This window comes from Nostoc linckia z4, assembly GCF_002608075.1.
Lineage (GTDB): Bacteria > Cyanobacteriota > Cyanobacteriia > Cyanobacteriales > Nostocaceae > Nostoc > Nostoc linckia.
On record NZ_LAHA01000034.1, the window covers coordinates 57672 to 111017 of the forward strand.

Sequence of the window (53346 nt, forward strand, 5' to 3'; positions counted from 1 at the left end):
CTTTGGGTATATGGTTAGGGTATGGAGCAATTGGTCTTTGGTGGGGGTTAGCAATTGGTTTAGTCAGTGCAGCTATAGTTTTAACTTGGCGGTTTAGCATTTTGCAATTTGTAAAACTTAAAATAGACAATTCAATTTCAATCTGTAATAAACAGTAACGTGAAATTTCAACACAAAGGAGCCGAAATCGGTTCACTCATCTCTGAAAAACGCTCATAGTCTGAACTTCGATGATGGTATCGCTAAAAATCCTTTGTTAATGGGCTTTCTTGCTGATGATATTCGGAGTAATGGCCGCATACTGTGTAGGAGTTAAGGTTCCCAAGCGAACATCTACTTGTTTGGGAATAATAAAACTATGCGAGCAGAATATGTATAGTAATTTTGAACACATTAAAAGCCATACGAATAAACTGTCGCAATGAAACAATTGATACTTGTATTAGGAGTAGGAATTTTACTTATACCTGTGAAGGTAACTTGCGGTTCTCCTGGTGCAGCCTGCGCTCAACCACCACTTCCTGGAACCAACAGTCAAGTTAGATATTACTACGAATATGAACCACTGGGTGTAATGCTAATAGAGTTAGTGATTCAGAAAAACTTGCCGTTTTATTACTTCAGTGGAACTGAGGATGTATACTGAGTTAAAAATATGATTAGTTAATCCTAAGCCTTGTTTCGGGGTGGTTATTTTGTATTGGTGGGATTGTGTTAAGCAATTTCCCTTTTGGAGATGTTACGCGTTGGCGTTAGCTTCGCTATACTGCGTAAACGCGTAGCGTGTCGCTTGCGACTCAGCCTCTGAGAACGAGAATCGCTTTTGGTAAAAATTTAATCATCAAAATCAATAATCAGTCCAGTAGTTACAATTCCATTGGGATTAATAATTGGACTTTAGGGATAAGTACACCTGTTACCAGGCTAAATTTCCAATTCCTTCATGATTTGCAACCACTTATCTGGTGTCGGCAGGGCTTGTTGGAGAAGTTTGCTTGTCAGATTGCTAGCATTAGCTTGATATAGTAGGGTGGCATAGCTAAAACAACGAGCTGGTTTTTTGAACCCATCGTTACCATAAACAGAAATCAATTCCGCCAATTTTTCCTCTACTTTCAAGATTATTTTGGGAGCAAGGGCAAGTAAATCGTACATCCACTGTTCCTTCTGGGCAATAAAAGCCGATAATTCTGAATTTGTAGAATTTCTAAACTCATCACAAATTGCCTGAATTTTTTCCCACTTATAACTACCCCAGGGTTTAGCCTTCATCACTGGCAATTGCCATTTAACTATCTCTTCTTGCCAATAGTCTTTAGCTGCTTGTACTTGAACAATTTCAAAACTAGGTAAAATTATGGCTGTCAATGTCCCACCATGACAGGCTCCAGTATCAATACCGTAGGTTTTTTGGGGAATTATGAGGGGATTATCTCCAACAACGCGATGACCAAAAATTACTGGCTTAACACCAGTATATAACTGACTCCAAGAAGTATCTCCGTAGCGTTTTCCCAGGTGTTTTTCACCCGCAGTGCAACCACATAAAACCTCTTCCTTTTGTTCCTCAATGGGTATACCATCTTCCACCGCAGCATGAACGAAAATTGCCGATTCGGTTTCATGATAATAGGGTAGATGACTAATCCATTCTAAAAATTCGTTATAGCTGTCGCCAAACTGTAATTTGACAATTTCCTGGGAGTAGGAAAGAGTTTGCCTGAGATGTTTGCGTTCGTGATTACCCATCAATACGATGGTATTAGGACGATTTTTGAGAAAGTCATACACCTTGACTGAATCAGCCCCCCGATCCACAATATCTCCCAAGGAAACTAAACAATCTTCTTCTGTAATTTCTACTTTGGCTAATAGTTGAAGCAGTTCTGCATAGCAACCATGAATATCGCCAACTACAATTGTTCGCATAACTCCAGTTCAATCGAATAAATTTATTGTAGTATATACACTACAAAAGTAGTATACGGGCAAAAGTTGTGAAGATATGGAAAGCCAGCAGATGAGAAGTAAAAAGGTTGTTAATTTTATCAGTGGACACCTTGATATAACTCAAGCAGAATTTGAGATGCATTACCGTCCTTTGATCGATCGCGCGATCGCTCAAAACGAATGTTTTGTTGTTGGAGATGCGAGGGGTGCGGACACCCTAGCGCAACAATATCTTTGGGGACGGACAGAGGCAGTAATTGTTTATCATATGTTTTCCAGTCCTCGCAACAATCCAGGATTTTCAACCCGTGGTGGATTTCAAAGTGATGTAGAGCGAGATACACAAATGACGTTGGATTCTGATCGAGATATAGCTTGGGTAAGACCTGGAAGAGAGCAATCGGGTACACAAGCAAACTGCGATCGACGAAGTTTACTAATATAGTTTGACGTAAAAAAGCATACCATCATTAAAATACTGAAAATCTTAATGATAATGACTTTTACCAACTCTCAACTGCCTGCTTATCAAAATTAATAATCAGTTCAGTAAGTACAATTAATGATGTGATTGTCGCCTGTGTAATAAATAGTTAGCAAAAAATGCAGTATATCTCTTCGGCAATTTATTTTTCTATTTTGGTAATGATGGTAATAACGCCATTTGCAATGCCCTTTCTGTTAAGGCGGAAGGGTTATGTGACTAGTTTGCTATTAAGCAGTTTTCTCTCTTTTATGACGTGCGTACTTCTAGTTACTTTGTTGGCATATTTACCAGATTTATATGCCGAGATGCGGCTTGATTATCTGGGTTTTGATTTTAATGGCTGGTCAGACGAAGACCGACTCAGAAATATTGCTCCAGAATTCAGAGACGAAGCAATAAAACTTTATCGATCGATAATGGGCATTGGGTGGATTTTGAAAGCTATTGCTGGGGCAGTTTTGCTCATTCCTTATCAAATTGTTGCTTCTGGCTTAGTTTTCATGGTGAGTCAGTCGAAAAAACATGGCAGTTAGCACCTAACCATACCTGAAAGTGGACGCGAGGGGAGTGGCTGTTACGCTAATAATTTCTTTCAGTAAATGCAAGACAATGTATCATCGAAATTTAAAACTTCTGTTTTTTTTGACTACCCCATTTCTTGGTGTCGGAATTCTATTTTTACCAACCATTCCAACTTTGGAGGGCGCTAAATTTCTATTCTATATAATTATATGGTTACTAAGTTTAATTTTTTTTTATTATTTAAAAAGCCTCAAGATCTACCATTGACAAAAAAGCTAATTTTTATTTTTCTATATTTATTATTATCGAGTGTGCTATTTTTGTTTGTCTCATTTATCGTTTTGATATCGTCTGGATTTGATGCGCCAAACATTGAAACTGTGGCATTTAAAGACTATCATACAACAGTATATTTATACAATTATACATGTTCTCCACCAGATACTTCTACAGGATGTGACACATACCACGGGGAATTAAAATTTAGACTTGGTTTTACTCCTTTTGTAATTACAAAGTTGAATTGTGATTGTCTTTTTGGTTCACCCGATCGCGTTGGTGAGTGGGTAACGATTCCCTTGGAAGCAAACCGAAATTCAACAGCATCTGCGATTAAAATTAACTTAAAAACTGGCAAATTTCTCTCAAGATGAACTGCAAAACTTTAATTTACGATCCGAGTAAGCAAGAGGCAATTACTTTAACTGTTGATAAAAAGCTTTATAAATTGGTACGTTGGGATGTTTCCGATACAGCCCAGATATTGTCAGAGTCTTCTTTGGAACGATATACAGAATTAAGTTTACTTACCAAAATACCCCAAGCAAATGCGATGGTCAAAGACCAGCTCCTTTGGAGCATCGCCATTATTCAGTGTAATAATATTTACCAGCTTCCCTACCAGCCAGTCAATGCCATCTTAGAAATTCGTCGCTGGGAAGATTTTAGCTGTATCCAGGAAATAGAGTTACCTGAATGCACCGATATACCAGGTTGTGTCACGATTACTCCCTGTCAACAGTACATCATCGTTGTCGAATCATATACTTCGCTGTATCTAATAGAATTGTCATCGGGTATAGTTAAGCGTTTTGCTTTTGAGACAGAATATAATTACAGCTTGGTATTTGACCCAAAGATGCAGTTTTTTATCAACTCATCAATTGACCAATTCAGCTATTTTCAACTTCATTGGATTGATGATTTAGCGACTGGTAAATTTTCCCTTCGGGGAGGTTTTTGGGGTGATATGCGCTGTCATAACGATACTATTATTTTTAGTCCCAATGAAGAAGCTTTCATCCATACTTGCTATCATTTTAAACGGAAATTATTGGTGACATACCGTCGATTTAATCGTTCCCAGCTATTTAGCGATCGCAGTCATTGGGGAATAAATAATAACCCGACACCAACTTCTGTTCTCTATAAAGTTTGGGAAGTATCCCTACCCTACATCGAACATCAGCATGATGAGGAAAATCTTTGGCAAAGTGATATTGCTTTTCTCAATGACCAAACCTTAGTATTAGGAGCAGGAAAAACCCTGGCTTTGCTAAATATTCAAGATGGAGTTGTGAAAGCAGAGTACCAAATAGATGCAATTATACAGGCGATCGCAATAGATACCGCACATCAGCGAGTAATTGCTGCTACCCGTAATGGAGTATTCTGTATTCATCTGTAGAACTTTATCTACAAAGTTAGAACAGCATTATTCTTTGTGGTCAATGAAAAAACTTATTCTAATTTCAATTATTACAATTCTATCACTAGGTTTGACATATCATTTATTACGTATCGCTTTTCCCATAACCTATATAGTTGACTGTACTCAAGCTCATAAAATCACCAAAATATCCGACACTTTTATCAGTGCAATTGGCGATCCATCTGCAAAAGAAGCAGAAATTATCGCACAAAGGTATATCACAAAAGCCTTTTGTTTAAATGATTTAAAGGGTGATTCTAGCTTCAGCCCTAAACCATATTTCTTTAATGTCTCAAACTTAAGTTCTAAGTATCAAATTATTGGTTATAGTGGTGCTGGTTTTCGTAGTCCAGGCAATTTACAAGTAAAATTTGACAACGGGACTCTCCTAAATTTTTGCTTTAGCAAGATGGTAATTAACTGCAACCAAGCTCAAGAATGCGATTGTCCTCATGATTTTAACTGGGAACCCAAACCAAAGTAATTGCATCACAATTCAGGAAAATTATCGCAATAATACAACGCTTGCTAGAATGAAAATTTTCAATTAACTATGGATAATCTTCAGATAAAAATACTTGGCAAAATAGCAATATGTATAACCTTATTGATTGGTGTCGCAATTCTAATTATCAGTATTTACCCTGGTGCATTAAATAGTTTCTTTTTTCCAGTTATGCTGGTGTCAATTGTTTGTGTACCATTTGCAGTATTGGCAATTCTCTTCTGGGGATTGAGAACTTTAGGAAGACGGGATTTGAAAAGTATTAGACTTAGAAGGCAAACTTTTGTACCCTGGAGAGAAGTTGCTATCATTGCAGGGATAGTTTTAGTTTGTTATGTCCTGCTCAAGTTCTACATTCCCCGTCGTTTAGCATTTATGATATCACGATCGGCGTTTGAACAAGTTCGGGTAAAACTTCCTATTTCTGCAAAAGGAAAAATCACATTAAACCGCAAACTCGGTTTATATGAAGTTGATGAATACGCTATGGACTCCCGTGGTGGTGCATATTTTCGTGTTTTTTCGGGTGGTGATGGTCTAAGTCCTGATACCATATCCTATGGTTTTGTCCATCAACCGAATAGTGAAGGAAGTCCATTTGGTGCTGCTAAGTACCAAGTATTTTACTTGTATGGTGATTGGTATTGGTTTCGTGTATCCGATGATTTTTAGGGATGACAATTGAGCTAGTTTTGAGTTATGGATAAGTGACATTACTACTTATTCAGTCACAAATATGAAATCTCATATTCACCATCCCTTGATTTTGCTAGTAGCGATAACTGGGATAACATTGTTTTCAACTCCATGTATATCTAGTGATACTCATCAATCAATATCTTCTATCACAGTTAAGTCTACAAAAGAGAATTCATTACCCCAGTTATGGGATGTAAAAATCAACGGGAAATATGGATATATCGATCGCAATGGGAAATTAGTAGTTAAACCCCAGTTTGATTATGCTTCGTCGTTTTATGAGGGATTAGCTCAAGTTCAAGTAGGTGAAAAATGGGGATATATTGACCACACAGGTAAATTGGTCATAAAGCCACAGTTTGATAATTGCGATCGCTTCTTGAATAGGTTTGCTAAAGTCGAAGTTGGTAAAAAGTGGGGAATCATAGATAATAAGGGTAAGTTTGTTGTTAAACCACAGTTTGATAATCTTGAAGCTTTTGTCAATGGTTTTGCTTTGGTTACTATCGGTAAAAAATGGGGATTCGTTGACAATAAGGGGAAATTAGCCATCAAACCTCAATTTGATAGTGCTTGGTCATTCTTTGAGAATTTAGCAGCAGTGCAAATTGGTAAAAAATGGGGATTTGTTGATAATAAAGGTAAATTGGTAATTAAACCTCAGTTTGATACTGCTTGGTCATTTTCTAAGGGTTTAGCAGTAGTACAATTTGGTAAAAAATGGGGATTTATTAATACAAAAGGTCAATTAGTCATTAAACCTCAATTTGATGCAGCTTGGTCATTTTATGAGGATTTAGCAGCAGTCCAAATTGGAGGTAAATGGGGATATATTGACCGCACTGGTAAATTAGTCATTAAACCCCAGTTTGATATGACTTGGCTTTTTGAGAATGGTTTAGCACAAGTAATAGTTGGCGGAAAATCGGGTTATATTGACCGTACAGGGAAACTAGCGATCGAACCAAAGTTTGATAAAATTGGTAATTTCTCCGAGGGATTAGCAGATGTACAAATTGGAGGTAAATGGGGATATATTGACCGCACTGGTAAATTAGCGATCGCACCACAGTTTGATAGTGCTTATTCCTTCTCTAATGGGTTAGCAGAAGTGCAAGTTGGAGAAGCATCTGGATATATCGATCGCACTGGTAAATATATTTGGCAACCAACCCAGTAATTATATAATTTTCGACAAATTTGAGTCTGAAATATTACGAGATAATGAGATGACAATAGAGATGGGAATTCTCCAAATTAATACCGGGAATTATGAGGTGATTCCTGTTGCGACTAGCGAAATATTTTACAAATTTTGGTTGCCTGCTTGTAGGTATCTTGGTTTACAATTAATCAGTCATTTTCATGATGGGTCTTTAAGTGTCGTGTCAGTAGAAGATGTTCCTAAAATTGTAGAAGAATTGATTTGTTTACATTCCTATACTTTAAAACAAAAAAAATTAGCTTTTATGAGCGAGAGAATAGAACGTATAATCCAGGTATTTCAAACAACAGATACGACATCATATAAATATGATTTTGGATAATGAATGTAATTTTAAAGATTGATATTTATAATACTTTGATACAGCCGTCTTTGATTTCGATTTTAGAGTCATCTTTGACTTCGACTTTTCCACAAGATGTTTCAATAACAGCAGATCTACCGCTACCTTGTATCGTTGCGGCTCCAGTCGTGCGACCATTGAATGTAACTTCTTTCGTTGAACCATCCATCTGGACTTTCATTACATGTTTGTCCGAGTCGTTATTGGAATATTTGATATAAACAGAAGCCCAAGAGGGACTAGAAAAAATAATGCTTGGGATAGCAGACAACATCGCTAATAAAAGTATTTTTTTCATAGCTTTTATAAAACCATTTTCACCAACATTTTTATGTATATTTATTTTTTACTTTAGAAAAATAAAAAATGACATGAGTGGTTGTACGTAAATTATATAACTGTGGCTATAACTGCATAAAAATAATTATTTTCGCGCAAGTTTCACATTTTTAAATTAGCCGATGGAGATTAGATTGTAAGTCTGTAAAGGTTAATTAAATTTTCAGATTACAAAATTAAAAATCAGCGAACGTCAGGTCTAGCACACTCACACTGGAAAAATAGATCCAGATGATGGGTCATTTAGGGATACAATATATTATATATGTACTCCAACCTTTCTAAAATTCGTTGAGATCGCAGTTCAGCTTGCTCTGCATTAAAGCCAAAGTTGTACCGCATCTTACCCATATTCTCAATTCGCCATTGGTTGATTTTATAATCTATTTCATCGCTCATCTTCACTTGCTCATTTGTGAGTTCAGGATCGATATTAAGTCCGATGGTTTCTGCAAGGAGTCTGGCAAAATTCACCGAATGAAAGTATGGATAATCTCGAATTAATTCCCCAGAGCGAAGAAAAGCCAGTAATCCTTCAATTGGAGATAACCCATATTGAATATCATCTAGAAAATCCTTGAGCCATTGTTCTGGAGAAAACTCACAAAAACGAATCCAATCCCCCTGAATTTCAACCTCGTATCCTTCCTGGGTGAGAAACAAATCCCGCACAGGATTATCCCAATCGACAATTTGTAACAACCCTGGATATTGCCGACTTCCTGGATTTTTGAGCCAATCCTTCGACTTTGCTGCTTTCAACTTTGTGAGGAACTCAGGTAAAGGCTGATTCCATAGTTCCACAAAATTGTTTGCCATAACTTCCTCAATCGACCAGTAATTTCCTAGCCGTTCCCAATTGCCACCATTGCAGACTTCTAGCAAAAACGTTCTGTAAACGTCAGGTAGTTTAATTCCATGTTGTGCTTCTAACGCGCTCAACTTTGCTTCAGAACCAATTGGCGGATTAGTTGTGATTTGGGCATAGCGATTGTATGGATCGAATTTTCGCAATCGAGCGAGGGTGAGGTGAATTCGCTCAGGAACAGTCAACCATTTTCGCAGGGGTAATTGGCAACCGAAATGACGCTCCACTGTAAAAATGTCTCGATCGTACACCCTCACCCTTCCTTTCGCGTCGTGAGAGAACTGAATTTGTAACTGAGTCAACACCTGACACAATTGCTCTGCCTCTGCATCAGTCAGAAATAGTCCCACAAGATGGGGATGCTTGATTGTCTTTATCTCCCGATACATAAACTCACAAGCTTCAGCCTCATCTGTAAATTCAAACAGCAGATGTTGAACCGTACCACGCTCGGTATAAACAACTTGCCAGCGATCGCGCGTTTGAATCAAGCAAATCTCATCATCACCCATTTGACGAATCTGATACAGGCTACAACCTTCACCCCAAAGTTTGAGATCGAGTAACTCTGCATTCAGATATCTGACTTCCCACATGCACTCACCTCTTACCATTTGGTATGATTATTACTTCGCTTGTTCTGCACGAAAAAGCCGCAGGAAGCCCCCATCAAACCATTCCCCATAGTGAAATCGCAGTTCCCCGGATAGTAGCATCTGACCTCGACAGTAAAGAAAGTAGATTTCCTTTGGGAAATAACTTTGCAAAGGGAGCAATCCTTTTTTCAACGCCGTTCGCTCCCCATTTTGCCAGAGCCTTGCAAGGTGAGATGCTAAACAGTTCAAGAAAAATTCAGCTTTAGGCAAGGAAGGATCTGTTCCTAAAGTGACCAACTCATCTTCTCTTCCTCTCCAATCAACAGACATTTCCCAATCTTCGACGGGAGGTAAGCAGGATGTCTGCGAAGCCCAGACAACTAACTCTAGGTACGTCGGCTCATTCACGTTGGTAAATAAGGCATTCGCATTTATCGGCATAGTAATTTCTAAAACCGTTAACAAGCCGATCGCATTGTGATACAAATTTCCTGTCACCAGTCGATACTGCTTCCCATCGGCTTCAAAGGGAATCGTATAGGGGTATTGCAATTTTGCTTTTTGAAAATGCTGTAAGCAAAGCTGATGAAAGTCAGGTTGAGGTAGTGGTGGATCAAAAAACATCCAATCTAAACAGAAACTATTTTTTTCTTGGCTCACAGAAGCACCATCTAAATAGCGCCATAGCTTTTCAGCTTGAATGACGCAGCGTTGCAGATTTGGATAAGCAACTAGACGAGCAAGAATTTCTGCTGAGATTTCACGGTTGAGTAGGTTGGCGTTCACGAAGTGACTCGGAAGGAGTATCGCCATCTGATGCAACAGTTTATATCGAATTGCCGCAACCTGGTTGGGCGTATATAGGCGGGCTTGTTCTTCAAAAAATAGTAGATAGGTGCTAGCAACTTCCTCAATTTCAGACAAAATCTGGGGAATTAGTAAAGAGTGAGTAGGACTCGCAGCAGACGCAAAGCGTAAATTCCACTGGGTTTCGTTGAGCAGTTCAATTCCCTCGATTTCTTGCAGATTGTTCCAATTACGTGCAACCTGTATCACCTTCAATGCAGTGTCATAGGGAATACCATACATCGGATAGTAACTCCCTGGATGCCATAAACAAATCAGTTCATTGTAAGACTCGCCATAAATTTGAAACAGCTGATCGATCAGTTCCCAAATCGCCCAATTTTGATAAACTTGCGGTAGTTTCCAACTGCGATCGCCAATTAGCTGTTGACAATCCCTGACAAAGAAGCGATTATCTTCATTCTCATACAGTTCACGCGCCTGAAAGCACTGCCAAAACGCATCATGATGGGCATGACGCGCCAAAAACTGAATTAGGAGCGAATCGTCATATCGGGTTATGGCTTTGCGACTGTGGCGACCAGAGAATAACACACCTGAATCGCTTGGTGCGATCGCTAGTGTATACCCATCAATCAGAACAAACGTTTTTTCATGCTTATCTCTCATCCAGCAACTCTCGAAGGACTTGGATTTTATAGTGACATACTCCTCACATCTTCCAAGCAAAAATAGTGAGATTAAATACTCAGCATACAGCTAAAAGTACTAATTTAGTGTTAAAAGCAAACAAAGGTACTGTAGCTATATCGCCCAGATGTTTGATTTTGCTGTATGTATACGTAAATGTGCAAGATATTAAGTTAACCTAAATTAGAATTATATGTTCTCAAAACTAAGATGGCGATCGCGTAGCGGCTCCCCGGTCGCATCGCTGCTTTTGATACTTCCTTTGCTAATCGGCGGAATTTATCTGCTGCAACCGGCTCCCCCCGCACCTTGTGGAAGCCTGAAAAAATTTGGCGCGATCGAGCAAGGAGAACGCTGTATCATCAATCGTAACGTTACCCTGGAAGGTAATCTCAAGCGACTGCCCAATCAACTAACCGTCAAAGGCGACCTAACTATTAGCGGTACGTACATTGAAGAACTGCCCAATGCAATGGTGGTTGAAGGAAACCTTTTTTTGTACAAAACTAGCATTGCCAAGCTCCCCCCAGATTTGCAGGTTCAAGGAAGTTTCGATCAATATAGTGGATTTGGTTCTCCAGGGGTTAAATGCAGTGCAATCCCTAAAACTGCTGTTATCAAAGGGAATCGCAACTGTCACTAATTGCGATCGCAATAGACTGCAAATCAAATCGCTTACTAATTGGATTCATCAATTTAGTCCAATTTTAAAGAACAATGTTACAATCCTGGCGAATCAAACCCAGGAAATCAATCGTGCCTAAACAATTCTCTAATCTCAAGTGGTTGAGATTTAATCGTACCTCTTTCACCTTGTTTGCGATTATATTTGCAATAGTTGTGATAATTGCCATCTTCTTCCGAGATAATTGGATTAGACCGTTACTGGGCGACGTTTTAATTGTCATGGTGATTGCTTACTTTGTTCATGCTTTTATTGCAGTTCCACTACGGAAGGTTGCTATTGGAACTCTCATCTTTGCCTACTTGATTGAGTTTCTTCAGTTTCTTAATCTCATTGATATTTTAGGCTGGCGAAACTCCCAGCTAGCTCATTTAACAATTGGATCTACTTTCGACTGGCGAGATTTGGTTGCTTATACGCTGGGGATTGCGATCGTTTTCCTCACTGCCAATCGTTTGAAGTCATAAACTAGTACAGGTCGGCGTAAATAAATAGACCATAAGGAATTGCTAAAAGCCTTGTAGTATCGTTATTCTTTCTTTTTACTTTTGCCTTTTTACTTTTGCCTTGTTGTACTACTATTATTTTCCTCTTTATCGAGTATTCATCATTGCTTTGATATGGCGTAAACGTCCCAGATTTAAACGATTTGGGCATTGCTTACTTCTGGTTTGACTACCAAAAAACCGTGACTCAAACTTGCAATACTGAGTTTGATAACGCTCCCAAAGAGCTTGAGTGGTATCTTGCCCAGATGTAACTGGGGCTTGCTGCGGCTCGTCTTCTGAATCATATACAGCTATCCCCTTTAGATCCGCAATGCGATCGTTATTTAGCCGAGCTAAACAGCGATGATAGAGCATGGGTGCCATAGAACCTTCCTGAAAAGGTTCAACCAACTCAGTACAATGTGCTTCACGATATTCTTGCCAGTATTTCTGTGCGATCGCAAATGTTGACTGATACTGCTTCGATAGTCTTTTTGCCCAATCGCCATAAATGCTTGATTGCAAAAACTGAGTTGTTTTCGACCAATAGACCGCGCATCGATTTAACCCCAACTGCGTCTTATCCACACAATTTAGCTCTGGAATTCCAGGTCGTACAGAATCACTGGAGAGAGCCAAACCACTAGCAGGTGCTTCCAAAAGTTCTTCAAGTTGATGAATTCGAGCCTCTCTGAGACGCTGATGACATTGAGCCAATCTCAGGTTGTTCTGGGAGAATAGAGCTTTTTCGATTTGGCAATACTGAGTTTGATATTGCTCCCAGTGGCGTTGCACCGATGAATTTCTCAATTTGAGTCGATCGAGTAAGGATTCAAATCGAGGATCGCGAGATTGGAAGGTTATAATCTCACCACCTCTGTGCAATTCTAGAATGCGATCGTTATTTAATCGAGCCAAACAAACAGGTGTTGCAATGGGAAAATCTGGTGTATTGCGTAAGCGTTGAGTTAACTGTTGACAGTGTTGTGTTTGAAACTGATGCCAGGATTGATCTGCGATCGCCAGTTGATGTTGAAGGGGTGGAATAAGTTGGGACTCAACATCCTGATAAACCAATGATTTGAGCAAATGGGTTACTTCTGCCCAACGCTTTGCACAGCGATATTCACCCGCTTCAACCTGTCGAACACAGTCCGGTTGCAAAACCCCAGCAAATCCTAATATTACGGTTGGATAAGGTAGAGGAGTCTGTGGCTTGGCATCTGACGCAGGGATAGCTTTGCTCGGTTCCACACCAAGCTGAGTTGCAAATAAAATGACACTCGCAAATATCGCAATCTTAAATTTCATCATTTTCCATAATTAACATGAGTTTGAAAGAGCCGCAGCCAACACAGAAAGCATATAGCGATCGTTCATAGCTGCTCGTCGTGATTTTTGGCGAATACTGCGACGAAAAGATGATTCTCGCTCTAATACATTCAGGGCAATACGACGTAGTAAAGCAAAGTTTTGTGGGCTGTGCAGAGAACGAATTCGGGACTCATCCTCATGAAAGGTAACATCTCATGTCCAATGAACAGAATTTTCTATTCCCCAATGCTGGCGAATTGCACTAGCAATTTTGTTTGCATTACTGACGAGACTAGTAATGTAAAATTGCACCTCTTGTGTTGTTTTATTCCAATGCTGAATCGAACGTACTACCATCACAATTGTTTTTAGCCCTACCCATAAATCTAGTTGATAAAGTCCAGGAATCTGGGACACAGATACAGTGTAAACTGTACGCTTTTCAATGCGATTATGCCCTTTCTCGATACGCTGACTAATGCTGATATCGATACCTTCAAATTCAAGAGATTGTGCTATTTCAAACCAATTTTTCACTTGTTGGTGCAGCGTAGGGTGATTATCTTTCAGGGTCAAAATATAATCAGCATTTGCGGCGATGATTTTTTGGGCAATGGATTTCTGAGTGCCCATTGCATCAATGGTGATGATGCAGCCAGATATGTCTAGCATTTCTAACAGTGCTGGAATTGCGGTGATTTCATTAGATTTGTCAGTGACCTTTGTTTGTCCGAAGACCAGACGGTGTTCACTTGACCATGCACTGACCGTGTGTAAAGCTTTTAGCTGAGATTCTCGGTCATATGAGCCTCTATGAGTTTTGCCATCTATGGCTACTACTTCTACTCCCAACTTCTCAACTAGTGATTGTACCCAGCAACGAAAACATTTCTCAAACTCTTTGGGGCTAATTTTCTCAAACATTCTTCTAAAAGTATCTGGACTGGGTATTCCCTCTGGCAGTTCTAGAAATGTCTCCAACCACTCCTGTTTACTGATTCCATACTCCTCAATATCTTCCCAACCTTGTGCTCCTGCTATTACTGCCAAAACGCATTGTTTCAAATCAGGTCTATGGTCACGAGAATATCCCTTCGTAATAATTATTGGTCTTTCTTTGATTATTTCTGCTGATTTTACTTGATTATTTTCACTTTTGTATTCTCCATTTAGGTGAAATGATGTGGCATCTAGATGAGAATATTCTGTCTTTATCTGAAAATTTTTGATGATGCATAATCCTATTTATATGAACAGATTATTTAGCCCATATTTATATAATTCATCTATCATTCTTCCTAATTTATCATCATTTATATATTCATTTTTTACTCTGGAACCCAATAATTTTTCTATTGCTTTGTCTTCAAAAAACTGGCTGAACAAATATAAAAGTTTGGAGACGAATCCTAATCCATTGAGTAGAATCGCTTTTACTACTGTTCCTGATGAGATTTTTTCTCTCTTATCTATTCCTAATTTATTGTTGATTATTTCAACTATTCCTATTTCATTAATCAACCCAGCTACTATTACTAAATGGTTGATATTTTTAATTTTTATCTCTGATGTTGATGACAATTTTTTGTATTTTCATATATTTTTTAGCTTTCTGATTGTCTCATTTTTTCTGTGCAGATATAGTGAGTATTTTTACTCTGCTTTTTGGAGATAATATTGTAACTATTTATATTACATTTTGAAGTGCGTAAGATAGGTTATTAGTGTTGTGTTGCAATTCTACTGCCATCGCCGCTTTTTCCAACTAGGCAATCTCGCGTTCCGAGAGAATGCGCTCTGCGAGCTTATCGTCCCATTTGAAAGCAGGTTCAAGAAACACCTTTTTTTAGAACTTGTGTAGATAAGACACATTAAGGTTATTTAATAAAAGTTAAAGACACCTTAATCCTTACCTCAAAATAAAGTTTGTAAAAAAAAATAGGTTATAATAGATATGTTTATCAACCTTATGTCTCTACATCTTTAAGACGATTCTAGAGAGCAATTTATGAATTTTTTGAGTTAAAAGTTTTTTTCCTAACTCGATGCACGTCATGAAATAAGCCTCAAGAACAAGAACTCTTTTGCAGCCTAACAATACAGTTAATAAAGCGCTCGCCTGTTTTTACTGATTTATCTTGTTTCATTGTTTGCCTAATATGTCAATACTTAAATCTAAATAATGTCCGATTAAATTACTAGCATTTCAGTATATATACTGTAGGAACTGGCAAGTTGCTTCATTTAAACTAATTTTGTGAAAGATAGTGATGTTGACAATAATTTAAAAATAAGTTGTTACGCGTCACAGACTGTATATTTACTCGTGTTTACGCAGCATGTCCGTCAGGAAAAGGTTGTCATTCGTTATTAGTCATTTGTATTTTCAAGAACAAATGACCAATGACAAAGTACAGTCTTAACGTCAAAATATACAATTTAAACGCGTATCAGTTTAGCACCAATTGTCCCAACCTCTTGTCTGAGTTCGATTTCAGCAAATAGGGACATAGGAGATCGCGGTGTTGTCAACTCATACTTCTTATGGGTGTTATCTTACCAATACTTCTACCAAACAGTCGGGAAATTCGTAACCAAATATGTACAAGGGTTTGAGACCAATGTTGTTGTGAATATTAGATTTGTCACTTACTAATCTTCTCTTAAGCTTAAACCTCTCCAAAATTAAGGGTTTCAGATTGTAGATTCCGATCGGGTGACAACTCTATTTTCAATAACTCAAAGCTTGCTGACTATATTCTCCGATCGGACATCTTGTCTTACGAGAGCTTTTCATGTAATGAAAGGGCTATGAATCAAGCTGTGCCTACTTCATTGGTCTATTGCAACCCTTTTGGCTTACGTACAACAACACACATAGATTAACATCTTCTCAAAAGAATTATCATGGGTACTCAAGCAGTTGCAATCTTGGAAGTGCATAGTTGCAGTGGAAATATAAGTTCAGCCTTTTGGCAGCAATGGGAGCTGAATCAAGACTATCTTTACCGTTGCTGTTTGCGATGGATGGGCGGTAATCATACTGATGCCGAAGACGTGCTCAGTCGAGCGATGCTCAAAGCCTGGCAGAAGGTACGAGAATGTACTGGTGTCATCACCAACTTTAGAGCTTGGTTAACTCGGCTGACTCATAACCTCTGCATAGATATACATCGAGAACGTAATACGGGTGCAAAGAAAGTTGAGAGTTTGGAAGCGATGACTGTGGGAGAAAACTTTTCACCAGTCTCAATGTTCGAGACTCCCGATGCAGGGCTGATGCGTAAAGAGTTAGGGGCGTTCATCTGCCGTGCCATTGATGACTTACAACCCAGACTGCGCGAGCCATTTGTTCTGCACTTTGTTCATAAAAAGTCGTATCAAGAAATTGCTCAACATCTCAGGATCTCCCTAAATAACGTTTATAAGCGAATCCAACAAGCACGAGATATTTTGCAAAAGCATTTGAGAAGGTATTTGTCAGGGTTAGATGATTCTTTGTTAGATTCCTCCAAACCTTCGGGCAAAAGGGAAAAACCTGTGGTGGAGAGATATTTATCTTATGAAACAATAATATCCGACTCTCAAATAGTCAAGACTATGGAGAGCATTGGTGAGAGAATTAATTATGAGATAACAGCAACATGTCTAAAAACACTGTCTCATACCTGGTATCACTCACCCAGTCCTTTGGTGTGGAGTTAAATTTTTACCTAGTCTTAGACCAAAAGCCAACACGACAAGAACAGAAGCTGAAAACATTAAATCAGTACGTGCAGCAATATCCTTCTGGATGGAAGAAACGGTTGGAATTGGCTAATCTGCTCTACGCAATAGGTCAATGGGAACGAGCGGTTGAGGAGTATCGCCAAGTCATTGAGCGCCAACCTCTATTGATTGAGGTGCGGTTGAAATTGGGGAAAATCTTGCAGCTAATTGGACAAGATTCTGAGGCAATAGCGGTTTATGAGAGTGCCTTGCCGATCGCACAAAATGAGCCAACTCGACAACATATTCGTGGAGCGATCGCAATATGTATTGGTGATAGTCAGGGGGCGATCGCGGCTTTTGAGTCTGCGGCAACCCTTGAACCAGATAACGTAGCTCACTGGCTGGCATTAGGGCAGGTACACATGGGGAGAGAAGATGCGATCGCGGCTTTGCGAGCCTTTGATGCGGTTTTGTCACTCGACTCCGACGATATTATAGCGCTAATTAACAGCTATGATGCGCTAATGGCGCTGGGTAACGTTCGGGAAGCTGGGCGGCGCTTAAGTAAAGTAGGAGAGTTAGCTCCAGATGATTTCCGACTACTCAAACGACAGATAGATAATCGTTGCCGGATGAGATTAGTATTCGATGACGAGGGCAAGCAGACTAAACAGATGATTAGTTATGCTTTGCGACTAGCTCCTGGTGCGGCAGCTATTCATGAACTGCTGGCATATTATCACCTTTTCCGGGGGGAGTGGGCTAAAGGTGTAAGGGTGTTGGCAAAGTTTACTCAGGAACACCCAAATAATCCTAGCGGCTGGTATTACTATGGGCGATGCTTGTTCCACACGGGTGAATACCAGCAAGCGGTTCAGGCGATGCTGAAAGTTTATTATCTGTACCCCAAGGATCGTGAAATCTATCGGGCGTTGTGCGAGATTTTGCTGACTGTAGAGATGACCTTTCCCCCAGAACCTCTTCTGGGACGAGAGAGGGAAAATACCACTCTTGCTTCGGTAGTGGAGGAAATGCTTGAGCGTTTTGCTGAACACTGGAGTGTTTGGGCAACGGCGGGGCGAGTGCTGGTGGAAGGTTTTCAGGAAATTGAGCGGGGGTGTAGTGTCTCTGGGAGGGGGACACAACTTCAGCCCAATTTGGCGGATAGCTGGTTTCGTCATGGGCGGGTATTGGCACTGGCGGGGAAACACCAGGAAGCCGTGGAGGCCTTGTCACAAGGATGCCAATTGTTGCCGGAAGCGGGGAGTTATCTGCCATCTGTATCTGCTGCGGTGTGGCTGGGGGAGAGTTATCGGGTACTGGGGAATGATGCGGCGAGTCGGCAGTGGTGGCAAGAGGCTTGTCAGTTAACAAAGGAATTGATGGAGTTAGATCCGGCTATGGCTTGTTACTGGCAAGGGAGAGCCTTGGAGGGATTAGAGGATGTGAGCGGTGCGATCGAGGCTTATCGAAGTGCTTTGAGTCAGCAGTTGCTCTATCCTGCTCGTGGTGAAGTTCAAGAGGCTTTAAAACGGTTATCACCTAAGGCGCAAAAAAGTTCTGGTTCTTGATGCTGCTTTTATGGGGAGCGAGTTAGAAACAAAAGACTCTTACTCGAAAAATTCAGAAATTGCTCTCTGGAATCGTCTTAAAGGTATAGAACGCAAACACTGGTTCTAATCAATCTTACTTACAACAGAGGATGATTCAATATGAGCAACTCGCCATCAGCAAGACTTTGGGCTATCCAAGAAAGTCAGAGCATAGTCGGTGGGATATCTTCAGTGAAACGTCCTAAAAGCAGGGAAGAAAAAACCATATCCCTTAATCAAATCAATTACAAAACAGGAGAAAGTAACACAATGAAATCAGCGACTTCATTTCTAAAGCGCTTGGTTATTGTTTTTGCTGTGGTTATAGGCATCGTTGTTCAGTTTTCACCAGCTCCAGCTCAAGCAGGTATTGTAGACCAAATCACAAAAATTTATGACTCAGCCAAAACTGGCGGCAAACAGTATTTTTGTCGAAAGGCAGACGTAACTAGCGGAACTTTCTCGGTTCGTTCATTTGAAGGTGAATTGTGCAGCAATAGCCGCACAATCGCTGGATTATCACAATATGTATGCCTGAACCCTGAGGTAGCTAGTTTTAAAAATTCGCAGTGCGATGTAAAAGGTAAGAAAAAACTCGACGGTGCCGATCCATTAACGGTTGTAAAAGAAGAAGCTAGATCGGCCACTGGGTCACTCTTGTCATTAATCAAACTATTCGTTCCTTTGTAGCTACTTCCCCTCGGCTAAAATCCTTGCTTCTCAAAATTGACACTTTACATGTCAAAGAGCGATTTCTAATCAATTTCACTACCATTAAACGGAAGTTACCCCGCGAAGCGGGGTACTTCTGAAAACAAACAAAGCAATTATTAAGTATTTTGATATGCCTCAATTATTTCATTATCTCCGTACCTGGATAACTTTGGGCTTACTTTGTCTAGTATTAGGCTGGTCACTTCCTGCACAAGCAGTCAGCGAAATTAATCCCCATTTAGAACAGCAAGTATTACAAGTTCTCCGCGAACACCCAGAGGTAATTATTGAATCCGTGCAGGCATACCAGGAGCAACAGCAAAAGCAATTCAAGCAAGCACAACAGGTATTTTTACAGGATTTAAAAATTAATCCGCAACTAGTTATTGGCGATTCTCCTACTATCGGCTCGGCTCAATCAAAAATTGTATTAGTAGAATTCTCTGACTTTCAATGTCCCTACTGTGCTGAGGCACATAAAAAACTTAAGTTATTGCTAGCAAAGCATAAAAATGATTTTATATTGGCTTATAAACATTTCCCCTTGACTGAAATTCATGCTGAGGCACTACCAGCTGCACAAGCTGCTTGGGCGGGAAATCAGCAGGGCAAGTTTTGGGAATATCACGATGCTTTGTTTACTAATCAAAAGGGACTTGGCAAAGATTTGTATTTAGATATTGCCAAAAAACTTAAATTCGATTTGCAAAAGTTTGAGCGCGATCGTCTGCTTGCAAATACTGCTATTGAGCAAGATATCCAACTAGCTCAAAAATTGGGCATTGCTGGCACACCCACCTTTTTGATGAGTAGTAAAAATTTCTCTGGTGTGGTGCAATTATCAGACATTGAGAGTCAACTTGCTAATACTGAAAATAAAAAGGTATCTACGGTCGGGTTCCCACCCATCCACTTAAGACAGCAACGGTAAATATGATCTTGACACGGTAGCCACAATTGCCAAAAAGTCGCACTAAAATCATCAGAGCTACTACGCTCTGCTGATGAAGAAACTGCATGATTACCCATCATAATGACTGAATGTTTCGCTCTTCAATCAAAGCTTTATACTATCAAAAATTATACACCTGATGAGCGATCGCTGGCTCATACCAAATCTTATCAACGAAATGTCTAATGGGACTTAAACAAAAATAGAGGAAAAAGCAGACGTGAATAACAGCAGGAAATTTGCTTACGGCAAGCCTGGATTGTTCCAAGCATTGGAAACTATAATCCCGATCGCTATAATATCGATATTGACCAGCAATGCTTGCCTCGCACAAATTATACCTGATACCACGTTGGGAAATCAAAACTCCCGCGTGATGAGTGGTGTCAACATTAAAGGAAATGGGGCTGACTTAATTGAAGGTGGTGTTCAAAGCGGAACCAACCTTTTTCATAGTTTTGCAGAATTTAATGTCAACAATGGGCAGAGGATATATTTTGCCAACCCTACAGGCATTGCTAATATTTTGAGCCGAGTTACTGGCAATAACCCTTCTAATATTTTGGGTACTTTGGGCGTAAATGGTGCAGCTAATTTATTTTTGCTCAATCCCAATGGAATTATTTTTGGCCCAAATGCCCAGCTAGATATTCAAGGTTCATTCCTGGCTACCACAGCTAACAGTTTTCAGTTTCCTGATGGTAGTGAATTTAGTGCTACTAATCCCCAAGCGCCGCCACTGTTAACAATGACTGTACCTGTGGGTGTGCAGTTTGGTTCACAGCAAACGGCAAGTATTACTAATCAAGGGAATTTGGTAATAGGAAAGGATTTAACGCTGAATGCAGAGAATCTGGATTTACAAGGACAACTCCAGGCTGGTGGTAATTTAACATTACAAGCGCAGGACACTTTAAAAGTTAGAGATAGCGCAACTAATCCTTTCATTGCAGCTGCGGGTGGGAATATGTTATTGCAGTCTGAAAATACCATTGTCCGTGATGCATATTTTTGGGCTGGAGGTAATTTTAGAATAGAAAAACTGAATGGCCATTTAGGTGAACTGTCTAGTTATGATTTTAATAATGGCGTTTTGTCTTTTTACCCTCTAGTAATTCGCGCTAGTGGGGATGTGAGTTTCGATAGTTACACAGGAGCATCTTTGCACATTCTAGCGGGTGGGAGTGTCAATATTTACGGTGACGTTACAATCTCTGGCGTAGACACCACAAGCAATTCTATTCAAGAAACTGTCACGCTGTCGGATGGAAAAACAGAGATAGACATTGATGGTAACGCTACACCAACACTCGATATCAGAGCAGGGGTAAATTCCAATTATATTGGAACTCCAGGATTTACACCCAATTTGTCAATTGGATTCAATGGGCAAAATCCTAATACAACCAATGAATCAACAAATGCAAATATTACCATTCAAGGTACTATTTCTAATATTTCAGGCTCTAAATCTAATAGTGAGCAGATATTTATAACTAATCAGTATAAACCCAATACAAAATTGGCGGGTGATATTACAACAGGAATAATCTCTACTGATGGTGATGTCACTGTTGATTCGCGGGGTGATATTACAACTAATGGTAAAATTAATACAAATGCAGATATTATATCTCAAACTCCTAGTAGGATTGCTGGAAATGTCACGATTCTATCTAGAGGTGATATCCATATTTTAAAGAATATAGAAGCCTCTAGTAATAGAGATACAGATAATTATAATGAGATCACTATTAATTCTAAGGAAGGTTCCGTTTATTTAAATGGTTCTAATTTAGATGTAACCAATACTGGTTCAGGCTATGCAGGAAATATCTATATTCATGCTAATGACAAAATATCGATTCTTAATGGCAGTAAGATAATGAGTCAGGGAAATTTTGGTTATATTGACATTGATACAGGCAGTTTGTCTGTGAATAATTCTGAAATAAATACTAATAATAATGGTTCAGAGTATGCAGGATTTATCATAATTAATGCCAGTGACAAAATATCGATTCTTAATGGCAGTAAGATAATGAGTCAGGGAAATTTTGGTTATATTGACATTGATACAGGCAGTTTGTCTGTGAATAATTCTGAAATAAATACTAATAATAATGGTTCAGAGTATGCAGGATTTATCATAATTAATGCCAGTGACAAAATATCGATTCTCAACGGCAGCAAGATAATGAGTCAGGGAAATTATGGCTTTATTATGATTAATACAGGCAGTTTGTCTCTGAATAATTCTGCAATAAATACTAATAATGGTTCAGAGAATGCAGTAGTTGACAGTATGAATGCTAGTGGAAAAACAAAAAATACCCCACCATCCAGTAATGTAAACCAGGATGCAGGATCTATCATAATTAAGGCCAACGATCAAATATCGATTCTCAACGGTAGCAAGATAAATAGTGAGGGAAATTCTGGTTATATTGACATTGATACAGGCAGTTTGTCTGTGAATGATTCTGAAATAAATACTAATAATAATGGTTCAGATAAGGCAGGATATATCACAATCAATGCTAGTAATCAAATATCTATTCTTGACAACAGCTATATATTGAGCCTGGGAAATGGTGGACAGATATTTATTGGCAGTGATGATAAAATATCTCCGACTAAAAGCGTTACTATTGATAATTCTTTTCTGAGTACAGATAATTTCTCATCTAATGGTGGTAATGCGGGCAATATAAAAATATACGCTATTGCAGAAGTTTCGATTAAAAACAGTTTTATATTCAGTGGCATAGGCCAGACCATAAAAAATCAAAGCCGCAATACTGACAAAAGTAATGCAAATGGTGGAACTGTAAATATTGAATCACAAGGCTTAGTAAGTTTAGACAACTCAAAGATATTTAGTGATATCTTTTCTTCAGAGGCACAGGGTAGTCCAGGACAAATTAAAATCTCAGCAGGCTCACTAATTATCAACAATGGGTCTAAATTAGACACCTCCACATCTGGTCAAGGGAATGCAGGCGATGTGACTATTAATGTTTTCGATTCCATTTCACTAAAAAATAGTGTAATTTCCAGTAGTGTTAGAGACACAGCAACAGGCAGAGGTGGAAATATTAATATTACTGCTCATTCCCTGACTGCTGCTGATGGAGGAAAAATAGAGGCTAAGAGTGAAGGCAACGGAGATGCTGGCGATATCAATATCACAACACAAAATTTGCAGCTTCGTCGCAAAAGCCAAATTTCCACTACAGCCAACACACAAGGATCTGGTGGTAAAGGCGGTAACATCACAATTACTGCCAAGGATGGATTTGTTGTCACAGTTCCAACAGAAGACAGCGATATCATTGCCAATGCCTTTGGTGGACAAGGAGGCAAGATTAAGATTACCGCCAACCGCGTTCTAGGATTTCAAAATCGGGGAAAGTTGAGTTCAGCAGAACTGAATAAAATTGAAACCAATGGCATCAGTGATATCAGCGCTAGTTCTGATGTAGTAGGTGCAGACGGGGAGGTAGCTATTGAAGCCCTTAGTATTGACCCTAGTCAGGGACTTGTCGCATTGCCGACAACCTTAGTAGACCCCTCTAGATTAATTGCCCAAGGCTGTAGCTCTAACAACAGTAGCGTTGCTAAGGGGCAGAGTGAATTTGTGATCACTGGACGTGGTGGACTACCGCCGAGTCCTGATGATACTCTCAAGCCAGGGGCTATTTTACCTAAATGGGTAGTAAATAATACTGCTAATTATAGTAATAATCCTGAAAATATGACTGTAAAAGAAATGAATTTAAGGCAATTATCATCAAATACTTCCGCCCCTTTAGTAGAAGCAGTAGGTATGGTACGCAGTGCGAATGGAGATATTGTTTTGACTGCTCAATCAACAACGACTACTTTGTTGCAGTCGGGGTTATCTACTCAAGCCTGTAATGTTACTCAAGGGAATGTCCGATGATCGACAACTGGCTGGGTAGGCGATCGCCCAATCTATATCTATACTATTCAAATAAGGTCTATATATTATTCCTGCTAACAGGGCTAATCCTTGGCTTTTATCCACAATCCTTAGCGGCTCAACAGGCTCCCATTGAGGTAAAACCGCCTTCAATACAACCACTACCCCAACCACAACCTCTACCAGAACTACCGCCTCCAGAACAACTATTACCCACTGCACCCCAGTCACCAACTCAACCAGATGTTAATCCGCAGACATTAGCACAAACGTTGGTTGTAGAACGGTTTGAGTTTGTGGGGAATACAGTTTTTAGCACCCAAGAACTGGCGAAGTTGACGGCTCCTTACCTCAAACGCCCAATTACCTTTAATGATTTACTCAAGCTACGTTTAGAACTGACGAAATTATATATAGATAGAGGCTATATTACCTCTGGAGTAATTATTCCTCCCCAAACTGTGAAAGCAGGGGTAGTGGTAATGCAGGCGGTAGAAGGAAGTTTAGAAAAGATAAATGTTACAGGTACGCGCCGCCTCAACCCCAGCTATATACGCGATCGCCTAGCGATCGCTGCTGGTAAACCATTATCCCGCGATCGCCTACTTGCAGGATTGCAACTATTACAACTCGATCCTTTAATTAAAAGTATATCTACTGACTTACAAGCTGGCATACGTCCGGGTACGAATATTTTAGAAGTTAAAGTTACTGAAGCCGATTCTTTTAGCACTCAATTAGTACTAGATAACCAACGCAGTCCGAGTGTGGGAAGTTTTCGGCGGCGCATCAATCTTACCCAAGCCAATTTATTAGGGTTAGGAGACGGTTTAAGTGTTGGTTATACCAATACTGATGGTAGTAATGGCTTTGATGTTAGCTATAGCCTACCAGTCAACCCACGCAACGGTAAGCTGATTTTTACCTATGGCAATACTAATAGTGATGTTATAGAGCGTCCTTTTAACTCCTTGGATATTAATTCTCAGTCTAGTTACTACGAGTTAACCTTTCGTCAACCCCTTTTACAAACTCCCAGTCAAGAGTTCACTTTAGGAATTACCGCCAGCCACCAAGCAAGTCAAACATTTTTAGGTTATAACGACATCGGCGCGTTTCCGCTAGCGGTTGGTGCTGATAACCAAGGAAGGACGAGGGTTTCTGCTATCCGATTTTTTCAAGAATGGACTCAACGCAGTGGCCAACAAGTAATAGCAGCGCGATCGCAATTTAGTCTCGGCTTGGGTATTTTAGGAGCCACAATCAATCAAGATGAACCCGATAGCCGTTTTTTTAGCTGGCGAGGACAAGCACAATGGTTGCGCCAGCTAGCGCCCGATACCTTAGTGCTGCTGCAAGCTGATATGCAATTAGCAGATAGAAAACTCTTAGGACTGGAACAATTTGGCATCGGTGGACAAACAACTGTGCGCGGATACCGTCAGGATCAACTCTTGACAGATAATGGTGTGCAAGCAACCGCAGAAATTCGCTTACCGATTCTGCGAGTTCCTCAAGGAGTCTTGCAACTCACGCCTTTTGCAGATATAGGTACTGGCTGGAATCATGGCGGCTCAAATCCCCGTAATAACACTTTAATCGGTACCGGAATAGGCTTGCTGTGGCGACAGGGTAATAATTTTACTGCACGTTTTGATTGGGGTATCCCACTAACATCAGTTAATTCTCAGAATGATAAAACATGGCAAGAAAACGGTTTGTATTTCTCTGTTATATATACACCTTTTTAAATCGGGGATTGATGCTAAGAGTGAAAAATTTTTCTCAGAAACAACGCCAAAGATTCTGGTATGGACTTTTGGCTTGTCTGACAACTTTACTATGTATATTCGGTTCGCCTGTGGTGGCTCGTGATGTGGTAAGTCAAGGGTTGACTGCATCTGTGGTTGCTTCTTTTTATCAAGAGGAAGCAGCTAAAAATCTTTATATGTCAGGACGATTTGCAGAAGCAGTAAAGCTATTACAGCAAGCCTATCAAACAAGTGGGAACCAAGTAGAAAAGGCGGTGATTCTGAGTAATTTGGCTCTCAACTTGCACCAATTAGGCCGCATTGATGAAGCAAGTGGGGCAATTGAAGAAGCGATCGCTATCTTACAAAATACTGCCAATTCACCACCAGTTTGGGCGCAAGTTTGGGATATCAAAGGTAATCTGGAACTAGCACAGGGTAAAGCTCAAGCAGCTTTGTCATCCTGGGAAACAGCCGCATCGCTCTACCAACAATTAAAAGATAGCAATAGAGCTATCCTCGCCCAAATTAACCAAGCACAAGCATTGCAGGCTTTAGGACTCTATCGCCGAGAGATTTCTCTACTCCAGAGTTTGACAACGGATCTGCAAAAACAACCAGACTCTCTGGCTAAGGCGGCTAGTTTTCGCAACTTGGGTGAGGCGCTGGCGTTGGCTGGGGATATCGATCGGGCAAAAAAACATTTACAACAAAGTCTGGAGATTGCTCAAAAACTGCGATCGGCAGAAACCATTGCTACAGCTTACCTGAGTTTGGGTAATCTCGCTTATATTCCCGGTAGCAGCATAGAACAAAAAAAGACTGCTCTGGCTTATTACGAAAAAGCAGCTATTTCATCAACTACTGCAACTAGCAAAATCCCATCTCAACTTAACTGTTTACGCCTGTTGATTGAGTTGGAACAATGGCCAGCCGCTCAAGCATTATATCCCGAAATTCAAAGTCAAATTGCTAACCTGCCGCTTGGCCGTTCGGCGATTTACGCTCAGGTAAATTTGGCTCAACGCCTTTTAGAAATGAGGCAGAAATTCCCTGAACCCAACCCAGAAACAATTGCTAAAATCCTGGCTGTGGCACGTCAGCAGGCGCAACAATTGGAAGATGTACGCTCAGAGTCTTTTGTATTAGGTAATCTTGGACACTTGTATGAATTATCTCAACAATGGTCTATAGCCCAGGATTTGACCACACAGGCGCTAAATTTGTCACAGTCAATTCAAGCATCAGATATCGCCTATCGTTGGCAGTGGCAACTGGGACGTATTCTTTGCCAAGGTAAACCCCAGTGCGATCGCCAGGGAGATATTACAGGAGCCATCGCTGCCTATCAACAAGCATTTAATACTCTACAAAATATCCGTAGCGATTTGATTGCTACGAATAAAAATGTGCAGTTTTCTTTTCGGGAAACGGTAGAACCTGTATATCGCCGTTTAGTAGATTTATTACTTCAATCATCAGCACCAAGTCAAGAGAATTTAACACAGGCTCGTAATGTAATTGAAGCGCTGCAAGTGGCGAAATTACAAAACTATTTGCGGCAAGCTTGTGAAGATACGAAATTAGCACTCGATAAGGTGATTGACTCCCAAGACCAAACATCTGCTGTTATTTATGCAATTATTTTAAACGATCGTTTAGAAGTTATTCTCAAGCGACCGAATAAAAAACTTAGCCATTATGCTACCCCGCCTCAACAGAAAATTGAGGAAGTTGTCAGCCGACTATATGAAAATCTGCAAGAAGATGGTAGTTATGAAGAAGTACAACAGGATGGTCAAAAAGTTTATAACTGGCTGATTCAACCAATAGAAAAAGACTTAAAGGATAGCAAAATTAAAAATTTGATTTTTGTTTTGGATGGCCCTTTAAGAAAAATCCCGATGGCTAGTCTCTATGATGGACAACAGTATCTAGTAGAAAAATATGCTGTATCCTTAGCTTTGGGGTTACAAGTACGCGAACCCATTGCTTTAGATAGATCGAAAATCAAAATTCTGGCTGCCAGCTTAACTCAACCACCAAATAACACAGAATTTTCTGGTTTTTCTCGGTTAACAAATGTTGAGCAAGAAATCAAGGAGATTAAAAAGACGGGATTAGCCGTTAACTGGATCGCCGATCGAGTATTTACTACAAAAAACTTTAACAAAAAACTAAATTCTACTAATTTTGACGTAGTACATTTAGCAACCCACGGTCTATTTAGTGCAAATCGAGAAAATACTTTTGTGGTGACAGCAGATGGAAAGTTGAAGATAGATGAATTCGATCGATTGTTTCTTACCCAAAAACAAAACCGTACTCACAGAATTGAGTTACTGGTTCTTAGTGCTTGCCAGACAGCTACAGGTAATGACCAAGCAGTGATGGGTATTGCTGGAACTACAGTTCAAGCTGGGGCTAGTAGTGCGATCGCCAGTTTGTGGGATTTAGACGATGAAGCCAGCGTTCCATTCATTAAAGAATTTTATACACATCTAGGACAACCCAACATCAGCAGAGCCGAAGCACTTCGTCTCGCACAACAAGCTCTACTGAAAAACCCTAAATATGACCACCCTCGTTATTGGGCCCCCTATGTCTTAGTTGGTAGTTGGCTTTGATGTCAAAAAGCTCCTAAATCTAAAAATTCAGTAATTCCTGTTTTACATCGTCTTTAAATTGTAAATGACCCAAATCCGACAAGGTAAGAGCAGATGAGTACAGTAATGTCAAACAATTTCTAAAAATGAGCATTAATACTCAATATGAATAGCTTTAAAGATGCATTTATTTCTTATGGAAGAGCAGATAGCAAAGATTTTGCAACTAAGCTGCATCAGCGACTTGTAGAAGCAGACTTGAAAATTTGGTTTGACCAAAATGATATTCCTTTGGGTGTTGATTTCCAAAATCAAATAGATGATGGAATTGATAAATCAGACAATTTTCTCTTTATCATTGCGCCTCACTCAATCAACTCCATTTATTGCGGTAAAGAAATAGACTTAGCACTCCGCCGGAATAAACGCATTATTCCCTTACTCCATGTAGAGCAAATTACTCAGGAAATTTGGCAGCAACGCAATCCTAGAGGTGAAGCAAGTCACTGGGAAGAATATAAAGCCAAGGGGTCACATTCCAGTTTTCCCAATATGCATCCAGCTATTGGCAAGATTAACTGGGTATACTTCCGTGAAGGTATAGATGACTTTGAGAAATCCTTTGCGGGACTGCTAGAGCTATTTTCCCGTCATCAAGAGTATGTGCGTCAACACACCTACTTTTTAGCCAAAGCCATAGAGTGGGAACAAAAACAACAAAAGTCACAATACCTGTTAGTTGGTGAAGAACGGATACAAGCTGAAGACTGGCTGAAAATTCGGTTTCAACACGAGCAACCGCCCTGTGAACCTACGGATTTACACTGTGCTTTAATTTGTCAGAGTATCAAAAATGCTAACAACCTGATGACTCAGGTGTTCCTCTCCTACTCAGAAAAAGAGAGGCCATTTATGGAGAAAATTGCCAAAATCTTGATGCGAGAAAGCTTCACGGTTTGGACAAATAAAACAGATATTCAGTCTGGATCGGATTTTGTCGAGTCAATTTATCGAGGTATTGAGGAAGCAGACAATCTGGTTTTTCTGATGTCTGCGGCCTCTTTGCAATCAGAATACTGTCAAATGGAACTGTCTCATGCTTTCTCTCTGAAAAAGCGGGTCATTCCTTTGTCGATCGAACAAGTAGACCTAGAGCAAATTCCTGTCGAATTACGTACCTTGCACTTTATCGACTTTACAGAGCAACAACCGCAGGGAAAAAACTCTGCCAATATTGACCAGCTAATTAATATACTGTTTCAAGATACAGCTTACTACGAACAGCATAAAATTTTATTAGTCAAAGCTCTCAAGTGGGAACGACAAAAACGCAATTCTAGTATTTTGTTGCGGAGTCACAATCTCCGTAATGCTGAAGCTTGGTTAAAGGTAGCTAAACAAAAAACGCAACATCTGCCCATACCTTTGCAAGTAGAGTTCATCACTGAAAGCCTCAAGCAACCACCAGAGGCGGCGCTGGACGTATTTATTTCTTACTCTCGTGCTGATTCTGACTTTGCACGCAAGCTCAACGATACATTGCAAATTCAAAACAAGACTACTTGGTTCGATCAGGAAAGTATCGCCTCTGGTAGTGACTTTGAGCAAGAAATTTACCGAGGAATAGAAAGCGCCAACAACTTCTTATTTATTATTTCACCCGACTCTATCAGTTCACCCTACTGCAAGGCTGAGGTAGAGTACGCGATGAATTTGCATAAGCGAATCGTTACTGTTTTGTATCGGGAAATGAGCATTGCAGATATTCACTCAGGGTTAGCAAAAGTGCAATGGATTGATTTTTGCAAGCATGGCGCAGATTTTCTGACCAAATTTGGGGAATTAACTAGAACACTAGATGCAGATCCAGATTACGTGCGATCGCACACGCGTCTTTTTTTAAAAGCGAAGGAGTGGGGCGATCGCAAACGTGATGATAGTTTTTTGCTGCGGGGTAAAGATTTAGTCGCTTCTGAGGAATGGTTGAAGCAGTCTGTTGACAAACAACCAGCCCCCACCACTCTACAACTAGAGTATCTTGCCGCCAGTCGCGCTCTCCCCTATCGGAAAATCAAGCTCCGCACTGTGCTGCTGAGTAGCTTGGTTGTGACAACGGTAATGTTCATTGCTAGATTTCTCGGATTCACCGAGCCTTTAGAACTAGCAGCTTATGACCAGATGATGTCCTTACGTCCTGATGAACCCAAGGACGAACGATTTTTAATGGTCGATGTAGATCCCGAAAGTCTTGAGAAGTTGAATGAATCCGGGAGATATCCAGGTGGTAAAGGTTCTATTCCTGATGCCGCTCTAGACGATTTACTCAAAAATCTTTCCCAACATCAACCTAGTATGATTGGGCTGGATTTTATCCGTGATTTTCCGGCTGAGGATAGCCTAAAACAACGTTTGCAGCAAACGAAAAACTTCATTTCGGTCTGTAAAAACAGTTATGAAAATAATCGGGGTGAAAAAATTCTTGGCTTTAAACACGCACCAGAAGTCCTGTTAGAGCAAGTTGGCTTTAGTGACTTAGTTGATGACGATGCTAAAGGTGGTCGTTTTGTGCGCCGACAATACTTGATGCAAAAGCCAGACCCTAAATATTGCAATACACCGGAAGCTTTGAGTCTAGTAATTGCTCGTCGCTATCTACAAGCCAAGGGTCAGCCTTTCACCTCTCCTCTAAATCCCGAAACCAAAGCTTATGACCAACCGATGCAGTTTGGTAAAACAGTGATTCCCCAACTACTGGGATTGGGAGGTGGCTATCAAGACATGGATAATCAGCTTCAAGGTTATCAAACGATGCTCAAATATCGTACTTTTGGCCGCGACCCCAATAATTTCGCGCCTAGAGTCAATATTTTGGCAGTTTTGGACAATAAAGTTTCTGCTGAACAAATTAGAAATCGGATTGTACTGATTGGCTTTACTGACAGGCAAAACAGACAAGCTGATTACTGGAGTACACCCTATGGTGACGTTGCTGGAGTAACGTTGCATGGGCAAACCATCAGCCAAATCTTGAGTGCGACCTTAGATAATCGCTCCCTCATTTGGTGGTGGCCTCTTGGTTATGAAACAATCTGGATGTTTGGCTGGGCTTTGGTAGGTGCTATTGTATGTTGGCGATTTAACCGCAATCTTTACACAGGTATAGCTGTAGGATTTTCTACAGGAAATTTATACACTATATGCTCCGTAATTTTAGTGGCTCAAAGCGGCTGGATACCTTTTATTCCAGCATTTTTAGCATTAATGTTTGCTGGAGCATCAGTATTATACTTAACTAATCGACTCCGTAAAAGTTAAGTCAAAAAATCAGCAGACTAAGAGGAAATTGCAAAATGCTTCGTCCACAATTATCGATTCCGCGGTCAACTATTTTGATCTGCACTCTGACAACTGTTTTTTATTTTAATTTTTTGTCTCCTATTTTTGTTCGCAAAGCCCAAGCACAGAATGTCTTTGAGCGTATTGGCCAGATGTTTAATGGTTCTAGAGCCGAGGGAAATGCGTCTGGACGATCGCGAGGAGGAGCAACGCGATCGCAATGCTCTCAAATAAATAGCAACAATCTCATTGCCTTAGTTTCTAATAACAATGGAGGCTTGACTACTCAGGATTATCCCCAGTTCTGGTTTTATTTACCCTTTGGAGGAAATTCCCAGTCACCTCCAGCTAAATTTAGATTATTAGATGAACAGAAAAAGTCTGTTTTGACAAAGCCTCTACTGTTCTCTTTATCAGAAAAAAAAGGCATTGTCAGCATTAGTCTTCCCTCTACCGAAAAACCATTATTGATTGGAAAAAAATATCATTGGTACTTCAAAATTGCTTGTGTCAATACTCAGGGATCTAACACAAATATTAGCGTGAATGGTTGGGTAAAACGAGTGGGAGCGAGTCCTAAACTAGTAACAAAAATTAAGCAAACAGCATATCAACACCAGTACATTCCTTATGCAGAAAATAACATTTGGTATGAAACTGTTAGCCAACTTGCTCAGAACCGGGTTGCTAATCAGCAGGAATGGGCTAATTTACTATCACTTTTTAAACTTGAAGAGTTTGTTAATTCACCTGTTTTTGAACTCAACCTACAAAAGTAGTAAGAAAAATCATTTGATATGGAAAAAATAGTAGTCATTTTATTTAAAAAATCATAATTTTTTAAATAAAAAGTGTGACTTTATACACTTTAATTCCCGGACATGGAAAAATTTTTTAGCTTGAGTTTCAATGAAGGGCAGACAGCAACAGTTGCTACAGTATCCGAAGCAGGAGAATTGTCTGATGCGCTTGAGCAAATGGGGCTGGTTGGTTCCCATCCGATTTTAGTTATCGTTGGTGGTGCAAGTCAGATGAGCGAAGCGGACTTTGTACGTATCCAAGGCTTGTTTATAGAAGTATTAGCCCCAATAGCGCAACGTTTAGGAGCATATATTGTCGATGGTGGTACAGATGCGGGAGTAATGCAATTGATAGGTAATGCTCGTCATCAAATCAATGCTCAATTTCCGCTGATTGGGGTAGCGCCTACAGGAAAAGTCATTCTACCCAATCAGACTGAATCTACTGATGATGCTGCACTTTTAGAACCGCATCATACTCATTTTATCCTAGTCCCTGGCCATAATTGGGGTGATGAATCTGCTTGGATAGTACAAGTAGCAACCATGCTAGCTGGTGGCGCACCTTCGGTAACAATGCTGATAAATGGTGGAGAAATTACCTTTCTTGACGCTGCTAACAGCGTCATCGCCGGACGCTTGGTGATGGTAATAGCAGGTAGTGGTAGAACAGCCGATAAACTTGTCTGTGCATTAAATGGAGAAGCTACAGATGAACGTGCTGAAAAATTAGCTGCTTCTGGTAAGTTGCAAACCATTGATTTAGAAGCGGATTGGGAAAAGTTAACTCATACAATTACACATTTACTTTCTACTTAACAAAATACCTCTGCCAAAAAATGGCATTTAATTATGGACTGTCTAAACACTCATCAGTCTGAGTCCCTAGTTCGTTTAATTGCAGAAAAAGAAAGTTTGGATATTGACTTGGGTATTAAAGGAGAAAGTGGCATCCTCAAGTCTATGAAATCCCGTGCAGCTTTTTTAAGTGACCCAACACATCGAATTATTTTTCATTACACACCCAAATATTCTTCATGGCTTAATCAAATTGAAATTTGGTTCAGTATCTTGGTTCGCAAGTTACTCAGAAGAGCCAGTTTCGTCAGTCAGGATGATTTGAAAAATCGAATCCTCAAGTTTATCGACTACTTTAATCAAACAATGGCTAAACCTTTTAAATGGATTTCTAAGGGTAAAGTTTTGGCTATTTAATCGTCTGTTTATTTCCGCCGAACTGTACTAGAAGCTTTTGAGAAATTTAAAACTATGGCTAAGAAACAAGACTATAGTCAATACCTTAGACAGATATTCTGTGGACTGATTGACCAACTCGACTTGTCAGATTTGCGAAAAGACTTTCTGAAAAATCGCTGGCTCGACCAAGTTATGTGGCTGGAGGGAAAAGCCACTAAAGAACGCAATGCTCATCACAACCTCAGAATGATTACCATCATTGGCGGGGTAATTGTCCCGGCACTAATTGGTTTTCAGAAGGGGAACCAAAAGTGGCAAGAAATTGTCGGCTGGTCGGCTTTCGGTTTAAGTCAGGTAGTAGCCGTTTCTGCTGCGGTTGAAGAGTTTTTTGGTCATGGTGAGAAGTACCGCAACTATCGTAATACTGCCGAAGGCTTGAAAATTGAGGGGTGGCAATTTTTCCAAATGGCTGGCCCCTATCGTCAATTTAATGCCCACTCCGATGCTTACACCATTTTTGCTGAACGCGTCGAACAGTATATTCAGCAAGACTTACAGGGCTTTATTTCCCAGTTAACAGAACGACAAGAGGCAGGCAATAAGCAGACACAAGAAACAGTCACAAAGAATGCTGAACTTGCCCTAGAAAAGCTCAACGAGCAGTTGCAATTACGGACACAGTATGAAGCCCAACTTAAGGAACTAGAAACCGAGAAACAGCGCGTCCAAGCCGAAAGGCAGCAGTTGGAACAAGAGCGCGATAACGAAAAACCAGCACTTCTGGCAGCTCAAGTGGACTCAGATAAGCAATCTGACTTAAATGCTGTTGGTAATTTATCCCAAGAGGACGAAGAAGATCGTGACAGCACCAGCCTCAACGCTGATTCAGTACAGTATCTCAGTGCTAACGAGATTCTGGCTAAGATTAAGAGCAATCCTATAAGCAGGAACGTTACAGCAACAAACCAGCTCACCGAAACTAAACAAGTCTCCACAAGTATACCTATGTGTGGAGTTGAGCTAATTAAAAAGTTTGAAGGTTGCTATCTTGATGCATACAAAGATCCTTTAAGTGGAGGGCTACCGATCACAATTGGCTGGGGTACGACCAGGAAACGTGATGGTAGCCCGTGGTACATGGGAGAGAGAATTTCCCAACAACAAGCGGATGAACTGTTGATTTATCAGTTGGAAACAAGTTACTTACCCGATTTAATGAAAATACCTTGCTGGAGCGAACTTAACCCTCACCAACAAGGTGCCTTACTCAGTTTTGGCTACAACTTGGGGAGTAAATTTTACGGTCTCTCTAATTTTGAGTCAATGACTAGAGTCTTAAAGAATAAGGATTGGGCTAATATCCGCGAAACTTTCATCAAGTATCGCAATCCTGGATCAAATGTTGAGCAAGGACTTAGGAGACGAAGAGAAGCTGAAGCTGACCTATTCCTGAAACCCTACGTTTAATGGTTTAGCATTTAAAGTTTGAGGAATTAAGTTACAGCTCTTCCTGCTGCTATGAGGTACAGATATTTGGGATGCTATTAGTAGTCTGTCAAGGTAGTAATGAAAAGTTTGTAGTAAGCACAAAGCGTGCTTAGAAAATAAGGACTGAAGTCCTTACTACGAACTTTCTTACCCGACTATTAGCACAGTTCAACGATAATTCAATCAATTAGTGTACCTTATAACTTCGGGAAGTGTAGTAGCGGAAACAGTAGAGAATCACAATTAATCTGCTTCAGTAGACAGAAAATGAAGGCACTCACCGCAAAACACGACTATGATTCGTAACAGCAAAAAGTATTCGATTAATGTAGACAAAATGGGGCAAGATGTTGCGATTAGCATTTCTTTGGAAATAGAAATCAGTCCTGAGCTAATCGATCTGGTGTTGCGTGACTTAAGAAGCGATGCCAGAGACTTTAATGAAGCCCGCATCCTGACTGAAATCATCCGCGACCCTATAATCATCTCTAGCCTCTGCCAACACATAGAAGAGGTTAAAAATCAAGACATTAGATATAAAGAAACTCCGCATGAAGACATGAATAATCAACATCTAACAAATCCAAACTGGAGCTTGAACACAGCAAACTATACTTCAAACGGCTCATAGCTGGACTTTTTAAAAGCGAATGCAAGTGCTGAGTGTTCAAGCTTTTGAAGGTTATTGAAAAGTAAAGCTCCAAGCGTTTTTTACTATAACAAAATTTTGCCGTTTCTTATTTATCTATGAACAGTTACAAGTAAATATCATACAAATGGCTAATATTGTATCTATTGAAGAAAAATATACAGAACTATGGCAAGGCTGCAAGGTGCAATCAAATCTCTTGCCAGAGTTAGAAAAAATTGCTGAGAAGCTGTATTACGATCGCGGCTTTTACGAGAAAATCGAGTGGTACTATCCCAACTTACCTTGGTATTGGGCAGGAATCTTACATGCTAAGACGGATTTCCAGGGTTCTACAGAATTCTTCGAGCAAGTCACGCACAAGCTGAGTAAGATTCAGGGCGAACAGATACCAGCAAAGCTCTCATCTCGCTTACTCGCCTTCGATGCGTGCAACGACTTCCAGGGCAAAGATAGCCAGGGAATTACGCCGTTTGTTTGGTCTGGGACTAATCACACCAACACTATTGATTCGGCTGCTGGTTGTGCGGCAATTTTGTATTTTCTGCAAGCGATAGGACTCAAAGATGACCAGACCGAGCGGGGACAGTTTAATCTGAAGGTGACTTCTGACTCAGTATTTAAAAGCTGCTCATTGCCCTCCAACAAGCTCGATGCATCAGAAAAAACCAGTGTGAAAGCGGGGAAACAGTTGGAAATTACCGAGGTGGCGATCGCAGATGCTCAACATCTCCGAGTCATGCTCAAAGCTCCAGTTCAGGATCGGCGCATTTGGTTTATCTATGGTGGACATGTCCAGATTGACGGCTGCAAAATCGCCACAGTCCAGACCAAGCCTAAAACTCTAGCAGAGAAAATCGTTGCCTATTGCCAGAAGAAGGGCTACAAAATTTACAAAGAACTTGGATACAAGAATATTATCTACATCGAAGGCATGAATCCCGACGGAACGCTCAATGACAACGCCCTCAATGTCTGGAACGACCTCCGCATCGTAATTGAGTTTAAAAACGGCAAGCCTGAAATGATTGGTTGTTGGGAAGCCACAACCAACCCAGGTAAGTACTATACGTACAATCCCTTGAACTCCAAAGGTGCGGCAATTATCGCCTTTGGGCAGTACACCGCATGGCAGGTAGGAACTCACGGACAGGCTTCTCCTCATGAAGCTCTTGTGCAAACTGGTGGTTCGGTCACCGTCCATCGCGATGCAAATCGGTCAGGCACGCGCGATGCAGGTGACTCCATTGACTCAGGTCATTTTGGCATTAACCAACATTGGGGAGGTGATAACCCTAAGTCCGACGTAGGAAGATGGAGCGCTGGCTGTCAAGTAGGCAGGACAAAACAGGGACATCGTGAGTTCATGGCTATCGTTAAATCAGACCCACGCTACCAAGCTAACCGTAGTTTCACCTTCACTAGTACCATTATTGACGGCAAAGACCTCCTAGCACAGTTCCCTGCAAGTTGATGTTCTCCTGACGAACCGAACCATCTGTTGCGATCGCCTGCGAATTTTTCGTAAATAAAAGGGTTTAAGACCGATACCTCTAAAGGTAGTCCCAGCTTCAGTCGGGGCTTAAATCCCCGTCTGAAACTGTCTAAAATGTTTGAATTTTGAATTGTTAACCCTCTCGAAGGGAAAAAGGTTATGGCACTGGGGGGTTAGGTTTGAAAGAAATTGGTGTTAATAATCATACTTTTCAAACATCCTCTAAGAGCTAAAGCCAGCCTGTTATCAAACATAGACTTTTTAAGCAAAGTTCTGTGCCGGACACTAATAAGCATGAAATTAGATTCTCAAACATCTATCATTTCAAAACAGAGCGCTCTCGCCTTAGATATACGGTCAATTTTTTGGCAGCAATGGCAACAGTATCGAGATTATCTTTATCGTTGCTGCGTCAAGTGGATAGGTGGAAACCCAACGGATGCTGAAGATGCGCTCAGTCGGGCAATGCTGAAAGCTTGGGAAAAGCTGCAAAAGTATCGGGGGGAAATTACTAATTTTAAAGCTTGGCTGACGACGCTGGCTCATAATCTCTGCGTGGATATTCATCGAGAACGCAGTCGGGGCGCGAATAGAGTTGAGGATATAGATACAATTCCAGAAGAACAAGGGCTGGTTTCCTTTGACGATACGCCCCTAAGCGCTTTGGAGATAGGCGAGAAAAAGATTGTTATTCGCAGTGCGATCGCTAACTTACCAACAAGGCTGCGCGAGACGTTTATCCTGCACTTTTATCAAGAACTATCTTATCCAGTTTTTTTTGAGTCAAACTTCCTCTAAGCTGCTTTATTCCAAAGGGAACTTTATCGAAGAATTCCAAAAGGTAAGCAAGAAAACGTCTAGAGAGATAAAGGCGAAAAGAAATGAACTGGATTTCCCTCTCGTGAGAAATCCGAATCTTGTTATTGAGTCGGGCGGGGCATCCAAGCTGAAAAAAATCTCTAACTTGGAAAATTCAGAAAGCGATCGCCCGATTCGTCTTAAGAATAGAATACGTCACTTTTTAAGAGACAAGTGGCTGAAGGAAAAGCAAGAGAGGAAAAAGCTTAGACCTAGACAAACGCAGCACAAAAAACAGAAAGAGAAGAAACAAGAGACGGGCTAGATACTGCCCGATACAAAGCAAACTAAAAAAAGGAGAACGACATGGAAGCGTCACGGACGACACTTGTTCTAATATCACCAGACAAAGACCTAGTGGAACGAAACCAAAGAAAAATCTGTCTGCGTAAGTTAGCGACAAACTTCACCCACCAACTTTATTACTTCACTGTAAAAAAAGACTTTGAACAGAACAAACCACCTAATAGAAGGGTAATACTATACGAGGTCGGTGACATCAACGACAACAAAGAACACGCAAAGATGACCTCCTACACCGGATCTCTCCCACTAGGGATCGACCACATCATCGTATCCGCCCACGGCTCTGAATTCTCTCCCACGTTTACACCTGAGAAATACAAGTTCAAACCGGTGGTAGACCCTACCATACCAACGAACTATAAGACACAAATGAGCCACATCACCGGCAGCAATTTCTTCGAGTATCTCTGCGGGGGAAACATAATAAAGCAAGGAATGACTGTGCAAGCGATAGATTTTTTCGTATGCAATTTAGGTCGCGGAAACTTTTTGAAGGAGTTCGGGGATGCATGCTCTGACAACAACATTAACGAGTCAAACATAGACAAGCACATTAAGGTACAAAAGATAAGAGCGAGCAACTTTTACGTGGAGAGAAACATGGGTGGAACAATGGGATTCTCCGAATCCCATCCAGACCTAAAAAGTGGCGATATAGACCCACTCCAAAAGCACCCCCCACAGGTCTTAGATAGCCCTAAGATAGATAAATACAATGTAATGCTCGACGACAAAACACTGCGAGGAATCTCGAAGACCGTGTTATTCAGCGTAAAAAATCCCAGCTAAAACAGCAAACCAAAAACCAAAACCCACAAAAAAAGGAGCAAACAATGGACGTAAATGAACTCGGCATGGACACAAGATTTTTGGATCCGGGAACAGTGCTAACGAACAATCAGCACTAACCCCCACAAAACGCACAAGTAGGCATCACGGCACCTAACACGACTTTGCAGCAGCAGTCGGTAGAGTTTGAGGGAGTGCGATCGCCTCCTTTGCTGCTTTTCGTAATGGGTTCGTGGAGTGCATTAGAGTTAGGGAAAAAACTTGTCACTCGAAAAATTCAGAAACTGCTTCTGGGATTCGTCTTAAAAGTGCGATCGTTGAGAAAAACGTAAAGTTTTAGGAAAAACTCAAATATCTATCACTTACCTTCATAACAAGTTTATGGGTTAGTGCAGGGGTATGAATATCTCAACAAGCGCGAGTAATTGCGTTATGAGCCAACGTTTGCAGTAGTCATAAAGAAACTGAGGTCTTGGCGTTACCCTCCGTTCTTTTCTGGAAAACTTTCTTCAGTTCAAATCATTAGGAGTAAATATTACAATGGCTAAAGTAGCTAGCACAGATGAGGTTAAAGCTGACATTTATGTTGGCGCTCAAATTGAGATCAACAAGCAAACAGTCGATCTCATGCCCAAAATTCCCATCAACAAGACTAAGGACTATGGTATTGAGTTTGAACTTCCCCGACCTTTGGAAATCGGTGAGCTGGGAAAGGCTCTAAGATCCATTGCAGTTCAGGATTTGGGAATGAAGCCAGAAGCCTTGCAATTCTTGGACGATAAAGAACCTACAGGAATCAAACCCTTTGATAATCTAATTCAAAAGGTCGTCACTGCTCAATTGACAATTAGAGCTTTGTATTACAAGCAGTATCCAAAAGAAGCAACGGCACAGTACTTCAAAGAGCATGACGACCAAAAAGACAAAGCTGGGCAAAGTGAATATTTGTTTGCTGCCAGTGCTAGTTGCCCAACAGATCTGGAGAAATCAGGTGACTTTTTCAAATTCAACGGATTATTCGTTGTGGTTGCCAAAGGGATTGAAGAGAAGAGAGTGACAAAAGTCATAGAAGAGTCCATTAAGGGAGTCCAAGCTGCTCTTCCAGCAGCCAAAGAGCCTGCTCTTTTACCAGGTACAGGCATAAATTCTGCTCCTTCCGCCAAAATTAACGAAGATGAAACAACTTAAACGCTAAAGAGGATAACGTTTAATACCTCGATCTGATTGATTGGCAAGCTCTCTAAAATTGTAAGATTTTGGATTGTGTCTTGCGCTCAATCTGGCCATCCTGAATCTGCTGTAGGCTGAGGTTTTACTCAACCTACAGCCTCAAGGACATTATCAGGATGAATCGCTACCTCTGTTAACTGGTGTTAGCTGGAAACGCCTAATGTCAGTGTCATGACTAACATTTATTCCTAGAAATTCAAGCCTCTATTCTTCTCTAGAGAATCTGCTTGCCCCATGAGTTTGTTACCATGCGCGATCGCTATTTAATGGTTCCCATTGAAGTCAATGCCCTCTGTCTATCTAAGAGTGAATTACTCGCCGGGGCAATGGCAGACTTTAGTCGGTTGCCATATTTTGATGGACAACGAGATGTCAATACTCACGTCACTAACATTAGTGAATCCATTGTTACGGCTCCTTTTCAAAACTGCAACTTTCTAGCCCCTGCGGGTACTCATTTACATTGGCGATTACCGAAAGCACTGTGTAAAGGCAAGCAAGAAGAGGGAAAAAGCCCACAATTTCCAGCAGTTCCCAATCGTTGGTTAATTACCCGTCGGGGAGGGACACTCAATCCTAAAGCTTGGGTTGTTGAAAGTGACTATCTGTGGCCTGAGAAAAGTACCCCTAAAAATGTTTGTATTCCCTTTCCCACCAAGCCTGATGAAGGCAAATATCAACCCTTTCGCTTTTTAGGTCGCCAAGTACCACTCAACGATTGGCCTTTAAAGGATGCACTCGCAGAATATTGGGGAAACCAGTTAACTGCAATTGGCTATGGCGATCCTGCTTTTGCTGCATTTTATCCCAACGCCTATAGCGTTTTTGGCTGCTATGATGCCGAAGTTCAGGAAGCAACTGAGAAACTTAACTATGATGTCTGGGGATGGTACAGCGATCCAGAACGAGATTATCTCAAGCAGTTTTTACAGAACATTTCAAAATTAGGAAAATCATTCAAAGCGGCTTTAGAAGATGAACTCAAATGGATTGTCAATGGAGATGAACAACCCACTCAGATGCTCTGCTATGGTCGCCTGACCTTCCAGAAAGCGTTATCCAACAAAGCCCAATCTGAGGGTGATACACTGGTCACAATTGCGCTGGCGAATACCGGGACAGAAGCTTTATCTGCGTATCTAGCCGAGCAAGTCACCACAAAACAGCCAACCCCACGGGTATCCAAACAGGCACTAGAGAACTATTTAGAAGCGCTACAACTGTCCGCCACCCTGGAGGGGCATCACTTAGACTTAGACACTCGGCTCAGGGAAGCCCGCCATGAAAAAGGATTCACAGGATTAGCGGCAGGTGTCCTCTGGCGTATCGAAAAAGTAGACCCTAAAAAGGATTGGGACATTCCATCTGAAAATGAAGCGTCTGGCAATCCTTTATCGACTGCCAGGAATGCCTCTGAACTCTCGATTCCCGATGAGCTTGCCAGCGCACTTTTGCACCTTAATAAGTTGCAAGAGGAATACAATCGAGCGCTTCACGAAATAGAGTCCCGGCAAGACCAACTCTTTGCGGATTGGTATAAGTACATCGTTTGTGCCTATCCGCCGATTGGTCGCCTGAGTGAGTATCCCAGACCAGATCGAGTCAAGCACTTTATCCAGACTCAAGGCATTGCTGCCTTAGATCGCCTGAAATCTGAAACAGGCATCTTAACTTTAGAAACCGATGATAAAGGAAAAGCGATCGGGGCTACTGCTTCACCAGAGACTCCTGCAAATAATCAGAATTCGTTAGCGTACCAAATTGCTGACTCTATCAATCTTATTGTCCAGCAATTAGATAATTTATTCCCAACTGACACCAGAACTCCATCACAGATCGCCTATCAACTGCAACCTCTTCCTGCACCTCGTTATTGGCAGCCTAATGAACCAGTCGTTATGGTGGTTGGAGAAGCGGCAAGGTTTACTGCCCCCCCTATTTCTGCCGATCAACCCCTGGCTTGTACCCTCTGGAACCCAGAACCATCAAGCTTTGCACAACAAATCGCATCTTTTTGGCGCGGTCAGCTTCAAGTCAATCCTGAAGCTGTTAATGAACTACTGAACGCATTAGATCGGCAGATTGCTCAATTAATTGGAACTGACTCAGTAAAGCACCCAGGGCAGACCATCTGGCAAGAACAACCGTGGAATCCCTTCATACTGGAGTGGGAAGTTGCGTTCTACCCTACTAAAGGGCAAAGTAGTAACCTTTCATCCAATCGCAACTATCCAACCAATTTTCTGACCCGTCACTATCAGCTCAATGATAACGCGATTGATCTAAAACCCCAGAAGATCGAAGACAACTTCAGCGACAGCACAATTGTCCAGGATATCTACAGTGGTCGGAGTTTCCTCAGCAGCCATGCGACCCTGCAACACGAAGACCGAATCACTGATTACTTCAGCAAGCAGCCTGTTTTTGAGCACTACTGCCAACAGAAACAACTGTCCCAAGCAAATTTCTTTCCAACACAGGTAAACAATTTTATTGAATGGTTACAAACTGAATTGCTCCTTCCAGGTAGTCAGTATTCTGAGTCGCAGAAGGCGCAATATGCGATCTACATATCGCTGTTACGTGCTTATCAGGAACTGCGGCAGACTGTGTGCCTCTCCCAGTGTTTGAGCGGATTGAACCAGGCATTGTTAGGACGGCGGCAAACTTTACAACTCGACATTACCGATCCTCTTGGCTTTCCAAAGTACCAAAGCTTTGCTGACTTGGTGAACAGCGCCGTAGCCAGCCATATCATTAGTGCGCCGCAACCGCTGAATTTTTTCAATCCCATTCGAGCCGGAAGCCTCAAGGTGTTGCGGCTGCGCCTGGTTGATACCTTTGGACAGAGCCAAAACCTACAATGGCAACGCACCCTCACGCCAGACCATCTCAAACCCACTCTTATCCATACAAAGGACTACAACACAACCAGGCAGTCCATTGAGCCTACAGAAGCCATTGCCCTACCACCCCGTTTAGTGCAGGGAACCCGACTTAATTTCCGTTGGCTTTCTGGCAATCCTAACTATGAAGGAGAAGCCTCGTCTCATCCATGCTTAAACCCCATCTGCGGGTGGATTCTGCCCGATTTTATTGACAACACTTTGGAAATTTACGATGCAGCAGGTCACTCATTAGGGGAAATAGAAATCCGTCAAGCTGGAGAAGAGCGTTGGCGCAGTGCGCCCCAGACGACCCACACCCTTGAAAGCATTGAGAACCCCTATTTGAAGCGAGTATTGAAGACGCTGTGCGGAGGAGATGATACTGATTCCACCGCAACAGATAGGTTTTTAGAGGAATTTATACAAGCAGTGCGGACGGCATGGGACAACATTGAACCGGAGGATGTAGATCGTGACCCTGCGATCGCACTCATCATGGGGCAACCCATTGCAGTGGTCAGAGCGACGCTCAATCTACAATTACAGGGACAACCTGCCATCAACCAGGATTGGTCAGTTTTTCGACAAGATTTAGAACGCACAGAGCGGGAAACAAATCAATTTGAGCAGGTACAATTTCCCATTCGCCTGGGAGATTATCGCAAACTCAGTGATGGACTGGTGGGCTACTGGCTAGAGGACGACGCTGGCAACCTCAGTCAGCAGGTTTATATTGCCCAAGCACAGGGTGTAAACCATGAGCGAATTGTCACCAAGCCACATCTGTTTTACCAAACAGTACAGGCTGCTCCCCAAGTCGTGACAGCACTGATCGATCCTAGAGCGAAAGTCCATGCGGTAACGGGAATTGCGCCCACAAAAGACATTTCCATTCCCAAAGAACATTATGTGGATGCCCTGAAGACCATTTCAATTTCCTTTTTAACGGCTCCGATCCTAACGCCCCGCAGAATGCATTTACCCCTCCCTGAAGAACAGGGCTACACTTGGTCTTGGTTTGAGCAGGATGAAGCTCAAAGTTGGTCTGAAATTTCCACGATCGGCGAGATTACGCGAGAAGCGTTTATCCAATATCTTCAACCCCAAATTCAATCATGCAGCCAAACTTCGGAACAGGATTTGAGTGGAGAAACCATTTGGGAACATCTGCTTAATGAGGTGAGTTGGCTGATAGTAGAGAACGATAAAGTGCTAGTAACGCCCTATGACAAGCGATCGCAACCCCAGCTAGAGAAACCTTATCAAAGATGGCAAAAACAAATTGAAACAGCGTTGGATGTATGTGCAGTAAAAATTCGTCCAGTGCAGATGGAGGCGGTTTTTGCCAAACAGGAGTTACGGGAAGGTTGGCTCAAGTTGAAGAAGACTAAACACCAAACCAACAGTTCTTGAACTCATTTAAGGTTGTATTTCTCACGACTTAACGCTTTGCTGAATAGCAACTATTGAAAAATTACGAGTCCTACCATGTCTGAAACCACCCATCAAGAATTTTCACAGCAAAATCCTCTCTCCTTTGCTCTCTACAATTTTCATGTGCGAGAGGATCGTAATCTTCTTTACATTAACGATAATCCTGATGAACTGCGATTCAATTTAGAGATCAAAAATTCCTTCAGCGAAACAATTAAGTTGAGCCATACTCAATCAAAGCCAGAAGCCCCCAGCCCTAACAATTATCATATAGAGCTTAAATTCAGACCTAACCAACTCTCCCCAAGATCCCGTGAAAAGATTGATTTGAGTGAGGACAGTAAAGAGGGCTGGAGCATGAGCCGACCCTATGAAAATCGCGATCGCACGGTTTCGCTTTTTCTTCTCAAGCGAAAGGATGAGCTCGTCATCGAAAAAGAAGGAACTAAATTGATTACATTGGCTGGTCTCGGCGCGAATTCTACTGACGGAGCAAGGGTCACTCAATTAGAAATAAATTATAAAGATTTCTACTTTGCACAGGAAAAATTTGATGAAAATGCTAACACAGAACGAAGAGCTATTGACTCTCAAACGCAGATAATCATTCTCACAGTTCTCAATTATTCCGGTAAAAGAGCGGCCAGTTTGACTGTTACGTTTGCCTATGCAGCAACCCTTCTCAATAATGGTTCAAATAGCGAACCTCTCGTACTTCAGATTGTAAATACAGGATCAGATGCAATTACTTTAAACGAACATTCGAGGTTTGAAATCACAATTGATGCACAAGGAGATAGGGAAGAACCTTGGGCGCTTGCCAAAAAAGATGAGGCAATAATTTCTAAAATTTCTATTGGAAAAGAACTAATTCTTGAAAAAGAACTAAGTCAAAAGTACTGGCTTATAGAAGAGCCAAAACCAGATTTAGAAGATCCAACCTGGATAATTAGACCCAACTTCGCATGGAATCAAAAGGATGGTGAACAGGATCGGGTAAAGCAATTTACCTTTAAACAGAACGAGGACTTCTTCATTACAATAAGCAACTTTAAATCCTCACTTCGTCCAGGTATTGGGAATTTGTATGTAGCCTATTACAATTTGCCAGGATATATGGATGGAAAAAGAATACTGAATGTGACTAAAACCTGTATCACTGAGCGGAAGGGAGGAAAAGATGCTGATGGACAGATTGGGATTAACAAGTATCCTGACTCTAAAACTCAACTAGATGTAAAGGGAAAAATAGCGTCAGATTTCCTGGAGGTGAAGGGGGACGCGGTGGCAAATTCCCTCACGGTCAACAATACCGTGAGTGCCAGAAAGTTTGAGGGGGAAGGTGCATTTGTAACAGGCATGATTATTATGTGGAGTGGAGCAGCAGATGGAATTCCAGGAGGCTGGGCGCTGTGTAATGGAGATAATAATACGCCAGACTTGCGCGATCGCTTTATCGTAGGTGCTGGAAAAGAACACAAATTGAATGATTATGGTGAGCCCGATGAGCATAATCATTCAATAGACTTATCCAAAATAGAAGTTAATATTTCAAGGAATGGAAGTCATAGTCACGGCTTTCCAAGTGCCTGGTACAATCGTGATAACGCTACTCGAGAAGACACGCCCAACTTCAATGCTATAGATAGAGGAAGCGACAATATTAGGGACTCTTCTACACAAAGTAACGGCGATCACAGTCATTCTGGGACTATAAATCCCCACACCCTTAATAGTAACCCCAGTCAAGCCAATCGACCAAGATGGTACGCTTTGTGTTTCATTATAAAGATTCGGATGAGGGATATATTAGCAACTGGATCTGAAGATATAACACTCAGAAGATGTGATAAAGGCATAGACTGGTATACCTCAACAGGATACAAGCTGTTCTTTCAGAAGGACGGCAATCTGGTTCTCCATAACATTAAAAATTCCAGTAAAGAAGAAGCAGTTTGGGCAACGGGTACCTACACAGTCCCAAATAACGTAGCAGAAACCTTTAAAGCTTTAAAGGATGGGAACTTCGCTCTCTTTAACTCCAAAAACGATATGATCTGGTCTACCAATACCAGTGGAAAAAATCGCTTAGTTCTGGAGGAAAGCGGTAACTTAGTCGTATATTCCCAAAAGGGTGAAATAGTGTTTCAGACCGAAACCACAGATGGAGCTAAAAAGACCACTGAGGCAGCTAAGAACTGGCAGAAGTAGGTATGAGTAATTCACCCTCACTGACTCTTGGTTTTCAAGCAGAATTCGCCTTGGGCAATCAACCAACTTCCGTGCTGCTGGTTGTTGAAACTGACCCTGGTTCCCAACAGAAAAAAGTCTACCTTATCCTTCAGCAACGACGATTTGAATTTGCCACTCTTTCTACTTCTACAGACTCATTTGCGGGGTTTACTGCTGCTTATCGCAATGAAAATGGCGATTCTGTCGATATTGCAGAACTCATCAGCGATCTCATTCCTAGCATCGCCGATCAACTGCCCACCGGGTTAGCGTTCTCTCTTGAGCAAGTTTTCCTAGCTTATCAAAAAGCTCCTGCCTCAGCTAAAAACAAACCCCAAGCATCCCCTACTTTTTTAGTGGGTGCTACATTGGGACTCGATATCAACCTCGCTGATTTGCCCCTCATCGGCGACAAACTCCCCACTGACTTCACCCCCCGCATCAATGGCATCCAAATTCTCTATGCCTATCAAGACATCTCCGCAGAGTTAATCAACACTCTGAAACTACCACAGGGTCTTTCATTACCGTCCGTCTCTTCTAGTAAACAACAGGAAACAGAAAAGCCTCCTGCCTTGCACTCAGGACTATATCTGAGTGCTAACCTCACTTTGGAAAACAGCCCGCAATGGGTCACTTTGCCCCTCTGCCGCAGCAAAAAAGATAGGTCTAGTGCTGCCTCTTCTCAAACGGGTAAGATTACCAATACTGCAAAGGCTGACGCTACCACACAGGAGTCTGAGATATCAATCTCAAAAAGCGAGCAAAACCCTAAAAACGAAAAATTCAAGGCATTAGCCCAGGCTCCTCCTAACGTAGATGACACTATTACCTGGATTGACGTTAACAAAAAGCTGGGCCCCCTCACCATGCAACAGGTGGGTATGCAGTTCCAGAACTCAGAACTGTGGTTTTTTCTCAATGCTTCCCTCTCCTTTGGCGGCATTACCCTTTCCTGCAATGGCTTAGGCGTTGGCTCCTCTCTCACCGAGTTCAAACCCAAATTCCGGCTGAACGGACTGGGCATTCACTACTCTGGCGGAGGCTGTCTAGAGATTGGTGGTGCCTTGCTCCGCAAAACCATGAACCTGAAAGACGAACAAGGCGCAATTCAACTAGATGGCAACGGAAATCCTATCACTTATGAGGAATACAGCGGTGCCGTGATTATTGGCACCAGTTTTAAAGGTAAAAAGATTACCCTCTCCGCAATTGGCTCCTACGCGGAAGTCAAAGGCGAGGCATCGCTGTTTATCTTTGCTCTGCTAGATTATCCTCTTGGGGGCCCTCCAGCCTTCTTTGTGACGGGTTTAGCCGCAGGCTTTGGCTACAACCGTCGATTAAATCCGCCTGAAACTGTTGAAGCTGTTGAAGACTTTCCTTTTGTGAAGCTTGCAATGGGGGGTGAGGACAAAGGTAAAGACCTGCTACAAATACTTGATAGTTTAGGATCTTACATTCAGCCTGCCTCAGGCGAGATGTTTTTTGCCATTGGCATTAAGTTTACCTCCTTCAAGATTATAGATGCCTTTGTTCTACTCATCGTTAAACTGGGTAAACGTACAGAATTTCATATTTTAGGGCTAGCCTCCCTCGTTGCACCGCCTGGTGCAGTTGATTTGGGTATTGAACCGGTTGCAGAAGCTAAACTTGCCCTCAAAGCTGTTTATATTCCCGATGAAGGAGTTTTGCGGGTTGAAGCAAACCTGCAAAAAGGGTCTTACATCCTGTCTAAGAAATGCTATCTCAGTGGAGGCTTTGCCTTTTACAGTTGGTTTTCTGGCGAGCATGAAGGAGATTTTGTTCTCACCTTAGGGGGGTATCATCCTAAGTTCAAAGTTCCTAGTCACTATCCCCAGGTGCCACGACTCAAGCTGGAGTGGCAATTGAATGAAAACCTTTCGATTAAAGGAGAAGGGTACTTTGCCCTCACCGCTTCCACATTAATGGCAGGAGTCTGTCTGGAGGCTAGCTTTGAACAAGAAAGCGTCAAAGCTACCTTCAAAATTGAAGCTCACTTCCTGATTGCCTGGAAGCCCTTCTATTACGAAGCCACTGTTGCTTTGGAAATCAGAGCCTCTGTCAAAATTTGCTTTGAAACCGTTTCGCTGGATATCCGGGCAAGTTTACAAATATGGGGGCCGCCCTTTTCTGGCAGAGCATTCCTGGAAGTTGGCCCTGTATCCGTCGAGATGAGGTTTGGCAGTTCTTTGCCTCCCAGACCCAAAGCCCTTACCTGGCAAGAATTTAAAGCATCTCTGCTCCCAACAGATAATGCCATCTGCAACATTACAGTCTGCGACGGACTGATTCGGAAACTTGAGCGTAACAAAGTAGAAGAGTGGATTATTAACCCCAAAGAATTTGCTATTTCTACCGATTCCGTGATTCCGTCTACTGCCAGTAATATGGCTGATCCTGCTCAGTATAAAAATTGGGAGAGGAAAATTTCGCTCCGACCGATGGACTTGAAGCCAAGCTTGAGCAGTACGCATAAGATTGAAATTAGACGTAAGGATGAGCTAGTTAATCAAGAATTTTCCTGCCAGCCGGTTTTCAAGAGAGTACCAGCGGCCTTGTGGGGCGAAGGCTTTATTCCCAGAGATCCCAATGCTCCACGGTTTATAGATAATGCATTATGTGGGTTCAATATCACTCCTAAACCGCCAGAGAACCCCCGGGAAAGTCAAGAGATTGCATACAAGAAACTATTGTTAGGCGATCCAATTTCTGGCAAGGCTTATCAATGGGAAGCAATTGATTTGCCCAGTTTAAGGTCTGGAAGTGCATCAGATACGAAAAATCTGAAACAGGAAATAAATACAGAGACTATTCGGAACAAGCGCAATATGCTCTTGCAAAACCTGGGATTTTTACCGGATCGAGATGTCACGATCAATGGAGTTTTTATAGAGGAATTGCTGGGTGAGCCTCACTCGATCAATTCATCTAACAATCCCAAATAATTGGAGTTTGATGGTTATGACAGAGACGAGCGTGACACCCCAAGCGGTGCAATTTATTGAGAATGACCAGCCCTCATTGCAGTCAGGTGCGTATACCGTTACTGTCAGCCAAACCCTGAGTCACTCTGAAATTGGAGGATCTGATACAAGGTTTTCGAGTACCCGCATCTTCCATGTGGAGGGAGATCAGTTTTCCCTTAACCCACAAACGGTTTATTCAGTCTTTCCTGCTGCTAGCAGTAGAGGAAGTTATACCAACGTACTCCCCAGTATAATCCTGAAGCGGAGTACTCTGCCCTGGGAACGCCGCGCCGCGCTACCTGCCTGGGAAAAATGCAAGGCTTCAGAAGAAACTTCTGAAAACTCTCACAATTCGGGAGCACCCTGGTTAGCTTTGCTGTTGTTTCATGAAGACGAAGTGGCTCAACCTGAAGTGGTTACTGTGGGTAAACTCTCACCTCCTCCTCAACCATCCCCTACCCAAAATAAAGAAGATCCTGTTTCTCTGCTGCAAATTCCTACAGAACTTCTGAAAAAGCTGCTTCCCTCTGCCGCAGATTTAAAACTACTGTCCCATGTGCGAAAAGGAACCCATGAGGATGGTAGCAAAATTGAACTCTCTGTCGTTATCGGCAATCGACTACCCAAACCCGGTATTAATACCGTTCACTTGGTTTCTTTAGAGTATTTCTTTGGCTTGAAAGTAGAGTCGGAGACTCCTAAAAAGCAGGAGGAACAGAAACAGAAAGTAGACAAGGATAATGGCACTTTTACGGGTATTGTTTCTCTGCATAGTTGGGACTTTGTTTGTGAAGTAACAAATGCCCAAGACCATTTCAGAAACCTGTTAACTAGTTTAGATGTAGGGACTTTGAAGCTGGCTTGCAAAGATGACAAAGATGGAACCGTCAATCCTTATCTCAACAAGGGTTATGTCCCCCTCAAGCACCACCTCCGTAACTTTCAAACCACTGTTTCCTGGTATCATAGCCCTCTCTTACCGGGTAAAAATCAACAACCGTTTTCATTTGAGTTTCCCGTTAGAGCTGCCGATCGGCTTCTAGTTTACGATCGAGAAATTGGGCTGTTTGACAGTTCCTACGCTGCTGCATGGCAACTTGGTAGGCTCCTGGCACTGCAAGATAAATCTTTGTCTATAAATCTATTTAATTGGAAACGCCAGTATCTTCAACGGAAGATTGTGAATAGGGATACCCTGCACAGTGCGGATGGGAATAAACCTTCTAGTCAGCCTACAGAAATTGACAAAAATTCCATTCAGCTTTTGTTTCAGTCCCAGCGAACAAATACTACATCTGGTGATGTGCCTCAGAGCATTCTTGCTTGGTTTAAAAATCTGATTTTATTGGATAGTATCCCTTTTAATTATTTAGTGCCTGAACCATGCTTACTTCCCTTAGAGTCCCTGCGGTTTTTTCAAGTAGATACTACCTGGTTAGCGTGTGTAATTGATGGTGCTTTTGGAATTGGAGATGTTCTAACTCAGGAAGCGTATTATCAGCAATGTAAACAAAAGGTTTTATCTTATATCCAGAATTCAGAAACCGTTACGGGTTTTTTGTTGCGATCGCAAGCGATCGAACATTATCCTAGCCTAGAAATCAAAGGCATGGATCATCAGAAAAAAGTACTTAAGTGTCTGAGGTTGGAACGGCTATCTAACAATGTGATGATCTGTCTTTTCTCAGGAGTTGTGACCTCCATCACAATCAACCAAAAGCCTGAAGCGCTGCATTTTGGGTTTAAAGCGGATGCTCAGCACAGATTTGTTACTTTGCGAGAACCTACAACAGGTGATTTTTTAGCAAACGCTACATATCGTAAATATGAACTCGAAGACAGCCATTGGCTAGATACTAGCTTGGGCGTGTTGAATATGGTTCAGTTATCTCAGGGTATGCAACAGGCTGTGAACAGTAAGAATCCTTTCACTGCGCTAGAGTTGGCCGTAGAACTACTTGAAGGAACTTGCATTGTTCAGTTTGCTCTGGAGAATTGTTAGGAAATTTAGAGAAATATCATATCAAACCTTTGACCGCATTTCTTTGGAGATGATTTTTCGAGGTTTGTACCATTTTAGTGTTGCTTACGACAAAGGTAACGCCGATGACCCTATTAAGTACTTTGCTGCTAAAGAGAATCAAGATTTAGGAATTGTAAAAGCGCTGTGAAAGTCAGTCTCCAAGCTGGATTTGTCTCCTTTTCCTGCACCCTCTTGACAAAAGTGCAATTACCTTAACCTCTCACTGATGCCCTGAACTCTAGCTTAATTCTTCCAGTAGAATAAGTAAATGAAAAATGCTTATACTGCAATTACCAAGCAATGAATTAATAAGCCCCTAGTTTTAGACTAACTAGGAGCTTTTTTATTGATTATCCATTGGATTTAGTGGGTATATCACCAGAAGTAACAGCATTCATCCTCAAGGTTATTAATAATTGGTTCTGTTGGAAGATTCTATGTCAATGTTGGGATTGTTATTGTGTATTTGTCAGTGAAAAACGTCTATCAAGTTAACAACAATGAATATTCTTGCTTGGATTGTTTTAGGTTTAATTGCTGGTGCTATTGCAAAAGCTATCTATCCCGGTCATCAAGGCGGTGGAATCTTAGGAACAATCTTATTAGGAATTATCGGTGCTTTTGTTGGTGGTAGTTTGGGTGTATTCTTCAGTACAGGAACCTTGACATTAGCCGCCCCCACACTCAGCATTCCCGGTATTGCAGTAGCAGTTCTTGGCGCAATTGTCGCTGTTTTCTTGTGGAACTTGCTAAATCGTCGCAGTGCAATCTAAGAAATTAAATTGGAATTAATTAATAGTAAATATCAGGGAATTCATTTAACTATATTTTCTCCCTGAATTTAAATAAAATAGTAGCGCTTGCCTGTATTTAGGTGGGCGCTAATATTATGAGACTGTTGGCGAATAAGAGAGGGGTATTACCCCTCACAGAAGAAGGGAGTAATTAGTGAGCAGAATGATTGTGTGACAAACATGGCATAAATAATCAAGTATATGACTCTTCATCCGCAAGATAGGTCATCCATTCCAGAAACGACAGCGCAGGTGGCAGGAAAATCCTTTCCCAAAGGAAACGTGTATATGAAAATGCGGGATGAACTTGGAGTAATGTACAAAGACAATGACTTTGTA

39 protein-coding genes and 3 pseudogenes (1 of these 42 cut by a window edge) are annotated in these 53346 nt (G+C 41.3%); 36 read left to right on the forward strand and 6 right to left on the reverse strand.

Features of this window, described 5'->3' with window-relative positions:
• Nucleotides 1-158 carry the 3' end of an MATE family efflux transporter gene (locus VF06_RS23730; RefSeq protein WP_099068169.1) on the forward strand. It extends 1258 nt beyond the left edge of the window, so 158 of the gene's 1416 nt are visible here — the last part of the coding sequence; its start codon lies beyond the left edge, outside the window; the stop codon is at nucleotides 156-158.
• Between the two features lie 263 nt (nucleotides 159-421).
• Entirely contained in the window at nucleotides 422-646 is a 225-nt protein-coding gene (locus VF06_RS23735) for a hypothetical protein (protein WP_099068168.1), read from the forward strand.
• A gap of 278 nt (nucleotides 647-924) precedes the next feature.
• Here the strand turns inward: VF06_RS23735 and VF06_RS23740 are convergent, their stop codons facing one another.
• On the reverse strand, nucleotides 925-1929 hold the full coding sequence (locus VF06_RS23740) for a metallophosphoesterase family protein (RefSeq protein ID WP_099068167.1): 1005 nt from the start codon (nucleotides 1927-1929) through the stop codon (nucleotides 925-927).
• A gap of 91 nt (nucleotides 1930-2020) precedes the next feature.
• Between VF06_RS23740 and VF06_RS23745 the strand changes: the two genes are divergently transcribed.
• The 8 genes from VF06_RS23745 to VF06_RS23780 all read left to right on the forward strand — a co-directional run bounded on the left by VF06_RS23745 (nucleotide 2021) and on the right by VF06_RS23780 (nucleotide 7421).
• Nucleotides 2021-2395 carry a hypothetical protein gene (locus VF06_RS23745; RefSeq protein ID WP_099068191.1) on the forward strand — a complete coding sequence of 125 codons (375 nt, stop codon included), beginning with the start codon at nucleotides 2021-2023 and terminating at the stop codon, nucleotides 2393-2395.
• Nucleotides 2396-2685: 290 nt separating this feature from the next.
• Nucleotides 2686-2970, forward strand: a complete 285-nt coding sequence (locus VF06_RS23750; RefSeq protein WP_244918125.1) for a hypothetical protein — start codon at nucleotides 2686-2688, stop codon at nucleotides 2968-2970.
• A gap of 198 nt (nucleotides 2971-3168) precedes the next feature.
• On the forward strand, nucleotides 3169-3612 hold the full coding sequence (locus VF06_RS23755; protein ID WP_244918126.1) for a hypothetical protein: 444 nt from the start codon (nucleotides 3169-3171) through the stop codon (nucleotides 3610-3612).
• Nucleotides 3609-4646 carry a hypothetical protein gene (locus VF06_RS23760; protein ID WP_099068165.1) on the forward strand — a complete coding sequence of 346 codons (1038 nt, stop codon included), beginning with the start codon at nucleotides 3609-3611 and terminating at the stop codon, nucleotides 4644-4646. Before VF06_RS23755 ends, VF06_RS23760 begins: the two co-directional genes overlap by 4 nt.
• A gap of 43 nt (nucleotides 4647-4689) precedes the next feature.
• Complete coding sequence (locus VF06_RS23765; RefSeq protein WP_099068190.1) at nucleotides 4690-5154, forward strand: hypothetical protein; 465 nt, start codon at nucleotides 4690-4692, stop codon at nucleotides 5152-5154.
• 69 nt (nucleotides 5155-5223) lie between these two features.
• The gene (locus VF06_RS23770) at nucleotides 5224-5847 is read left to right on the forward strand and encodes a hypothetical protein (RefSeq protein ID WP_099068164.1); all 624 of its coding nucleotides are present in this window, start codon (nucleotides 5224-5226) and stop codon (nucleotides 5845-5847) included.
• A gap of 64 nt (nucleotides 5848-5911) precedes the next feature.
• Complete coding sequence (locus tag VF06_RS23775; RefSeq protein WP_099068163.1) at nucleotides 5912-7054, forward strand: WG repeat-containing protein; 1143 nt, start codon at nucleotides 5912-5914, stop codon at nucleotides 7052-7054.
• 49 nt (nucleotides 7055-7103) lie between these two features.
• Nucleotides 7104-7421 carry a hypothetical protein gene (locus VF06_RS23780; protein ID WP_099068162.1) on the forward strand — a complete coding sequence of 106 codons (318 nt, stop codon included), beginning with the start codon at nucleotides 7104-7106 and terminating at the stop codon, nucleotides 7419-7421.
• Nucleotides 7422-7446: 25 nt separating this feature from the next.
• Here VF06_RS23780 and VF06_RS42895 read toward each other — a convergent pair whose 3' ends face one another.
• The 3 genes from VF06_RS42895 to VF06_RS23795 all read right to left on the reverse strand — a co-directional run bounded on the left by VF06_RS42895 (nucleotide 7447) and on the right by VF06_RS23795 (nucleotide 10721).
• Nucleotides 7447-7623, reverse strand: a complete 177-nt coding sequence (locus VF06_RS42895; protein WP_242053132.1) for a hypothetical protein — start codon at nucleotides 7621-7623, stop codon at nucleotides 7447-7449.
• Nucleotides 7624-8024: 401 nt separating this feature from the next.
• Complete coding sequence (locus tag VF06_RS23790; RefSeq protein ID WP_099068160.1) at nucleotides 8025-9245, reverse strand: SMI1/KNR4 family protein; 1221 nt, start codon at nucleotides 9243-9245, stop codon at nucleotides 8025-8027.
• A 30-nt stretch (nucleotides 9246-9275) separates the two neighbouring features.
• A complete protein-coding gene (locus tag VF06_RS23795; RefSeq protein ID WP_099068159.1) occupies nucleotides 9276-10721 on the reverse strand; it encodes a hypothetical protein in 1446 nt (481 codons plus the stop codon).
• Between the two features lie 214 nt (nucleotides 10722-10935).
• Here VF06_RS23795 and VF06_RS23800 point away from each other — a divergent pair, with 214 nt between their 5' ends.
• Together VF06_RS23800 and VF06_RS23805 are read left to right on the forward strand one after the other, a co-directional pair.
• Nucleotides 10936-11385: a hypothetical protein gene (locus VF06_RS23800; RefSeq protein WP_099068158.1), complete on the forward strand. Its 450-nt coding sequence runs from the start codon at nucleotides 10936-10938 to the stop codon at nucleotides 11383-11385.
• Between the two features lie 113 nt (nucleotides 11386-11498).
• A complete protein-coding gene (locus VF06_RS23805) occupies nucleotides 11499-11894 on the forward strand; it encodes a ribosomal maturation YjgA family protein (RefSeq protein WP_244918127.1) in 396 nt (131 codons plus the stop codon).
• Nucleotides 11895-12020: 126 nt separating this feature from the next.
• Here VF06_RS23805 and VF06_RS23810 read toward each other — a convergent pair whose 3' ends face one another.
• Nucleotides 12021-13229, reverse strand: coding sequence for a lysozyme inhibitor LprI family protein (locus VF06_RS23810; RefSeq protein WP_244918128.1), 1209 nt, complete (start codon nucleotides 13227-13229; stop codon nucleotides 12021-12023).
• A gap of 9 nt (nucleotides 13230-13238) precedes the next feature.
• Nucleotides 13239-14810 (reverse strand): annotated as a pseudogene (locus tag VF06_RS41185) (ISAs1 family transposase).
• 1326 nt (nucleotides 14811-16136) lie between these two features.
• Here VF06_RS41185 and VF06_RS23820 point away from each other — a divergent pair.
• The 24 genes and pseudogenes from VF06_RS23820 to VF06_RS23940 all read left to right on the forward strand — a co-directional run bounded on the left by VF06_RS23820 (nucleotide 16137) and on the right by VF06_RS23940 (nucleotide 52986).
• Complete coding sequence (locus tag VF06_RS23820) at nucleotides 16137-16934, forward strand: RNA polymerase sigma factor (protein ID WP_099068155.1); 798 nt, start codon at nucleotides 16137-16139, stop codon at nucleotides 16932-16934.
• Nucleotides 16874-18511: a tetratricopeptide repeat protein gene (locus VF06_RS23825; protein ID WP_099068154.1), complete on the forward strand. Its 1638-nt coding sequence runs from the start codon at nucleotides 16874-16876 to the stop codon at nucleotides 18509-18511. The genes VF06_RS23820 and VF06_RS23825 overlap by 61 nt, the downstream gene beginning before the upstream one ends.
• A gap of 141 nt (nucleotides 18512-18652) precedes the next feature.
• Nucleotides 18653-19222 carry a hypothetical protein gene (locus VF06_RS42150; RefSeq protein WP_199341820.1) on the forward strand — a complete coding sequence of 190 codons (570 nt, stop codon included), beginning with the start codon at nucleotides 18653-18655 and terminating at the stop codon, nucleotides 19220-19222.
• Nucleotides 19223-19376: 154 nt separating this feature from the next.
• Nucleotides 19377-20177: a DsbA family protein gene (locus tag VF06_RS23835; protein WP_099068153.1), complete on the forward strand. Its 801-nt coding sequence runs from the start codon at nucleotides 19377-19379 to the stop codon at nucleotides 20175-20177.
• A 241-nt stretch (nucleotides 20178-20418) separates the two neighbouring features.
• Nucleotides 20419-24144, forward strand: coding sequence for a two-partner secretion domain-containing protein (locus VF06_RS23840; RefSeq protein WP_099068152.1), 3726 nt, complete (start codon nucleotides 20419-20421; stop codon nucleotides 24142-24144).
• The gene (locus VF06_RS23845; RefSeq protein ID WP_180267399.1) at nucleotides 24141-25895 is read left to right on the forward strand and encodes a ShlB/FhaC/HecB family hemolysin secretion/activation protein; all 1755 of its coding nucleotides are present in this window, start codon (nucleotides 24141-24143) and stop codon (nucleotides 25893-25895) included. The genes VF06_RS23840 and VF06_RS23845 overlap by 4 nt, the downstream gene beginning before the upstream one ends.
• Before the next feature lie 11 nt (nucleotides 25896-25906).
• A complete protein-coding gene (locus VF06_RS23850; protein ID WP_099068187.1) occupies nucleotides 25907-28522 on the forward strand; it encodes a CHAT domain-containing protein in 2616 nt (871 codons plus the stop codon).
• Nucleotides 28523-28666: 144 nt separating this feature from the next.
• Entirely contained in the window at nucleotides 28667-31816 is a 3150-nt protein-coding gene (locus VF06_RS23855) for a TIR domain-containing protein (RefSeq protein WP_099068151.1), read from the forward strand.
• Nucleotides 31817-31851: 35 nt separating this feature from the next.
• The gene (locus VF06_RS23860) at nucleotides 31852-32616 is read left to right on the forward strand and encodes a DUF928 domain-containing protein (protein ID WP_099068150.1); all 765 of its coding nucleotides are present in this window, start codon (nucleotides 31852-31854) and stop codon (nucleotides 32614-32616) included.
• 102 nt (nucleotides 32617-32718) lie between these two features.
• The gene (locus VF06_RS23865; protein ID WP_099068149.1) at nucleotides 32719-33456 is read left to right on the forward strand and encodes a TRP family putative cation channel; all 738 of its coding nucleotides are present in this window, start codon (nucleotides 32719-32721) and stop codon (nucleotides 33454-33456) included.
• A 24-nt stretch (nucleotides 33457-33480) separates the two neighbouring features.
• Nucleotides 33481-33852: pseudogene (locus VF06_RS23870) on the forward strand (transposase); the annotation flags it as partial.
• A 54-nt stretch (nucleotides 33853-33906) separates the two neighbouring features.
• Nucleotides 33907-35301, forward strand: coding sequence for a DUF4231 domain-containing protein (locus VF06_RS42155; protein WP_218963796.1), 1395 nt, complete (start codon nucleotides 33907-33909; stop codon nucleotides 35299-35301).
• Between the two features lie 316 nt (nucleotides 35302-35617).
• Nucleotides 35618-35953, forward strand: a complete 336-nt coding sequence (locus VF06_RS23885; protein ID WP_099068148.1) for a hypothetical protein — start codon at nucleotides 35618-35620, stop codon at nucleotides 35951-35953.
• A gap of 145 nt (nucleotides 35954-36098) precedes the next feature.
• A complete protein-coding gene (locus tag VF06_RS23890; protein WP_099068147.1) occupies nucleotides 36099-37445 on the forward strand; it encodes a hypothetical protein in 1347 nt (448 codons plus the stop codon).
• A 315-nt stretch (nucleotides 37446-37760) separates the two neighbouring features.
• Nucleotides 37761-38264 carry an RNA polymerase sigma factor gene (locus VF06_RS23895; protein ID WP_099068146.1) on the forward strand — a complete coding sequence of 168 codons (504 nt, stop codon included), beginning with the start codon at nucleotides 37761-37763 and terminating at the stop codon, nucleotides 38262-38264.
• Complete coding sequence (locus tag VF06_RS23900; RefSeq protein ID WP_099068145.1) at nucleotides 38245-38589, forward strand: hypothetical protein; 345 nt, start codon at nucleotides 38245-38247, stop codon at nucleotides 38587-38589. The genes VF06_RS23895 and VF06_RS23900 overlap by 20 nt, the downstream gene beginning before the upstream one ends.
• Before the next feature lie 41 nt (nucleotides 38590-38630).
• Nucleotides 38631-39419: a hypothetical protein gene (locus VF06_RS23905; RefSeq protein ID WP_099068144.1), complete on the forward strand. Its 789-nt coding sequence runs from the start codon at nucleotides 38631-38633 to the stop codon at nucleotides 39417-39419.
• 540 nt (nucleotides 39420-39959) lie between these two features.
• On the forward strand, nucleotides 39960-40607 hold the full coding sequence (locus tag VF06_RS23910) for a hypothetical protein (RefSeq protein WP_099068143.1): 648 nt from the start codon (nucleotides 39960-39962) through the stop codon (nucleotides 40605-40607).
• A 269-nt stretch (nucleotides 40608-40876) separates the two neighbouring features.
• Nucleotides 40877-44950, forward strand: a complete 4074-nt coding sequence (locus VF06_RS23915; RefSeq protein ID WP_143861740.1) for a hypothetical protein — start codon at nucleotides 40877-40879, stop codon at nucleotides 44948-44950.
• 75 nt (nucleotides 44951-45025) lie between these two features.
• Complete coding sequence (locus tag VF06_RS23920) at nucleotides 45026-47182, forward strand: hypothetical protein (protein WP_099068141.1); 2157 nt, start codon at nucleotides 45026-45028, stop codon at nucleotides 47180-47182.
• 2 nt (nucleotides 47183-47184) lie between these two features.
• A complete protein-coding gene (locus VF06_RS23925; protein WP_099068140.1) occupies nucleotides 47185-50169 on the forward strand; it encodes a DUF6603 domain-containing protein in 2985 nt (994 codons plus the stop codon).
• Nucleotides 50170-50185: 16 nt separating this feature from the next.
• The gene (locus VF06_RS23930; protein ID WP_099068139.1) at nucleotides 50186-52192 is read left to right on the forward strand and encodes a hypothetical protein; all 2007 of its coding nucleotides are present in this window, start codon (nucleotides 50186-50188) and stop codon (nucleotides 52190-52192) included.
• 28 nt (nucleotides 52193-52220) lie between these two features.
• Nucleotides 52221-52358, forward strand: a pseudogene (locus tag VF06_RS42900) (IS4 family transposase); the annotation flags it as partial.
• Between the two features lie 355 nt (nucleotides 52359-52713).
• Nucleotides 52714-52986, forward strand: a complete 273-nt coding sequence (locus tag VF06_RS23940) for a GlsB/YeaQ/YmgE family stress response membrane protein (protein WP_099068138.1) — start codon at nucleotides 52714-52716, stop codon at nucleotides 52984-52986.
• Nucleotides 52987-53346 lie beyond the last annotated feature (360 nt).

Bases quoted from the DNA above. Each gene is read 5' to 3' on its own strand.
- VF06_RS23850 (WP_099068187.1), top strand. From the start codon at position 25,907: ATGCTAAGAGTGAAAAATTTTTCTCAGAAACAACGCCAAAGATTCTGG.
- VF06_RS23740 (WP_099068167.1), bottom strand. From the start codon at position 1,929: ATGCGAACAATTGTAGTTGGCGATATTCATGGTTGCTATGCAGAACTG.
- VF06_RS23920 (WP_099068141.1), top strand. From the start codon at position 45,026: ATGTCTGAAACCACCCATCAAGAATTTTCACAGCAAAATCCTCTCTCC.
- VF06_RS23795 (WP_099068159.1), bottom strand. From the start codon at position 10,721: ATGAGAGATAAGCATGAAAAAACGTTTGTTCTGATTGATGGGTATACA.
- VF06_RS23775 (WP_099068163.1), top strand. From the start codon at position 5,912: ATGAAATCTCATATTCACCATCCCTTGATTTTGCTAGTAGCGATAACT.
- VF06_RS23925 (WP_099068140.1), top strand. From the start codon at position 47,185: ATGAGTAATTCACCCTCACTGACTCTTGGTTTTCAAGCAGAATTCGCC.
- VF06_RS23745 (WP_099068191.1), top strand. From the start codon at position 2,021: ATGAGAAGTAAAAAGGTTGTTAATTTTATCAGTGGACACCTTGATATA.
- VF06_RS23910 (WP_099068143.1), top strand. From the start codon at position 39,960: ATGGCTAAAGTAGCTAGCACAGATGAGGTTAAAGCTGACATTTATGTT.
- VF06_RS23835 (WP_099068153.1), top strand. From the start codon at position 19,377: ATGCCTCAATTATTTCATTATCTCCGTACCTGGATAACTTTGGGCTTA.
- VF06_RS23750 (WP_244918125.1), top strand. From the start codon at position 2,686: ATGACGTGCGTACTTCTAGTTACTTTGTTGGCATATTTACCAGATTTA.
- VF06_RS23800 (WP_099068158.1), top strand. From the start codon at position 10,936: ATGTTCTCAAAACTAAGATGGCGATCGCGTAGCGGCTCCCCGGTCGCA.
- VF06_RS23790 (WP_099068160.1), bottom strand. From the start codon at position 9,245: ATGTGGGAAGTCAGATATCTGAATGCAGAGTTACTCGATCTCAAACTT.
- VF06_RS42150 (WP_199341820.1), top strand. From the start codon at position 18,653: ATGAGCAACTCGCCATCAGCAAGACTTTGGGCTATCCAAGAAAGTCAG.
- VF06_RS23825 (WP_099068154.1), top strand. From the start codon at position 16,874: ATGTCTAAAAACACTGTCTCATACCTGGTATCACTCACCCAGTCCTTT.
- VF06_RS42895 (WP_242053132.1), bottom strand. From the start codon at position 7,623: ATGAAAGTCCAGATGGATGGTTCAACGAAAGAAGTTACATTCAATGGT.
- VF06_RS42155 (WP_218963796.1), top strand. From the start codon at position 33,907: ATGGCTAAGAAACAAGACTATAGTCAATACCTTAGACAGATATTCTGT.
- VF06_RS23780 (WP_099068162.1), top strand. From the start codon at position 7,104: ATGACAATAGAGATGGGAATTCTCCAAATTAATACCGGGAATTATGAG.
- VF06_RS23735 (WP_099068168.1), top strand. From the start codon at position 422: ATGAAACAATTGATACTTGTATTAGGAGTAGGAATTTTACTTATACCT.
- VF06_RS23820 (WP_099068155.1), top strand. From the start codon at position 16,137: ATGGGTACTCAAGCAGTTGCAATCTTGGAAGTGCATAGTTGCAGTGGA.
- VF06_RS23905 (WP_099068144.1), top strand. From the start codon at position 38,631: ATGGAAGCGTCACGGACGACACTTGTTCTAATATCACCAGACAAAGAC.
- VF06_RS23865 (WP_099068149.1), top strand. From the start codon at position 32,719: ATGGAAAAATTTTTTAGCTTGAGTTTCAATGAAGGGCAGACAGCAACA.
- VF06_RS23885 (WP_099068148.1), top strand. From the start codon at position 35,618: ATGATTCGTAACAGCAAAAAGTATTCGATTAATGTAGACAAAATGGGG.
- VF06_RS23770 (WP_099068164.1), top strand. From the start codon at position 5,224: ATGGATAATCTTCAGATAAAAATACTTGGCAAAATAGCAATATGTATA.
- VF06_RS23765 (WP_099068190.1), top strand. From the start codon at position 4,690: ATGAAAAAACTTATTCTAATTTCAATTATTACAATTCTATCACTAGGT.
- VF06_RS23845 (WP_180267399.1), top strand. From the start codon at position 24,141: ATGATCGACAACTGGCTGGGTAGGCGATCGCCCAATCTATATCTATAC.
- VF06_RS23810 (WP_244918128.1), bottom strand. From the start codon at position 13,229: ATGATGAAATTTAAGATTGCGATATTTGCGAGTGTCATTTTATTTGCA.
- VF06_RS23755 (WP_244918126.1), top strand. From the start codon at position 3,169: ATGGTTACTAAGTTTAATTTTTTTTTATTATTTAAAAAGCCTCAAGAT.
- VF06_RS23855 (WP_099068151.1), top strand. From the start codon at position 28,667: ATGAATAGCTTTAAAGATGCATTTATTTCTTATGGAAGAGCAGATAGC.
- VF06_RS23930 (WP_099068139.1), top strand. From the start codon at position 50,186: ATGACAGAGACGAGCGTGACACCCCAAGCGGTGCAATTTATTGAGAAT.
- VF06_RS23890 (WP_099068147.1), top strand. From the start codon at position 36,099: ATGGCTAATATTGTATCTATTGAAGAAAAATATACAGAACTATGGCAA.
- VF06_RS23940 (WP_099068138.1), top strand. From the start codon at position 52,714: ATGAATATTCTTGCTTGGATTGTTTTAGGTTTAATTGCTGGTGCTATT.
- VF06_RS23860 (WP_099068150.1), top strand. From the start codon at position 31,852: ATGCTTCGTCCACAATTATCGATTCCGCGGTCAACTATTTTGATCTGC.
- VF06_RS23895 (WP_099068146.1), top strand. From the start codon at position 37,761: ATGAAATTAGATTCTCAAACATCTATCATTTCAAAACAGAGCGCTCTC.
- VF06_RS23760 (WP_099068165.1), top strand. From the start codon at position 3,609: ATGAACTGCAAAACTTTAATTTACGATCCGAGTAAGCAAGAGGCAATT.